49 protein-coding genes and 1 tRNA gene are annotated in these 50312 nt (G+C 44.2%); 4 read left to right on the forward strand and 46 right to left on the reverse strand.

Features of this window, described 5'->3' with window-relative positions; genetic code table 11:
• Nucleotides 1–97: 97 nt before the first annotated feature.
• Nucleotides 98–448 (reverse strand): helix-turn-helix transcriptional regulator, encoded by a 351-nt coding sequence (locus tag MKZ16_RS32310; RefSeq protein ID WP_076105174.1) that lies wholly within the window; start codon nt 446–448, stop codon nt 98–100.
• A gap of 142 nt (nt 449–590) precedes the next feature.
• On the opposite strand from MKZ16_RS32310, the gene MKZ16_RS32315 reads away from it, so the two are divergent.
• Complete coding sequence (locus MKZ16_RS32315; protein ID WP_038573941.1) at nt 591–2003, forward strand: MFS transporter; 1413 nt, start codon at nt 591–593, stop codon at nt 2001–2003.
• A 98-nt stretch (nt 2004–2101) separates the two neighbouring features.
• Here MKZ16_RS32315 and MKZ16_RS32320 read toward each other — a convergent pair whose 3' ends face one another.
• The 8 genes from MKZ16_RS32320 to MKZ16_RS32355 form a co-directional block, all read right to left on the reverse strand.
• Nucleotides 2102–2269, reverse strand: a complete 168-nt coding sequence (locus MKZ16_RS32320) for a CxxH/CxxC protein (protein WP_063829780.1) — start codon at nt 2267–2269, stop codon at nt 2102–2104.
• 230 nt (nt 2270–2499) lie between these two features.
• Nucleotides 2500–4251, reverse strand: a complete 1752-nt coding sequence (gene cydC, locus MKZ16_RS32325) for a thiol reductant ABC exporter subunit CydC (RefSeq protein ID WP_076105175.1) — start codon at nt 4249–4251, stop codon at nt 2500–2502.
• Entirely contained in the window at nt 4248–6014 is a 1767-nt protein-coding gene (gene cydD / locus MKZ16_RS32330; RefSeq protein ID WP_076105176.1) for a thiol reductant ABC exporter subunit CydD, read from the reverse strand. Before cydD ends, cydC begins: the two co-directional genes overlap by 4 nt.
• Nucleotides 6014–7030 (reverse strand): cytochrome d ubiquinol oxidase subunit II, encoded by a 1017-nt coding sequence (gene cydB, locus MKZ16_RS32335; RefSeq protein WP_038573947.1) that lies wholly within the window; start codon nt 7028–7030, stop codon nt 6014–6016. The genes cydD and cydB overlap by 1 nt, the downstream gene beginning before the upstream one ends.
• Nucleotides 7017–8420 (reverse strand): cytochrome ubiquinol oxidase subunit I, encoded by a 1404-nt coding sequence (locus MKZ16_RS32340; RefSeq protein ID WP_076105177.1) that lies wholly within the window; start codon nt 8418–8420, stop codon nt 7017–7019. The genes cydB and MKZ16_RS32340 overlap by 14 nt, the downstream gene beginning before the upstream one ends.
• 222 nt (nt 8421–8642) lie before the next feature.
• On the reverse strand, nt 8643–8870 hold the full coding sequence (locus tag MKZ16_RS32345) for a cold-shock protein (RefSeq protein WP_036677829.1): 228 nt from the start codon (nt 8868–8870) through the stop codon (nt 8643–8645).
• A 92-nt stretch (nt 8871–8962) separates the two neighbouring features.
• Nucleotides 8963–9163, reverse strand: a complete 201-nt coding sequence (locus MKZ16_RS32350; protein WP_019914582.1) for a cold-shock protein — start codon at nt 9161–9163, stop codon at nt 8963–8965.
• Nucleotides 9164–9582: 419 nt separating this feature from the next.
• Nucleotides 9583–10830, reverse strand: coding sequence for a trypsin-like peptidase domain-containing protein (locus tag MKZ16_RS32355; protein ID WP_036677827.1), 1248 nt, complete (start codon nt 10828–10830; stop codon nt 9583–9585).
• A 388-nt stretch (nt 10831–11218) separates the two neighbouring features.
• Between MKZ16_RS32355 and MKZ16_RS32360 the strand changes: the two genes are divergently transcribed.
• Nucleotides 11219–11425, forward strand: coding sequence for a hypothetical protein (locus MKZ16_RS32360; protein ID WP_036677826.1), 207 nt, complete (start codon nt 11219–11221; stop codon nt 11423–11425).
• Here the strand turns inward: MKZ16_RS32360 and MKZ16_RS32365 are convergent.
• The 21 genes from MKZ16_RS32365 to rpsF all read right to left on the reverse strand — a co-directional run bounded on the left by MKZ16_RS32365 (nt 11394) and on the right by rpsF (nt 35014).
• Nucleotides 11394–12200 carry an MBL fold metallo-hydrolase gene (locus tag MKZ16_RS32365; protein WP_036677825.1) on the reverse strand — a complete coding sequence of 269 codons (807 nt, stop codon included), beginning with the start codon at nt 12198–12200 and terminating at the stop codon, nt 11394–11396. The two genes, MKZ16_RS32360 and MKZ16_RS32365, sit on opposite strands and share 32 nt — an antisense overlap.
• 14 nt (nt 12201–12214) lie before the next feature.
• On the reverse strand, nt 12215–12955 hold the full coding sequence (gene yycI, locus MKZ16_RS32370) for a two-component system regulatory protein YycI (protein ID WP_036677823.1): 741 nt from the start codon (nt 12953–12955) through the stop codon (nt 12215–12217).
• A gap of 38 nt (nt 12956–12993) precedes the next feature.
• A complete protein-coding gene (gene yycH, locus MKZ16_RS32375; protein WP_036677820.1) occupies nt 12994–14286 on the reverse strand; it encodes a two-component system activity regulator YycH in 1293 nt (430 codons plus the stop codon).
• Nucleotides 14283–16112: a cell wall metabolism sensor histidine kinase WalK gene (gene walK / locus MKZ16_RS32380; RefSeq protein ID WP_036677817.1), complete on the reverse strand. Its 1830-nt coding sequence runs from the start codon at nt 16110–16112 to the stop codon at nt 14283–14285. The genes yycH and walK overlap by 4 nt, the downstream gene beginning before the upstream one ends.
• Complete coding sequence (yycF, locus tag MKZ16_RS32385) at nt 16112–16843, reverse strand: response regulator YycF (RefSeq protein WP_036677815.1); 732 nt, start codon at nt 16841–16843, stop codon at nt 16112–16114. Before yycF ends, walK begins: the two co-directional genes overlap by 1 nt.
• A 191-nt stretch (nt 16844–17034) precedes the next feature.
• Nucleotides 17035–18582, reverse strand: a complete 1548-nt coding sequence (locus MKZ16_RS32390; protein ID WP_076099794.1) for a M23 family metallopeptidase — start codon at nt 18580–18582, stop codon at nt 17035–17037.
• A 316-nt stretch (nt 18583–18898) separates the two neighbouring features.
• Nucleotides 18899–19543, reverse strand: a complete 645-nt coding sequence (locus MKZ16_RS32395; protein ID WP_036677811.1) for a hypothetical protein — start codon at nt 19541–19543, stop codon at nt 18899–18901.
• 190 nt (nt 19544–19733) lie between these two features.
• Nucleotides 19734–21020 carry an adenylosuccinate synthase gene (locus MKZ16_RS32400; protein WP_076105178.1) on the reverse strand — a complete coding sequence of 429 codons (1287 nt, stop codon included), beginning with the start codon at nt 21018–21020 and terminating at the stop codon, nt 19734–19736.
• Between the two features lie 211 nt (nt 21021–21231).
• On the reverse strand, nt 21232–22593 hold the full coding sequence (gene dnaB, locus MKZ16_RS32405) for a replicative DNA helicase (protein WP_036677807.1): 1362 nt from the start codon (nt 22591–22593) through the stop codon (nt 21232–21234).
• 1 nt (nt 22594) lies between these two features.
• Nucleotides 22595–23041, reverse strand: coding sequence for a 50S ribosomal protein L9 (gene rplI, locus MKZ16_RS32410; RefSeq protein ID WP_036677804.1), 447 nt, complete (start codon nt 23039–23041; stop codon nt 22595–22597).
• A complete protein-coding gene (locus MKZ16_RS32415) occupies nt 23038–25044 on the reverse strand; it encodes a DHH family phosphoesterase (RefSeq protein WP_036677802.1) in 2007 nt (668 codons plus the stop codon). Before MKZ16_RS32415 ends, rplI begins: the two co-directional genes overlap by 4 nt.
• 11 nt (nt 25045–25055) lie before the next feature.
• Nucleotides 25056–25973 carry a DUF2232 domain-containing protein gene (locus MKZ16_RS32420; protein WP_036677800.1) on the reverse strand — a complete coding sequence of 306 codons (918 nt, stop codon included), beginning with the start codon at nt 25971–25973 and terminating at the stop codon, nt 25056–25058.
• A gap of 6 nt (nt 25974–25979) precedes the next feature.
• Nucleotides 25980–26282 carry a MazG-like family protein gene (locus MKZ16_RS32425; protein ID WP_170914153.1) on the reverse strand — a complete coding sequence of 101 codons (303 nt, stop codon included), beginning with the start codon at nt 26280–26282 and terminating at the stop codon, nt 25980–25982.
• Between the two features lie 223 nt (nt 26283–26505).
• On the reverse strand, nt 26506–26931 hold the full coding sequence (locus MKZ16_RS32430) for a CBS domain-containing protein (RefSeq protein WP_036677795.1): 426 nt from the start codon (nt 26929–26931) through the stop codon (nt 26506–26508).
• Between the two features lie 194 nt (nt 26932–27125).
• Nucleotides 27126–28151 carry an LCP family protein gene (locus MKZ16_RS32435; protein ID WP_038573960.1) on the reverse strand — a complete coding sequence of 342 codons (1026 nt, stop codon included), beginning with the start codon at nt 28149–28151 and terminating at the stop codon, nt 27126–27128.
• Between the two features lie 323 nt (nt 28152–28474).
• Nucleotides 28475–29419: a D-alanyl-D-alanine carboxypeptidase family protein gene (locus MKZ16_RS32440; protein ID WP_036677789.1), complete on the reverse strand. Its 945-nt coding sequence runs from the start codon at nt 29417–29419 to the stop codon at nt 28475–28477.
• Nucleotides 29420–29503: 84 nt separating this feature from the next.
• Entirely contained in the window at nt 29504–31222 is a 1719-nt protein-coding gene (gene opp4A, locus MKZ16_RS32445) for an oligopeptide ABC transporter substrate-binding protein (RefSeq protein ID WP_076105179.1), read from the reverse strand.
• Nucleotides 31223–31415: 193 nt separating this feature from the next.
• A complete protein-coding gene (locus MKZ16_RS32450) occupies nt 31416–33365 on the reverse strand; it encodes a DNA mismatch repair protein MutS (RefSeq protein WP_076105180.1) in 1950 nt (649 codons plus the stop codon).
• Nucleotides 33366–33880: 515 nt separating this feature from the next.
• Nucleotides 33881–34153, reverse strand: a complete 273-nt coding sequence (rpsR, locus tag MKZ16_RS32455) for a 30S ribosomal protein S18 (protein ID WP_036651767.1) — start codon at nt 34151–34153, stop codon at nt 33881–33883.
• Nucleotides 34154–34174: 21 nt separating this feature from the next.
• Nucleotides 34175–34681, reverse strand: coding sequence for a single-stranded DNA-binding protein (gene ssb, locus MKZ16_RS32460; protein ID WP_036677780.1), 507 nt, complete (start codon nt 34679–34681; stop codon nt 34175–34177).
• A 48-nt stretch (nt 34682–34729) separates the two neighbouring features.
• Nucleotides 34730–35014, reverse strand: coding sequence for a 30S ribosomal protein S6 (gene rpsF / locus MKZ16_RS32465; RefSeq protein ID WP_036677776.1), 285 nt, complete (start codon nt 35012–35014; stop codon nt 34730–34732).
• Between the two features lie 217 nt (nt 35015–35231).
• Between rpsF and MKZ16_RS32470 the strand changes: the two genes are divergently transcribed.
• A complete protein-coding gene (locus tag MKZ16_RS32470; protein WP_036677774.1) occupies nt 35232–35429 on the forward strand; it encodes a YjzC family protein in 198 nt (65 codons plus the stop codon).
• 368 nt (nt 35430–35797) lie between these two features.
• On the opposite strand, the gene MKZ16_RS32475 is transcribed toward MKZ16_RS32470, so the two are convergent.
• From MKZ16_RS32475 to MKZ16_RS32490, 4 genes are all read right to left on the reverse strand, one after another.
• Nucleotides 35798–35888: transfer RNA gene (locus tag MKZ16_RS32475), tRNA-Ser, on the reverse strand.
• Between the two features lie 43 nt (nt 35889–35931).
• Complete coding sequence (locus MKZ16_RS32480; protein ID WP_036677772.1) at nt 35932–36144, reverse strand: DUF951 domain-containing protein; 213 nt, start codon at nt 36142–36144, stop codon at nt 35932–35934.
• Entirely contained in the window at nt 36144–37184 is a 1041-nt protein-coding gene (locus MKZ16_RS32485) for a mechanosensitive ion channel family protein (RefSeq protein WP_051490990.1), read from the reverse strand. The genes MKZ16_RS32480 and MKZ16_RS32485 overlap by 1 nt, the downstream gene beginning before the upstream one ends.
• 21 nt (nt 37185–37205) lie before the next feature.
• Complete coding sequence (locus tag MKZ16_RS32490; RefSeq protein WP_036677843.1) at nt 37206–37451, reverse strand: DUF3343 domain-containing protein; 246 nt, start codon at nt 37449–37451, stop codon at nt 37206–37208.
• Nucleotides 37452–37570: 119 nt separating this feature from the next.
• Here MKZ16_RS32490 and yyaC point away from each other — a divergent pair, with 119 nt between their 5' ends.
• Complete coding sequence (yyaC, locus tag MKZ16_RS32495; RefSeq protein ID WP_036677770.1) at nt 37571–38179, forward strand: spore protease YyaC; 609 nt, start codon at nt 37571–37573, stop codon at nt 38177–38179.
• On the opposite strand, the gene MKZ16_RS32500 is transcribed toward yyaC, so the two are convergent.
• The 12 genes from MKZ16_RS32500 to rpmH form a co-directional block, all read right to left on the reverse strand.
• Nucleotides 38151–38651: a DUF4446 family protein gene (locus MKZ16_RS32500; RefSeq protein ID WP_038573966.1), complete on the reverse strand. Its 501-nt coding sequence runs from the start codon at nt 38649–38651 to the stop codon at nt 38151–38153. The genes yyaC and MKZ16_RS32500 overlap by 29 nt on opposite strands.
• A 36-nt stretch (nt 38652–38687) precedes the next feature.
• Nucleotides 38688–39833, reverse strand: a complete 1146-nt coding sequence (locus MKZ16_RS32505; RefSeq protein ID WP_076105181.1) for an aminotransferase class V-fold PLP-dependent enzyme — start codon at nt 39831–39833, stop codon at nt 38688–38690.
• A 197-nt stretch (nt 39834–40030) separates the two neighbouring features.
• The gene (locus MKZ16_RS32510; protein ID WP_036677764.1) at nt 40031–40873 is read right to left on the reverse strand and encodes a ParB/RepB/Spo0J family partition protein; all 843 of its coding nucleotides are present in this window, start codon (nt 40871–40873) and stop codon (nt 40031–40033) included.
• Complete coding sequence (locus MKZ16_RS32515; RefSeq protein WP_036677762.1) at nt 40866–41627, reverse strand: AAA family ATPase; 762 nt, start codon at nt 41625–41627, stop codon at nt 40866–40868. Before MKZ16_RS32515 ends, MKZ16_RS32510 begins: the two co-directional genes overlap by 8 nt.
• A 178-nt stretch (nt 41628–41805) precedes the next feature.
• Nucleotides 41806–42621 carry a nucleoid occlusion protein gene (noc, locus tag MKZ16_RS32520; protein WP_036677760.1) on the reverse strand — a complete coding sequence of 272 codons (816 nt, stop codon included), beginning with the start codon at nt 42619–42621 and terminating at the stop codon, nt 41806–41808.
• A gap of 413 nt (nt 42622–43034) precedes the next feature.
• Entirely contained in the window at nt 43035–43760 is a 726-nt protein-coding gene (rsmG, locus tag MKZ16_RS32525; RefSeq protein ID WP_076105182.1) for a 16S rRNA (guanine(527)-N(7))-methyltransferase RsmG, read from the reverse strand.
• A gap of 3 nt (nt 43761–43763) precedes the next feature.
• On the reverse strand, nt 43764–45650 hold the full coding sequence (gene mnmG / locus MKZ16_RS32530; RefSeq protein ID WP_036677754.1) for a tRNA uridine-5-carboxymethylaminomethyl(34) synthesis enzyme MnmG: 1887 nt from the start codon (nt 45648–45650) through the stop codon (nt 43764–43766).
• 39 nt (nt 45651–45689) lie between these two features.
• Nucleotides 45690–47066: a tRNA uridine-5-carboxymethylaminomethyl(34) synthesis GTPase MnmE gene (gene mnmE / locus MKZ16_RS32535; protein ID WP_076099801.1), complete on the reverse strand. Its 1377-nt coding sequence runs from the start codon at nt 47064–47066 to the stop codon at nt 45690–45692.
• Nucleotides 47067–47175: 109 nt separating this feature from the next.
• On the reverse strand, nt 47176–47910 hold the full coding sequence (jag, locus tag MKZ16_RS32540; RefSeq protein WP_036677749.1) for an RNA-binding cell elongation regulator Jag/EloR: 735 nt from the start codon (nt 47908–47910) through the stop codon (nt 47176–47178).
• Nucleotides 47907–48776 (reverse strand): YidC/Oxa1 family membrane protein insertase, encoded by an 870-nt coding sequence (locus MKZ16_RS32545; protein ID WP_036677747.1) that lies wholly within the window; start codon nt 48774–48776, stop codon nt 47907–47909. Before MKZ16_RS32545 ends, jag begins: the two co-directional genes overlap by 4 nt.
• An 86-nt stretch (nt 48777–48862) precedes the next feature.
• A complete protein-coding gene (rnpA, locus tag MKZ16_RS32550) occupies nt 48863–49213 on the reverse strand; it encodes a ribonuclease P protein component (RefSeq protein WP_036677842.1) in 351 nt (116 codons plus the stop codon).
• A 289-nt stretch (nt 49214–49502) separates the two neighbouring features.
• Nucleotides 49503–49637, reverse strand: coding sequence for a 50S ribosomal protein L34 (rpmH, locus tag MKZ16_RS32555; protein WP_036677745.1), 135 nt, complete (start codon nt 49635–49637; stop codon nt 49503–49505).
• Nucleotides 49638–50312 lie beyond the last annotated feature (675 nt).

Consider the following 50312-nt stretch of genomic DNA (forward strand, 5'->3'; position numbering starts at 1 on the left):
TTCATGCGATCTATGGATCTCCTGATCCCACGTATTCCTAGATTGCCTGAATCTAGAATTTCATGTATTCCTCGTCCTCAGCAGGTTCAATCCATCCCTACTTACTTTCTTCCTGCTCCTCCATCACAAAATCCGGTTTCCCCCCAGCTTCATAAGCGCTCAATATAGAGTCCAGCAAGCCTGGGAAACGTGCATTAAGATCCTCAGTCCGCAGGGACAACATGCGCTGTGTTCCTTGAACTCGTGTAAAAACAACTCCTGACTCGCGCAAAGTACGGGCATGGTGAGACATAGTGGATTTTGCGATCGGGACGTTGAAGCCGTTGCAAGCCTGTTCTCCATTTAAGTGAATATCCGATACGATATGTAAGCGAATCGGATCGCTGAGTGCATACAATACGGAGGCAAGCTGAATGTCCTTGCGGTCCGGATGAAATAGTATTTTCACGGATGATTATCCCCTTTTGTCGTACGATGAATGCGAAAAAAATATTGGTGTTCCTAATTGCATTTTATATCAACGCATGCTATATTTCAATTGTTCGTAAGTAATCGAACTATTAAACAATAATAAAAGGAGTGCTTCGCACATGACTTCTGTAAATAACCTCTCCGCGAATGCGGATCATGAAGCCTCCGTTCCGGAAGCGCCTCTTCCACGAGAAGGCCTGCTGACCCTGCTGTTCAGTGTCGCTGTGGTTCTCGTCATCATGAATACGGCTATGTTCAATCTGGCGCTGCCTGATGTGACCGAAGCCTTCGGGATTACGGCTGCGTCCGCTTCTTGGATTGTCACCGGGTACTCCATTATGTTCTCGATTGCCTCAATCACGTACAGCCGGCTTTCTGATTTTCTGCCGATTCGCCGTCTGTTGGTTATAGGCTTGTTGACGCTGGGCCTCGCGGCTGTTGCCGGCTTTTTCAGCACCAACTTTATCTTCCTGCTTATCGTACGCATTCTCCAGGCCTCGGGCGCGGGTGCAGTAATGTCCTTGTCGCTTGTCCTGTTTACCCGCTATATCCCGCAAGCCCGCCGTGGCAAAGCAATGGCGACAATTATGTCAGCCGTCTCACTGGGTCTAGGGCTTGGGCCGGTCGCGGGCGGAGCCATCGTCGAATATCTCGGCTGGATTTGGCTATTCTCTGTAACGGCAGCTATTCTGCTTCTAGTGCCGCTGTTCCTTATCCTGCTGCCCAAAGAAGTACCCACCCGTGGCTCCTTTGATGTGCTTGGCGGGCTGTTCTTGGGCGTCGGCACGACCGGGCTGCTGCTGTTCCTGACCAGCGGGTTGTGGATTGCCTTGATCGCCGGAATTGTCGCCATTGCTTTATTTGTTGGCCGTATCCGCAGCACACCTGATCCATTCGTGATGCCGGAGCTTTTCCGTAACCGCTCATATCTCGTGTTGGCTCTGATCGGAGTTGCCTCCTACCTATGCAGCTTTGCCACGTTATTCCTGCTGCCGCAGATTCTGACTCACCGTTTCGGCTTCAGCGCAAGCCATGCCGGGCTTGTGATCTTTCCGGGTTCGCTGCTCGCCATCTTTGTCTCCCGCTCCGTCGGGCGAATCATTGACCGTTATGGCAATGCGGGGATTTTGCGTTTTGCACCATTGCTCGTATTGACCGCTACCATCCTATTCGCTTTCTTTGCTGGGCGGTCATGGATTGCCGTCATGTTCATCTATATGATTATGAGTCTGGCCTTCACGACACTGTCCAGTAGTGTATCCAATGAAATTTCTCGGATTCTGCCTTCTTCACAAATTGGCTCCGGGATGGGCCTGTTCCAGCTGCTGCAATTCTTCAGCGGCGCCTTCAGCGTGGCTATGGCCGCAAGCGCACTAGAATGGCAGCGCGGACTGCCGCTTTCTGCAGCCTACTCCAATATCTACTGGGGACTCTCTATTGCAGCATTGATCGCCATCATCTCAGCTATTCTCTACCGCCGAGGCAACCGAAGTAGCTCGCTGACCGACATAGTAGATGCAGCAGATGCATAAGACCTAATCGGCTAACACATATATTATTTCATGCAAAAAAACACCCTGCGGCCCATTTCCGGGACTGCAAGGTGTTTTTAATAAATTTTAACAGTCCTTTAGACCACTAAATATTCCGCATTCTTCTCACATTCCGCACATTTGGCCGGCGGGTCCCAGTCCGAGAACTCGGTCTCCTTCAAGTCCACAATATCAGGTGCATCCTCATACTCGTCCACAAATTTGTCGATGGCTAACTCTACATGTTCTTTACATACTACATACATTCAACCAAGCATCCCTTTCTGTGCCGCTGCGGCCTATACTCCTTCTATTGTTCTACCATACTTCCCACGAAAATGGAACTCCTATCTATCCATTCCAGCAATCTGTTCATCCATTGTCTATATTCTTGCCCTACCGAAAAAAAAGATTCCTCTCACCCCAAACGGGCAAAAGGAATCTCTTCACTAATATCTCTCTAATTTCTATAAATGTTATCTACAAACTCTCCATCTTACACTAGAAACTCCACTGGACGATCCAGCTCATACAATCTGCGGTAACGTGGTTCTTTTTCCATCAGCTCCGCATGGGTTCCACGCATTTCTACCGAGCCATTTTCCATAAAAATCACTTCATCCATCTGCTCCGCACCAACCAAATGATGCGTTACCCAGATCAGAGATTTACCGTCCATAGCTTCAAACATCGTCTGCAAAAGATTACGTTCCGTGCTTGGGTCCAGCCCTACGGTCGGTTCGTCAAGAATGACGACAGGTGTATTTTGCAGCAAAATACGCGCTAACGCTATCCGCTGACGCTCTCCACCGGAGAAACGTTGCCCCGCTTCACGGACAAAGGTATTGTATCCCTCTGGTAACGAGGAGATCAGCGTATCCATTTTGGCTAATGCGCCAGCTTCTTTAATCGCTTGTTCGGAAGCCTTCGGATCACCCATGCGAATATTGTTCGCTACCGTAGTATCAAATAAGTGTGGGCTTTGATTTAGCACCGCAATAATAGAAGGAATATTATCGCCATAGGCAGCCGCCGCGATTCCATTAATCATAGCCGAACCTGCAGAAGGTTGGATAACCCCTTGAATAGCCTTTAACAACGTCGATTTCCCTGCCCCACTACGGCCGATGATGGCAATTTTTTTGCCTTGTGGGATGTCGAGGCTGAGATCACGAACCGACCAGTTATCGTCTGATCCATAGCGGTAACCCACATTTTCGAGCTGGATATGAGCACTTTTTATGGCCTGAGGTAGAACATCGACTACAGATGCCTGTTCGGAAACTATATTCTGCTCTTCTCCAACCACTCCAGACAACCGCTCCAGCGAGTTACGGTACTGCGGGATTTTCTCCACAGCTTCGGATACTGGCAAAAAAGCATCTGCCACAGGAAAAACAACCAATACAAACGCCGCAATCAACGTACCTGCAATAGCACCATCCGCATACTCCCCGGCGGCCCAATATAACATTGAAAGCACGCCAACTCCAACAACTGCTTGCCCGATGAACGCACGTAGACGCGCCCAGCTGCGCAGCGCTGCATCCGTTTTGGCTACTTTTTTCTCATCTGCTTCATAGGTCTCCACGAACTGGCTTTGCCGTCCACTAATGACCCAATCGCCCATACCGAGAACGGCGTCAGTCAGCTTTTGATAGAGGCGATTACGCTCTACCTTCACTTCACGTTGACGTTTCTGGGTGAACAACAAAGAGATAAGCGGCAATACCACGACCAACACCAAAATATACAAAGCCATTAATAACGCAAAACCGATATCAAAGGTGCCCAACGCAATCACCGCAACCCCGTAGATCAATAAAGCAATAACACTTGGAAATACAGTTCTCAGATATACATTTTGCAAATATTCGATGTCATCAGCTAACATCCCGAGAATATCCCCAGTACGGAAACGCGACGACAGGAACAAGGCCTGTGGCTCCAAAATATTGTACAGGCGCACACGCATTTTAGAAAGAATCCGTAAAATGGTGTCATGCCCAATCAGCCGTTCCACGTAGTGAATGACTGCTCGGCTTGTTCCGAACGTACGTACACCAACAATCGGCACGTAGATCATCAGGATATTTTCGACCGGTGTAGACGCTTTTGAGATCAGAAATCCTGAAGTATACATCAATGAAGAGGCTGTAAATATCGTCAACGCCCCAAGCACAATAATTAGCACAAAACGCCAAAAATACGACGATACATAGGGAGCAAACCATCCTTCACGTTTCAATGGATTCCCTCCAATTGCGACCCAATCAACTCATAATACGCACCCTTGCGGGCAAGTAACTCCTGATGGGTACCGATTTCTGCCACTTGGCCTTGCTTCATTACTACAATAATGTCCATATCTAGCATCCAGTGCAGGCGATGGGTAGCCAGAAAGACCAGCTTTCCTTCAAAAAGGGGCACCATCGTCTCCTTCAACTCATATTCCGTTTCAATATCCAGATGCGCCGTTGGCTCATCTAGAAGCATAATTGGACGGCTGCTAAGCAGTGCCCGGGCTAATGCCACCCGTTGCTCCTGGCCACCGCTGAACGAACGGCCGCCGCCACCAATCATCTCATCTAAGCCATGCGGAAGTGTATCCACCAGCCCCGATAAACCAGTAGCTTTCACTGCCGCGGCAACAGCTTCCATAGAAGCCTCAGGGTAATAAAAACGTATATTATCCGCTAACGTGCCGCTAAAAATATACGGACGCTGCGGGATATATGAGGTCTGTTTTCGCCAAGCCTCATCCGTTAATGCACTAACCGTTGTACTGTTAACCGTGATACTTCCTGAGGTAGGGTGTAAGAAGCCCCCTAATATATCCACTAAAGTAGATTTACCGGCCCCGCTCTCTCCGATAATCCCAATTTTGCTAGCTCCTTTAAATTGCAGGTTCAGCGCTTCCAGCGAAGAAAGCCCTGCTTCCTCATACTTCACGCTAACGTCATTTAATGTGAGCACGCTATTCTCATGCCAAGTGAATATTTGTTCCGATGTTTTTGCTGCAGAACCGACAGATAGATTACCGTTAGGGCCGATTACTTCAGCCTTCACCTCATCTTGATCTATAATGCTCTTCATTGCTTCAGCGGCTTCTTTCCCATCCAAAGTAGCATGGAAATCTGAACCCACCAATCTGACAGGCAGGAAATATTCCGGAGCCAAGATTAGAATCGTTAAGCCCGTAACCAATGTCATTTGTTCATTTACAAGCCGCAAACCAAGACTTACCGCTACAGAAGCTACAGACAGCATAGTGAAGAAATCCAGGGCGAACGATGACAAAAAGGCCACTCGCAGCGTACGCATGGTCGCCGAGCGATAACGATCGCTGACCGTAGCAATGCTGTCGCTATGACCACGACTGCGCCCTAGAAATTTTAATGTTTCTAGTCCACGTAGTGAGTCTACGAAATGATTAGATAATGTGCGATATGATTTCAATTGCCGATCCATTTGCTTACGGGCCGTCATCCCAATCAAAATCATAAAAACAATAATAATCGGCATAGTTACCGTAAGAATAATCCCGCTCGTAGTGTCCATCGTAAAGACGTAAATAAGCACCAAGACCGGTGTAACAGACATCCCTACCATTCTAGGAATGATTGCTTCCAGATACGTGCGGAATTTAGTTACGCCTTCCAGCACTAGTGTAACAAGATCCCCGGTTCCACGCCCGCCCACCATTCTAGGGCCAAGCTGGAAGAGCTTGTCCATCATTTCCCTCCGCATAGTGCTGCCCGTTGCTTCCGCGAAGCGGTAAGAGACACGGCTCATCAGCATAGCACAAGCATGGCGCACAAGAAATGCAAGAAGGAACAATAGCGCAGTGCCCCATTGTTCCTTCAGAGGTTCTCCCGCAAATAGCGCAGAGATGACTTCTGCCAGCGATTTAGCCAGCAGAAGTATGGACAAGCTTTGCACCAGGGTAAGGAAGCCTACAATCAGAAAGACTGGCTTAACTCCTTTATACCCAAGCAAGTTTTTATCCATTAGTATTCAAGATGCTCCTTCTCGTGAACCCGTTTATGAAAGACAAAGTAACTCCAAATTTGATATCCCAATACGAACGGAAGGATGGTCAGTGCCACAATCGTCATTACCTTCAAAGAGTAATGGCCCGAAGCCGCATTAGTGATCGTCAAATTAAAAGCTTGATCAATTGAACTAATCATAACACGCGGGAACAATCCTACAAAGATAGAAGTTACCGAAAGCGCCATTACCGCTCCTGTCATTCCAAAAGCGTAGCCGTCCTTCTTCTTCGTCATGAAGTAACCGGACAGTACAAAGGCGATAACTCCCAGGGCTACAATAATCATAAGAACCGTTCCACGTTGCTCGAAAATATCCGTCATATTATAAGTCATAATCACAAAAGCAGTAAATAAAGCTGCGAGTGGTATCAGCAATTTTTGTGCCAACTTGCGAGCGCGAGCCTGTAGATCACCCACTGTACGCAGCGTTGTGAACATGAGACCATGCACCAGGCACAGAAGGACAACAGTAAGCCCTGCTACTACAGTGTACACATTCACGATATCTGTGAACCCTGCATACATTTGCATATCCCCATCAATAGGCAACCCTTTGATAAAGCTTGCAAACACTACAGCCAAGAGGAATGGTGGAAGGAAGCTGCCGATAAAGATACAGGCATCCCAAGTTCTTTTCCAAGCCAATGAATCACGTTTACCTCTGAATTCAAAAGCGACACCACGCGCTATCAGAGCTAATAAGGCAAATACAAAAGGAATATAGAATCCACTAAACAGCGTTGCATACCACTCCGGGAAAGCCGCAAACATTGCACCCGCAGCTGTGATAAGCCATACCTCATTCCCATCCCAGAAGGGTCCGATCGAGTTAATCAGAACACGGCGCTCTGTATCATTTTTAGCGAGAATTTGTGTTTCCATCCCTACGCCGAAATCGAAACCCTCCAGGAAGAAGAACCCTATAAACAGAACTGCAATCAGCACAAACCACAATTCATTAAGAGATATCATGGGAACCCTCCTCGTTATATGGATCATTCGAATCGCCGTGATCGTTATCCATCGCATAAGGACCTTTTTTAATCACTTTAATAAACAATCCGACCAACACTAATCCTAGAATTAAATAAATCGTTGTAAAAGAAATCACGGAGAACAGAACTTGACCACTTGTAATATTAGGCGACACACTGTCTTCCGTTGTCATCAGTCCGAATACCGTCCATGGCTGACGCCCGAATTCGGTCATAACCCAACCGGCTGTATTCGCAATCGGAGGAAGCAACAAGCCCCATAACATGAACCGCATAAACCAAGTGTTCGGACGGTCCATTTTTTTGCGCCACATTAAGTACATAGCGTACATTCCCAATACAATCATTAACGTTCCTGCTAGAACCATGATCCGGAAACTCCAGAATGTCGTACGTACAGGTGGAATATAGTCACCGGGGCCATAGGTTTGCTCATACTCCGCTTGCAGCTCAAGCATACCTTTAACTTCACCGGAAAATTTACTGTATGAAAGGAAACTCAGCATATAAGGAATTTGAAATTCTCCAGTACTGATTTGATTCTCTGGATCAATGTTTGCCCATACGGTCCAAGGTGCCGGGTCACCACTCTTACCCCACAGTCCTTCGGAAGCTGCCATTTTCATTGGTTGAGTTTCAACCAAATATTGCGCTTGGGCGTGACCAGCAACAGCTACACCAATAGAAGAAATAATCCCTACGATGGCTGCAATCTGAAAAGACTTCTTAAAGAAAGAAACCTCTTGTTTCTTCAATATTTTATAAGCACTAATACCAGTTACAAGAAAAGCACCTGTTGCATAAGCAGCCAGTACGGTGTGTGGGAATTCAACCAGCAATTGTCCGTTCGTAATAAGCGCGAAGAAATCATTCATTTCTGCACGTCCATTATTTATCGCAAAACCCACAGGATGCTGCATAAAAGAGTTAGCCGCTAGAATCCAGAATGCAGATAACATCGTACCGAATGCTACCAGCCAGATGGACAGTAAATGTACTCGCTTGGAAACCTTATCCCAGCCGAATATCCATATCCCAATAAAAGTAGACTCCAGGAAAAAGGCTGCCAATGCCTCAACTGCAAGTGGAGCCCCGAATACATCACCAACAAAACGTGAATAATCGGACCAGTTCATCCCGAACTGAAATTCCTGCAATATCCCTGTAACTACCCCTACTGCAAAATTGATGAGGAATAGCTTTCCCCAGAACTGCGCCATTTTTTTGTACTCTTCATTACCTTTTCTAACGTACATTGTCTCCATGATTGCAATCAAGAGCGCTAGTCCGATTGATACCGGTACAAAGAAATAGTGGAATATTGTCGTCGACGCAAATTGTATACGCGACAGCATTACTGTATCCATATTTGTCCCTTCCTTCTCCCCTTTTCGTTAATTATATTCTGTCAAAAATTTAAACTTCTTTTTGTGATAAATGTCACATAAAGATAGTCATTTAACGGTGAAATTCAAATGATTTGTGACAAAGATCACATTTTAGCATAAAGAAAGCAAAAAAAATAAGACGGTTTACCCGTCTTGAGTGGTTCGTCGTTCTATTAAATGCTTGACTCATTTAGGTATTGGTTAGATGGAAATACCCTTCTTCAGCGATTTGAGATCGCCATTCGAATTAAGCAATTGGGGTAGCATCTTCGTGCTGCGAACCATTGGAGAGTCACATAGACGGCAAGAAGGCGCATGTTCAAATGCGAAATTATCCCTCATCCATCCGTTGCATCCCTCATTGGTACATGCCCAAATTGCGGTATTTTCTTCCGGTATTTCTTCCAAAGGTTTCTTCCGGTAGTTCATTGCCGTTCCTCCCATCCTGTAAGTCAATAGTGAGTAACTAGATATAAAAAGACCGTCCCAACTTTCACAAGCTGGGACGGTTTCTTCTATTATTACAGTTTTACAACGTTTTCGGCTTGTGGTCCACGGTTGCCTTGAACAACGTTGAATTCAACGCGTTGGCCTTCGTCCAAAGTTTTGAAGCCGTCGCCAGTGATTGCGCTGAAGTGAACGAATACGTCGCTTCCGCCTTCAACTTCGATAAATCCGAATCCTTTTTCTGCGTTGAACCATTTAACTGTACCTGTTTGCATGTGTGTTACCTCCACAAATTTAAATTAATATGTTCTTTTTATCTTCAAACAAAGAAAAAATTCACACATTGAAAAAGGTTGTATTACCAAATATGACAGCCCTTTTCAATGCGAGAATTAGGGACTAAATGTATGATTGATATCATATTACCACACCTGATTAGCAAAGGCAAGCAAGCATCCGAATATATCCGGTTTTGCCCTAATAAGTATTACCTTCCAATGTAAGGGCTGCCACTTAGTGTTTATTCCCTAAATAGATCCTTTTTCTGGCATAATTATCATGGTTTTAGAAAAATAGCTTTCCCAAAAACGTTACTTTTATCCGCTTTTTCAAGAAGGTACCCCCTCGGAATCGAAGGGGTAGTCCGCTCTACTTGTCGTAACTGCTATATCATTATATACCGACTTCCAGCATATTATTCCTGTGGTTTTTCAAGAAGTTTAACTGTTGCCTGTTTGGCCTCGCCGTTTCGATAGTAAGTAATTTTCAGATCATCACCGATCTTCGTATGATTATATAAGTACTTGCGAAGAGAAAGGGTAGATATGATGGATTGATCATTAAATTTGGTAATGACATCATTGAATTGCAGTCCAGCTTCCTTCGCAGGGCCAACGGCTTCTAGAACAACTACTCCATCCTTAACACTGTTCGGCAGGTTCAATTCATTGCGTTGATCTTCTGCTAGTGGAACGTACGGATTGTTCAAATCAACTGAATATACACCCAAGTACGAACGGGCAATATGCCCTTTTTCAGCCAGCTCATTAGCGATATCTATCACATGATTCGCAGGAATTGCAAAACCCAGACCCTCTACACCCGTATCTGAAATCTTCATCGTGTTAATTCCAATGACCTTGCCATCGAGATCCACTAACGCGCCGCCACTATTTCCTTCATTAATCGCCGCATCAGTCTGTATCACTTCTTGTTCCCAGTCATATACTCCATCCTGATTAAGGGATACGGGAACCATCCGTTCAGTATAGCTAACAATCCCCGAGGTCAATGTATCACCAAGTCCTAGCGGATTACCGATAGCAATGACCGTTTCACCTAGACGAAGCTTAGAGGAATCACCGAGCTGCGCGATGGTATCGATTCCTTTGGCATCAATAGAGAGTACCGCAATGTCGCTTACTTTATCCGTTCCAACGAGTGTTGCCTTACGGGTCTCTCCGTTCACTGTAACTACCTCGAGATTACCGGAGTCTTCGATGACATGATTATTGGTAATGATAAATGCTTTATTTCCTGTCTTTTTATAGATCACTCCTGAGCCTAGTGCGGACTCATCCAGAATGTTTAATTCTTCATTATCTTCTTTATGATTGATAATACTTACTACTGCAGGGCGAACCGTGGCAGCAGCTTGAATAATCCGGTCAAATGGATCACTACTGCTTGGGGCAACATTTCCAGTTGTTACAACCGGCTTTTGAGCAGTCTCATGACTCATCTGGCCTGTAAACATACTGAATAACAGAACTGCCACCACAGCGCTGACTAAGGAGCAAACGGCGGATATTTGCCAGGTAGATAGCCCTTTACGCGATCTGCGTACAGAATGTCTACGGTTAGCAAACGATCCCTTTGATGCTTCATCCCCTCTGGACCGCGAAACTTTAGTTGAATAGAAATCATCATCAAACAATCCCACCGAAAATCTCCCCCTTCTATTGCCAAGCGTTCACTGTTGTTAAGACCTGAACCTATAGCAACCACGTCCGAACCAAACCTCTGTAACCATTAGACTCCAAATATCACTAAAAAGTTTCACTTTATCCATTAACCCCACAAGAGTTTCGATCAATCGTTAGATTATGATAATCTTTTAATATATCTTCTCTATTAGGAATATTTTGCAACTTAAAAGACTACAATAAAATAGAAGTGTCCCTAAAATTTTAGCTTTGCTCATCACGCTTTTAATTGTATCACAGGCAACCTGCAATTCGGGATTTTCCTCAGCTAAAACACCTGCGAATTTTTTACAGTTTTCAGTTCTAATTACACTATAAATTCACACTATTAAAGGAGGATTAATTATGAGTTCTTTTTCAACAAGTATGGATTTAGTCGAGTTTATCGGTAAGCTTGGTGACTTAAAGGATGAACACTACCACATGACCCTTGCCTTTAGCGCAATGATCGAATTGATGATTGAAAAAGGCCTAATCTCCCGCCAAGAATTAGATCGCAAGACCGCTGAACTTGATCAGCTTATGACTGGCTCAGCTTATCCCATGGCGTAGGTTGATCATAATACGTATCACACAGTCTGAACTCACTATCTTTGAAAAAACAGCCCCGATCCTCCATTGCGCCGCGTACCGACATTTTTGCCAAATCCATCATATTGTGATCCCGGCTTAAATGCGCCAAATAGGTCCGTTTGGTCCGCCCTGTAAGAATTTCGCTAAGCGCAGCTCCAGCTGCCTCATTGGAAAGGTGACCCATGTCGCCTAGGATGCGCCGTTTCGTATTCCACGGATAACGTCCCATTCTCAGCAATTCGATATCATGATTCGCCTCCAGCACCAATACATCTGCATCTGAAATTGCATCTCTTACCTTATCACTAACATAGCCCAGGTCTGTAGCTACACATAACTTCTCTTTTCCATCATAAAAATTGTAACCCACTGGCTCCGCTGCATCATGAGAAATCGCAAAGGATTCTACTCGCATACTGCCGAAATCCTTGTGCTGGCCAGACTCCATGATCATCCGGTTATACTCCGGTATTTTACCAATTCCCTTCTCGATAGCTCCCCAGGTATTGGTGTTCGCATAAATCGGAAGATCGTATTTACGGGCCATGGCCCCGAGTCCCTTGATATGATCGGAATGTTCGTGTGTAACTAGAATCCCGTCTATATCATTACCCGTTAGTTCACGCATGGCCAACAGCTCATCGATCCGCTTGGCACTAAAACCTGCGTCAATCATAAGTGTTGTCTCCCCGTTTCGTACCACCGTTACATTGCCGGTAGAACCACTGGACAGTACTGTAAATGAAATCCCCATTTTCCTTACTCCTTCTACTCTGTTGTCTTAGGACTGATGATGTCCGCACTAATAGCATCCACATAATAGGCATTGCCGTTCTCCAGCATAAACCGCCACATCGGCGAAGCTACCTGACTTTCCGAGTTGAACAGCTCACCGTAATACCCCAGCTCAATCTCCTTCACTACGGAATCTGCCGGAAAATACTTCTCTATCAAGCTACTAAGTGCTTGCGATGCTGGAAGCACCTTCTGTTCTTTATCGCTGCTGCTTGTCCCTATTTCAATCTTCGGCCAGCGGTAAGCTACGATTTTTTGATCACTGTTAATCAACTCTAGCCTAACACGGAACAACGACCACTGATTTTGAACCAGCGGATGAAGAACGAACTTTCCTACCTCACTTTCCTGTGAATCAAAGCGATAATTGGAAATGTCAGGAATCTTATCCTCAAGCGCCTTGCTAAGCTCTGAGAAGGAAGAATAGATCAGCTTGCTGTCTATAGGTACATCTAATTTAATTGGTGGTTCAGTCTGCTCTTCAGCAGAATAACGATAAGTAATGTTAGGAAGCTGCGGGGTAGACGCCGGAATGGGACACAATACACGAATCCCTTTCTGCTCCATTACGGCTTGGGTCTCAGCAGACAGGGAAGTAAAATCAAGATTAGCACTAACCTGATCGCGCAAATCGACCCACAGCTGGTAACATAGCAGCAGATTCAGACCTAAAAAGGCGCAAATCAGTACATTTTTAGCTCTTCCCCAATCCATACCCGAACCTCCTAATTGTTATATGAACCACTTGTCCATTAATTTAAAGTAAGAACACTGCCATCACTAAGTGTAACTTTCCAGACAGGTATCAGCTCCAGATGATCTTCCTTCACCTCAGGCACATAAGCAGGCGTTAAATCCTTCACTGCCGAAGTTTTACTGACCAGAGACAACCTATACTCCAGATCCGCACCTCCAGATAGCTCCACTACCTTTTTTACGGCCTTACTTTCATCTATATAAATTAGAGAACGTTCATAAGAGGATACTGTTCCCTGCTGCAGTTCCAGATTTATTACACCATACTGTAATGATGAATTGCTCATTATCGGATAGGAGCCGTACGGATAGGAGCCATAATATTGTTGAAAAGAGACCTTTCTCTCCTGTCTGCCTTCCTCTGTAGCCTCCAAACGGTAAGTCCCATTCCATCCGCCATGCTGGTTCACAAATTCTACAGCTTCCAAAGCATCCTTGGCAGGGGTACTTTCTCCAGCTGGAAGCGCCGCAGGGTCACTATAGCTCATCCAGTTCTTACCCTGGTCCACCTGAAGGCTCCGTTTGCTATCCGTATAAATCTCCGAGCCGTTCTTCTCCCGAATATATCTAGTGCTTCCAACATCGAAGAAAAGATTACTCTGCATTTGCTCTATGGTGTACATCCCGGAAGGCATGTCTACCTGAACCAGAGAAATCTTACTGTCTGGCACATAATAATCCCCGCTTACGGTCTTGTAAGGCGTCCAATTCTTACCGAAATCAACATGCTGCTGCACATCCTGAACCGTTAAATCCGCTTTTGCCGCTTCGTATATGATGTCGCCTCTCGTACTGAAGAAAATAGCATGGGCCTTGGAATCATTCTTAATGTTATAGATCCAAATGCGATCAATGCTTTCTCCTTCAAAAAGGGAATCTGGCGATAACTGCATCACCCGCTGCAATAACGTTACCGGAATGCCCGCTCCGAATGAAAGCTCAATCCCAGGATTCTCATTGCGGATCTTATCCCAATCATAATCCTGTACCGAGTGCCGTTGGAAGCTTTCGAAGCCACGACCTTTTAAGCGATTCATGATCAAGCTATAGAACGTAGAGTCCGGATAAAAAAGCGTATGTTTGCCTTCTCCCATATGGATGATCATTTTGTCAGGGTATAACAGGTTCTCTACCTTCTCTTCCGGACCCATATTATCTGTCTTCACATACAGGTTCTCAGAAAGCACTGCTGAATCAGCACCAGGCAAACGGTAGATCAAATAATAGCTTTCAACCAGGCTTCCGAGCACGAGCAAGGCTAGAATGCATGATTTGATTCGTTCCTTCATGCCTCACTCCCCCTTTGCTCGTTCAAAGGCAGGGTAAAGGTTACCTTTGAACCTTCATTTAGCTCGGATTGCAGGGAAATGGAGCCTCCATGTGCCTTCACAATTTCCCGGGCAATGGAAAGGCCAAGTCCGGTGCCTCCCATGTTCCGCGAACGTGCCTTATCCACGCGATAAAATCGTTCGAAGATCCGCTCGATATCCTTTTTCGGAATCCCTATCCCCGAATCACGCACAGAAATGGAGAGCATTCCATCCTCATTCTTCAACGCTTCCAGTTCAATCGTACCGCCTTCTGGCGTATATTTTAGCGCATTGGAGACCAAATTCCCCAAGACCTGATCGATTTGATCGCGATCAAGCCACGCCGTGGTAACATCTTTGCGGACCCTTGTACTTATATCTATACGCTTCTGCCGAATTTGAAAAGAAAAACGATCCGCCACATCCTCCAGCATCTCGGTAATATCCGTCTGCTGAATTCGAAGAAGAGCTTCCTTGGAATCCAGACGGGAAAGATGCAGCAAATCCGTGACCAGACGAATCATCCGTTCTGTTTCGTTGCGAATAACCCCAACAAATCGAACCGCCAGCTGCGGATCTTCAAGTGCTCCATCATCCAGTGCTTCAACATAGCTTTTAATAGTGGTAAGTGGTGTTCTTAGCTCATGCGAAACGTTCGCCACGAACTCACGGCGTGATTCCTCCAGATTCTCCTGTTCGGTGACATCCTGCAGCACAGCAATTGTGCCGGCAATGCCACCCTCACGACGATGAATCGGAGTAAACGTCACTCTTACGATATTAGAATCTTCTCCACCCATATGAGTCAGATGAAGCATTGCAGATTGGGCATTGCCTTTAGCCAGAGATCCGCTTTGTTCGTAATCTAAGCCCAACAATTTATCTAGAGGGGCACCTTCCGGCAACGGTCCTTCATTTCCGAGCATCAGCGCTGCCCGCCGATTCATCAGAATCACTACTCCGTTCTCATCTGTAGCCACGACACCATCACTCATGTTCGTCAGAATAGAGGTAAGCTTCTCCTTCTCCTCTTCATTCTGCGAGAGTGCCTCACGCAATCTACCGGTCATATAATTGAACGCCTGACTGAGTTGTCCAATTTCATCATTGCCCAATACGGGCATTTTACGATTGAATCGGCCTTCAGCGACAGCCGTAGCATGCCTCGTCATTTCCTTAATAGGCTGCGTGATGGTGTGCGCCAGAATGACGCATAAAACAACCGTTAACGCTAGAGCTAACAGCAAACCTGAGATAAATACACTATTGATCCGGCCCATCGTGGCGTATAGATCCTTCATGTCAGCAGCAATATAGATTGCGCCCACTACCTTGTCACCCGAGAGCACAGGCTTGGCCACAACCTTTTTACGCACATTATCATCGGCAATAATATATTCCTCGTTATCACTGATGCCCTGCAAGGCCCGATTCACAACTGTCTGGGTGTTACGCTGCCCGACATAGTCATTCTGCGAGGGAACGGAAGTGGTGATGATTTTGCCGCTGGCATCCAGTACCTGAATCTCAGCCCCGTTAATGTACAGATTATTGACCATTCCGCGCAGACTTTCCACAGCGGTTTCCTCATCTGCGGTTCCAGCCTCACTACCAAATTTATCAGCAGTCAGGATAGACAACATCTCAGCACGTGCTTTAAGGTCCTTGGTGAAATTATCTGTTAACGAGTTCTTCATCGAGCTGACAAAATAAACCCCGATCAACTGCATAGCTATCAGAATTAGCAATACGTAAATAATAATAAGTTTTGCCTGAATTGTCCGGATAAAGGACCGCCACTTCATCACAGTCCTCCATTTTTAGGGCTATGCATCAAATAGCCGAGTCCACGCCGAGTATAAATATATTCGGGCTTGCTGGGGTTCTCCTCAATTTTCTCTCTTAGACGACGGATCGTCACGTCAACGGTCCGCACATCACCGAAATACTCAAATCCCCACACTGCCTGCAGCAAATGCTCCCGAGTCATCACCTTACCGGCATGTTTGATCATATAGTAGAGCAGCTCATATTCACGATGGGTCAAGTCAAGCGGCTCCCCGCCCTTATAGACCAAATACATATCTGTATCTATAAACAGATCAAAATGATAAATGCCCTGCTTATTCTCTGCTGGTTCACTCGCCATCCCCTGTGGTGACGGTTTATGCTGTCTCCGCATCTGGGCTTTAACTCTGGCCAGCAATTCACGTGTACTAAAAGGTTTGGTCACATAGTCATCAGCACCAAGCTCCAGGCCAAGTACCTTATCAATCTCTCCGTCCTTGGCTGTAAGCATAATGATAGGAATGTCCAAGTGCGCAGAACGCACCTCGCGGCAGACGTCCATACCATCTTTGCCGGGCAGCATAAGATCAAGCAGCATAAGATCGGGCCTTTTGGACAATGCCAGCTCCACTGCACTGTTGCCATCAAAAGCACAAATAACCTCGTAGCCTTCTTTTTCTAAATTAAATTTCAATATATCAGCAATAGGCTGTTCATCATCTACTACCAGAATCGTTCCCATCTGCATGTCCCAGCTTCACCTTCCTATCCTTACTTAATGATCATTCCTTTATTTTAACATACCTGTCTAACCGTCACATCCTACGAAATAAGCAATCCCCCTGCCCAGCAAAAAGAAACGGCTTTGCCGTCACTCGTAGATTAAAAAAAATAAAAACCGCCCGATTGAAATCGAGCAGTTAAAGGACAAAGTATGAATTATTGCAAATACTTCATTGGATTTACAGCAGTGCCATTCTTCCGAATCTCAAAATGCAGATGTGTACCCGTCGAACGTCCGGTGCTGCCCATTACGCCAATCTTGCCACCCTGCTCCAAGCGTTGGCCTGTAGAAACCGAGATGCTTTTTAAATGACCATAATAGGTCTGGTATCCGTTGCGATGATCTACAATAACTACATTCCCGTATCCACTCTGCACACCTGCAAAGATCACGGTCCCGGCATCAGAAGCTTTTATATTCCGATTGCTAGATACCATATCAATACCCTTATGGGCACGGCTCCAACGCTCGCCGAAGCTACTTGTCAGTGTCGCCCCGCTTACCGGCCAACTGAACATGCCTGTTCCTTCACCAACAACCTTCGTTCCCCGATAAACAACTTCTGGCAGCGAGGCTTGTATAACGGTCTGGCCTAACCATTCTTCTTGGACGACCGTACCATTTTCCTTCGTTACCCGATACTCCATTTCTTTAAGTCCAGTTTGCCCTGGACGAACGACTTTGCTTTTGCCTGCCGCTAGCTGATCGCTCGAACGCACAACCACTTCCGGCTCAGTCACTATTTGCTCAGTCACTTTTTCCACAGTTACTACTGTAACATCTGGTTGGGGTACCTTCAGCTTCAGTGTATCTCCAATCTTCAACGTCAGCTCTTTCACGTTAGGATTGTTACTATAAATCTCTTTTTGGGTGATTTCAAACCGTTTGGCAATCCCCGAAATCGTATCACCCTCTTGAACGGTATAAAGAAGGGGCGCCTCTTTACCTTCGGTAAGTGTCTGGACCGCTGCCTCCACATCCAACACTTTATTAGGATCTGCTTTGATAGGAACGATAGAAATATCTTCACTAATCTCTACCGACTCTACTTGCTCCGGAGTCTTCGCTTTTGCAGCAGATGAGCTGGAAGCAGCCGTTCTTGTTAGCTTACTAGCCGTCGTTGCTACTTCTGCTTGTGGGACATAATGATTTTTTACCCCTTCAAGCACTGCATTAGCAGTTTCCTGATCCTTAACTATGCCAACAGCCTTGCCATCTACCATCAATTGTACGCCTACCGCATAAGCCTTCAGCATTCCATCTAGTTTAGTAAGTGTCGCCTCACTATCAACTTCTGGCTTGTATGCCTTCTGCTCTTCTATTGTAATGCCCTCTGTTTGCAGCACCATGGTTGAATTCGGATATTTCTCCTGATATTCTCGTTGTTTCTTATCGTATAGCTGGTTAAGCTGCGTCTGATCGGTAAGTCTTCCGATTTCTTCACCCTTCACCAACACTTGATAATAGGTAACCGTGTTAGCAGCTACATACCTTTTCTCTGCTCCAACCAACACCGTAGCTAGAAGCACAAGGCCGACAGATCCCAAAATCCAAGCGCGCCGAAATCTGCGAGTACCTTTCTCTTGTTGAAAGTGTTTGGAGTCGTGATCGAAATTGTGGCTCTGTTGAACATTCGCCTCGGACTCTGCTGGATGTCCATCTTGCAGCTTGCTCATCCGACGCATGAACTTAAATCCCTTCATGAAACTCTCCCTTTCAGTCCGCTTTTACTTCCGACAAAAGCGGCCAAGCTAATTGTACGACCTCGATTATATAGATTACATCCATGTAAATTTCTGCGTATACTAGTGCTTAATTCCTGCTTCTAATGAACCTATAAAAAGGTTGTTAAGGAGGTTACAAAAAATTAACCTCTTGAGGTCCTTGTTTACTGTACCATAGCTTAGAGAAAAATTTCAACTTTAGACATAACAAAAAACCCGCCAAATACGCGGGTTTTTTGCGCAAATATGAAATTTTAACCTTTTTCATGTGTCTATAAAGTGACAATTACAAATGCTATTGCGTAGATTCTGTAGTTGGTGTAAGCATTTTCATTATGCTCTCATATTCGTCTGCATCAACATATTTTGCAATTACCTGCTGCAGCTCTTTAACCTCATCTTCTGTTAATCCATCCTCCATCGCTGTTGAAATTTTTGCCATCTCATCCTGGGGTAGTTTGGACATCAAAATATTGAATATATTTACCTTCTCTTCCGATGGAAGCTTATCTTTGAAGTCACTGAGTGCCTCAGGTGTCATTACTAATTGTTGGTCACCAACACTTCCACTTCCGTTATCAGCTGAACTTTCGGTTGTAACTTGCCCCATAACTGGTAAGGCATCAGTCGGAGTATTATCATCTACGGGCTCACCCTTGCCTTTAGCTGGCGAATCCGTGCTTTTGTCGGTCTCCTTGCTAACTGTACTCCCTGTGGTTACTTCTTTATTAGCTGTATCCGAGTCAGATTTGTTATCCATGCCAATAATGCTCCGAATCATTCCTCCAAATCCCGGACCGGGAGTATTCACTTTAATATCGAAGCTAGCCAGTACCGACTGAATATAAGCATTTACAACCACGCCCGTTGTTAGAATTGAAAGAGTGCTGGCAAGTACCACAATCAGACATACGCTAAGTGCACGCTTCACGATCTTCATCTTCATTTCTCCTCTCACCTATGTTCAAGTCTATCTGGTAGATCATGTACATGTTCTTCTATACATCCAGTATTGACTAGAACCGGCCTTGGGAAACGTCTAGGCATAAATCTAGGCCCCAAAAGAGAGAGATATAGTCCTCAGAACAAAAAAAAGAGCCTCTAACGAGGCTCCTTAGTATAACTAGGTTTTAGATATAAATTGGCAATACTTGATTCGTCTGCTCACGGTTACGACCCACTGAGAAGATAGCAATCGGAATACCCGTAAGCTCAGATACACGTTCAACATATCTGCGTGTATTGGCTGGAAGATCATCCAACGTTTTTGCAGAAGTAATATCTTCGCTCCAGCCTGGAAGCTCTTCATATACCGCTTCGCATTCTGCCAGCATTTTGAGGCTAGCAGGGTAATGAGTAATTACCTCACCACGGTATTTGTAGCCTGTGCAGATCTTCACAGTCTCAAGTCCGCTAAGTACATCCAGCGAGTTAAGAGATAGCCCTGTGATTCCACTTACACGACGAGCGTGACTCACAACTACACTGTCGAACCAGCCTACACGGCGCGCACGTCCGGTAACTGTGCCATATTCATGACCTGTTTCACGGATATAATCACCTGTTGCATCATTCAGCTCTGTAGGGAACGGGCCATCTCCAACACGAGTGGTATAGGCCTTTGCAACCCCAATAACCTGTTTGATTTTGGACGGTCCCACACCAGAACCTATGCATACCCCACCGGCAGATGGGTTGGATGAAGTAACAAACGGATACGTACCTTGATCGATATCAAGCATTACTCCTTGCGCACCTTCAAACAACACTTTGCGATCCGCATCAATGGCATCATTAAGAATAACAGAGGTGTCTGTTACATAATTACGCAGCACTTCTGCATATTCCAGGTATTGAGTCAGAATCTCTTCTACGTTAAGAGCTTCGGCACCATAGACCTGCGTAATCACTTGGTTCTTCTCTTGCATCAAGGGGCGGAGTCTCAGTTCGAATTCCTCAGCGTCCATCAAGTCAGCAATACGGATACCGTTGCGTGCTGCCTTATCCATATAACAAGGACCGATACCTTTACGTGTAGTACCAATCTTGTTCGGACCCTTACGGTCTTCTTCGAGAGCATCCAGCACCATATGGTATGGCATAATGACATGAGCACGATCACTGATCACTAAGTTCTTAGTGTCAAAACCGTTCTCGTGAATATAATTAATTTCTTGGATCAAGGCAGCCGGATTAATAACCATTCCGTTACCAATTACACAAGTTTTCTCTTTATAAAATACACCCGAAGGGATCAAGCTGAGCTTAAACTTCTCACCGTCAATCAGAATCGTGTGACCGGCATTATTGCCCCCTTGATAACGGGCGACCACATCTGCACTTTCCGCTAGAAAGTCAGTGATTTTCCCTTTACCTTCGTCTCCCCATTGTGTTCCCACGACGACTACCGTTGACATGTTCATTCCTCCGTAGGTGCTACTTAGCACCATTATTTTTCATAATATGGGCCCTATACGTCATTCTTATGTACGTGGCCCTCCGGACGCCAAGCAGATTTAACCCGCTAAAGGACAATTCTCAGTGTAACAGCGGTTTTTTTCAAAGTCAAATAAAACGAACGATTACACAAAGAATTGTGCAATCGTTCGGGAATTATACATGTCAGGTTTAACCAGCAAATGGTTCCGCATGTGCTCGCTCGTAGTTAACGAACTTGTTGAAATTTTTAAGAAAGACCAGTTCTACCGTACCTACGGGACCATTACGCTGTTTAGCTATAATGATCTCAATAATATTCTTCTTCTCCGTATCTGCATTGTAATAATCATCACGATACAGAAACGCAACAATGTCGGCATCCTGCTCGATAGAACCCGATTCACGCAAGTCACTCATCATTGGACGTTTATCCTGACGCTGCTCTACACCCCGGCTTAACTGCGACAGAGCAATAACCGGAACATCCAGCTCACGAGCAATCTGCTTCAGTGTACGAGATATATCCGATACTTCCTGCTGACGGTTCTCTCCGCCTTTACCGCGACCCTGAATGAGCTGCAAGTAGTCAATGACGATCATGCCAAGTCCTTTTTCCTTCTTCAGTCTCCGGCACTTTGCACGAATATCGGTTACCGTGATACCTGGTGTATCGTCGATATAAATCTCCGCTTCAGATAGAGACTGAATACCCATCGTCAGCTTGGACCAATCATCATCACTCTTGAAGTCACCGGTACGCATAATATTGGCATCTAAGTTGGCTTCAGCACAAATCATCCGCTGTACCAGCTGTGGCGCTGACATTTCCAGACTGAATATCGCAACAGTTTCTTTAGCGCGTACTGCCACGTTTTGGGCAATATTCAGGGCAAATGCAGTCTTACCAACAGAAGGACGAGCCGCAACAATGATCAGATCGTTACGTTGGAATCCGTTAGTCATATGATCTAAATCCACAAATCCGGTTGGGATACCTGAGGTACCCCCCTTATTTTGATGAAGCAACTCAACCTTGTCGAACACTTCCATCAAGACATCGCGGATCGCAATAAATCCACTGCCGCTCCGCCGGTTGGAGATTTCAAGAATACGCCGCTCTGCATCACTCAGCATATCGGCTACATCTTCACCGCCAGTATAACCTTCGCTCACAATTTGCGTGGCTGTGCGAATCAAACGGCGCAGCATGGCTTTCTCTTCGATAATCTGGGCGTAGTATTCTACGTTAGCAGCAGTAGGCACGGCATGCGCCAGCTTAGCTAAGTAGCTAACACCACCAATATCTTCAAGCTCTCCTTTGTCCTGCAGTCTGGACGTAAGTGTAACAAGATCAATCGGCTGGCTCTCTTCTCCGAGCTGCACCATCGCCTCAAAAATCATTTGATGCGCTTTATCGTAGAAGTCTTCAGTATTCACCCGTTCCATTGCAGTAATGAGCGCTTCATCCTGCAACAGAACCGCACCAATTACCGCCTGCTCGGCTTCAAGATTCTGCGGGGGAACCCGATCGAAAAAGAGATCTCCACCCATGTTACTCCTCCGTTACCTCAACCTTAAGTGTGGCCTTTACTTCAGTATGCAATTTTACGCTTACTTGAAATACTCCTATATGGCGAATTGGCTCACCTAATTCAATCTTGCGCTTATCAATAGTAATTCCTTTGGTGGAAGCCAGTGTCTCAGCAATCTGTTTGCTTGTAATAGCGCCGAATAAACGTCCGCCTTCACCTGATTTTGCTTTCATTGTCAGTGTTAACTCGTCAAGCTTCTTACCCAATTGCTGTGCTTCTTCTTTTTCGTTATCTTTACGGCGTTGTTCAGCAGCTGCTTGATTCTCCAGCGTCTTCACGTTGCCTTCCGTTGCCGGACGAACCAATCCACGTGGCAATAAGAAGTTGGAAGCATAACCTTCGGATACCTCTTTAACCTGACCTTTTTTACCTTGACCCTTAACATCTTTTATGAAAATGACCTTCATTCGAATAACCCCTCTTTCGATTCGATTTCCGCCAGCACCTGCAGTAATCTGGCTTCTGCTTCTTTACATGTTCCTTCAAGCTGTACTGCGGCATTGGACAGATGCCCACCGCCGCCTAATTTCTCCATCACGACCTGTACATTCATACGTCCGAGTGATCGGGCACTAATGCCAATCAGGCCGTCAGGCCGCTCGCTGATGACGAATGAAGCGACTACGTTGGTCATCCCAAGCAGCGTGTCCGCAGTCTGAGCAATAAGAAGCTGCGGGATTTTCATGCCTGGTGCCGTAACTACGAGCGCGATTTGGTCATACACCATTCGCGCATGTTTGATAATTTCGGCTTTGGAAATATACTCCTGTAAATCCTCCTTCAGCATGCGCTGAATAAGTACGGTATCGGCACCATTCCGGCGCAGGAAGCCTGCCGCCTCAAAGGTACGCGAACCCGTATGGAGCGCAAAGTGCTTTGTATCCACCGTGATCCCCGCTAACAACATTGTAGCATCCAGCGGACTGATCTTTACCTTCTCATGGATATACTGAAGCAGCTCTGTCACCAGCTCACAGGTCGATGAAGCGTAAGGTTCCAAATATACCAATACAGCATCATTAATGAACTCTTCACCTCTGCGGTGATGATCCACCACTACGATTCTGCTGGCATATTGTACTAGCCGCGGCTCCATCGTCATAGACGCCTTATGTGTATCCACAACAATAAGCAGGGTATGCTCTGTCATGATCTGTAGGGATTGCTCCGTTGTGATGAATGACTTATACAAATCGTCATCCTTACGAATCTGCTCCATCATGTTAGTTATCGATGGATTTGGAGTCTCCATCACAATGCTAGCCTCTACATTATACATCTGCGCAGCCCTTAACAGGCCGATTGCAGCACCCACAGCATCGATATCCGGTGTCCGATGACCGAGGATCAGCACACGATCGCTCTCCTGCATCAGATCCCGCAAAGCATGCGCAATGACCCGCGCCCGCACTCGGGTACGCTTCTCAGCAGCATTACTCTTGCCACCGTAGAAGGATAACCGTTGGCCTGCTTTTACAGCCGCCTGATCACCACCTCGGCCCAGCGCCATGTCTAGACTGGATTGGGCCAATGCCCCTAATTCACTTGCAGAGTCTGCGCCAAAGGCCAGACCAATACTCAGTGTCATAGGTACCTTGAGATCAGCAGTCATTTCTCTGACTTCATCTAGAATCACGAAGCGGCTCTCTTCCAACGCTTGCAGGCTACGATGATTAAGCAGCATTAGATAACGTTCCGAGGACAACCGCCGCAGATAAACCTCAAACTGCTTACTCCATTCAGTGATCTCACTCGTCACCTTAGCAATCAGCGAGGTTCGCTGTTGATCATCCATTCCTTGAGCGGATTCATCCAGGTTATCCATCATCACTATGCCGATCGCCAGCTTCTCATCCTCATACCGCTCACGTAACACCACAAGCTCAGTGATATCATACAAGTAAAGAATACGCTCACTCGGAATAATGACAGCTTGATAAAATCGTTCATCCACGGTGATCTCAAGGCGGGTGTCATGGAGCACACCTTCTTTGCCGACCTCCCGCTTACCCGCTGCAGCACCTGTAAAAAAAGACTGCATATCAGGCAATAATTCTTGCAGTGATTCCCCAACTAAAGACTTGCGTGCGAAAATATCGCCGGCATAGCGGTTATTCCATTCCACCGTTCGATCCTCGCTAAACAGAATGATTCCAAGCGGCAGCATGCTGACTGCTTCGCCCTCTACCCGCTTAATGCGGAAAGACAGCCCATTAATATATTCCACCAGATTACGACGGAACGAGATCTCCGCTTTCAACATATAGAAGCATAAAGTACCTGACAGAAACAGGCCGGCGACCCCAAGCGCCCAGTTATAAACACTGACAATTATAATAAGGACCAACAGCAGCATGAACGCCCATACGGTATGATAGCCGTGCCAGCGTCTTTGCAGAAATTTAGGCATGAACTCTCACCCTATCGTTTCGATTTGGTCACATACTCCCGCAGTGGGAACGCAAGATCAATAATACCAATAATGCGCAGCGGCGGCAGTAAAATAACCGGTATCGCTAACAAAACGGCAGACATCTTGTTCCATTTGCGTTCATGCGCCAGGAAGAAGAAAAATCCGATGGCCTGAATCATAAAGCCAATTCGCAGCAATGGCAGAAGATTGGCAGAAATCATGAGGATGAAATTGTTCTCCGACCCTGAGAAGAAGAGCTGTAGAACAACACCAATCAGATAGTACCAAATAAACGATCTCGAAAGTCTCCATTCACGTGCAGGCTTCATCTTAGGCACTGCATAATTCATACTGTTCAGAATCGGGCGGGCAATAGCATGCGTAATCACAGCAATCATGAAGGAGCTTACGATTAGAGTCATAGGGATCATTTGGACCGTCATATGACTTATCTTGTTTACATCCTCAGTTGAAAATCCAATATCAGTGAGCAGAGGATTGGTAGTTCCGAGCTCGGACAGAGGTGAATTAACCATTTGCAATACATCGTTCACATAGGTAGACAGGTCAAAATTAAATAATGCCGTACCCAGCAGCAAAAGCAGCAGGAACTGTGCAAGAATCGTAACCGTACCTGCGATCACAGTAGACATGGCCGGGGCATGTCTTTTATACCAGCGCCCCATAACCAGAGCCGGTATTAAGAAATACGCAGCTATCAACAGATAAATTGGTGTAATCAAGCCTACAATCAGCAACACCGGCAATACATGCAGCACAAATTGTCTCGTGTTCAGTGTAGTAAACAACACTACTGCCGGAACAATCATAAACAGGGTAGTGATGATGAGGAGTGGAGTCGTTAAACTAAGCAGCAAAAGTAAGTATGCTACGCTCCAAGCCACAGATGACCAGCGAAATTTCAACAGTATTCACCTCTTACGCATATGTTCTTCTAAAGCAGATATATCTTGGTACCAATCTTCCAGTTGATGCCCTTCCTGCTTGTGCTTTCTAAGCTTCTCCAGTAGCAAGTCATCTAAAGAACGATAAGGAATCCCTAGTCTGCGGCCCAAAATATAAGAGCTCATAATCAAGCTAGCCAGACTGTCACCGACACGGGTAGTACTGCCTTCCCATAACGCTTTAAATAACCGTGAAACTTGATCAATCACTTCGGTTTTCAGCCATTCAATTACCTTGGCGCGCTTGGCTACATCCAGATCCTTCGGCACATTGGACACGTCTCTCTACCTCCGGCAAAAAGCTTTATTCTCCATTATAGCATAAAAAAATCGGTGTCACACTGGACGCCCCGCGCCCCTTAAGTATGCTTCAATCCATGCTGACTATGCCTCTTTTTGGAGAGGAGCTTTCTTTAAAAAAGACCCGCATTCCGTTATCGCCGGAAATACAGGCCTTGTTCCGATAGCTTCTATAACCGCGAATACACTGGGACTATAATGATTCCTGTGATTGTCTTGTTACAAATTTCTCGCAATACTCTATGACTTGACTCCGGCGAACAATTCCAATAAACCGGTTCATATCATCGACCACAGGTACAAAGTTCTGCACCTTAGCCAAATTAATTAGATCTTCCATATCCGCATCAATCGAGACCGGCTTGTTATTCATACGTAATGGAACGTCCTTCAGCAAAAATTTTGAAGCGTTCTCAAACGAAACCTTGCCCTCCGACTCTTTCATGTACCAGAGCAGATCACCTTCCGTTACCGTGCCGGCATACTCTCCATTACGGTTAAGAATCGGGACTGCTGTATAGCGGTGAAACTCCATCCTCTCAAGCGTTTGGCGCAGCGTAGAATCGAGCGTTACGCAGGCCACCTCCTGTTTCGGAAGTAAAAAAAATGCAATATTCATCTCTTGATCCTCCTCAAAGAGTTCCGAAGGAATTACGGTTCTTTAACTTCCTTTTACTGCCATACCAATGTGATTATACGTAGCAGCTAAATAATAGTTCCAATTCATTATAACATGAAGACAGTAAGCAGCAGCCATGAGAATGTTTATGGCTGCTGCAATTTATTTATATGAGTTTAGCTTTCCAATTAGAATTACTGCGTAACTGCTGTTGCTTTGGGCTCGAGTGCATTACTTGCTTTTCCCGGCTCAATCAGTTGATCTACTGGTGTTCCTGCATTCATCCAATTATCAATCAGCGCCTTAGCTTCACGCAAATCCTCTTCATCAACGATATCATAATAAAGTCCGTCAATACGTTTTCCTTCGCCCATTACCGTAAAGCTTGAGATATCCATGTCTTTGCCGCCCATGAATTTCTTGGCCAGACTAATGATCATTGAAGGCTCTATATCGGTCTTAAAATTATCGCCCATAATATCCAGCAGCTTTGGAATATTGCCGATTTGGCTGATCGATAACATTTTATTAGCTACAACATCAATAAAAACCTGTTGGCGTTTGGTCCGGTTAAAGTCACTATCTTCACGGTAGCGTGTATAGTTAAGTGCTTCTTGACCGTTATAATTCGACTTTCCACCCTCGATCGTAAACTTTTCATGGTCCTTACCCTTGTTTACAATGTCCTTCTTGATTGGCAGCGGAACGCCTCCAATAGCATCAACGGCATCCTTGAGCCCTTGAAAGTTAATGGTGGCATAATACTGAATATCATGCTCCAGCAGTGCTTCCAGAGTATCCTTAGCCATTTGCTGCCCACCAAAAGCATAAGCATGGGTAATCTTATCTTTTTTATTATCGTTATGCCCAATAATCTCGGTATACGTATCACGTGGAATAGAAATAAGCAGAATTTTGTAATCCTCTGGGCGAACAACAGCATACATCATCGTGTCCGAACGTGCGGTTTCATTGTCGCGTTGATCAGTCCCGAGCAGCATCAGCGAGAATGGATCGCTTTTGTATACAACCGGCTCTGGCTTAACCTTATTCTCATCCTTAAGTGGCTGGTAAGATTCTTCTTTCAGCTTGCTTTCTACCCGATCGGACAAAAAGAGGTCAAAAGCTAATACGGCCAAAGAATTCCGAAAGAGAAAACCTCCCGCTATAATAACGACGAGAACAATTAGCGCAATGTATCTTTTCTTTATTTTTTTCATCTTTGATTCCTTCTTTATTGTAGAATAATTACACGTACCATATATTTACAATGCCTCCTGATCGTTCTCAGGCAGTCATGGTTTTATTTCTCTCGGCGACGAATTTACTGTCCCTTATTCCATTATCTTATTGTCCCCCCTTTCAGGAAATTCGGGTCATTCTAAATTATAGAAAAAAAGTTTTTTTGCGTTTTTAAAATAATATGGGATAAAACAATATTTCTATTGTAATCACTAAATGGATAAAAAGAAACAACAAATACCGACATGAATAGGGAAAAAGCACCATACCAAGTGATAATTACTGGTATGATGCTCCAAATTTAACTTCGAATTCCAAGGGCATGTATAATATGTTTTACCCGTTCTCCATAATGTAAACCGCGGAAAAACCCATAATCGAACAATTTAGCAGCACCCTCAAATCGGCTGCCATAAGTCTCCGCCCCCATAACGACCGCAATAAGCCGGTGCCCCTCCCTCTGGGCTGATCCCGCAATACAATATCCCGTCTGGCTATCATATCCAGTCTTCAACCCATCTGCTCCATCGTATGCGTAAGCTCCGCCCATACCTGGAAGCATAAGGTTGCTATTACTAACATATAACCCTTTATCCTTTAATTGCATCTGTGTACGACCGGAAATATTCAGTACATCAGGATGATTATGGATTAGCGCAGCTGCCAATTTGGCTGTATCCCTCGCTGTCATCATCGTCTGGCCACCGATATGCGTAGGCTGACGAATGATACCAAGATCCTTGCTCGACAATCCAGAGGCGTTGGTAAATACCGTATTAGGAGATAAACCTAAACTACGTGCTCTATCATTCATCATAAGTACAAAAGAATCCTCTGATCCTGCCATATATTCTGCCAATGCAACTGCAGCATCATTAGCAGAATATATGGTGATGCCTTCGAATAGCTCCCTTACTGTATAGAAATCTCCTCGTTTTAATGAGAGACTCATACCTCCCATTTGACTGGCGTAAGCACTAATAGGGACTCTATCCTCCCACCTAAGGGTTCCAGAGGTTATGTGATCCAGCACAATCATTTCAGTCATTAATTTAGACACACTGGCCGGTGGCATAGGCACATCGCCGTTTATATTGACCCATATGTCTCCACTATCCATATCTAGCAGCACTGCTGAACCCGCGTCAATATCCGGTTTAAAGCCCAACTCGATAGGCCTCCACACCGTAATTAAGACAACGACTATCAAAGCTGCACCAGCCCATATTAATATCCGTCTCTTCATCGTTGTCATCCTCCATAATATATATGACGAATGAAACAGCAATTTGATTTCACTTTTTGCGTAATTTTTTTTATTTTTTTTAATTTAGTCCTTTATCCACCATTTATTAGGCTCAATTATGGAGCCCAAAGAATCAACACGCACACCTTGTAGACGTTTATTGACAGCAGTAATGCTTTCTCTTTCCGCAAAAAAGATCATTGGAACCTCTTCATTCACTAGCTTCTGCCATTCATAATAGATTTGTTGTCGATAATCTCTATCATACGCCTTCATACTTGTGCCATCGCGAATCAATTCTTCATTCCGCTCCGAGGACCAACGTGGGTAGTTCCACAAATCATTCTCTCTCCAGAGACCTGAAGGATCAGGATCATTAGCTAATCCCCATACCCCGTTAAACAACTCAATGGAAGGATCATCAGCCTCTACTGCTTCATAGAAGGTGTTGAGCTCTTTTAACGCCCCACCATTAAGCTGCACATCAAGTCCCACATTTCGCCAATCCTCCAGAATAGCAGCAGTTCGTAACTCCGCTGAATGACTGCCTAGCATAGAATCGTAATTAATAACTAACTTTTCTCCTTTTTGATCCTCACGCAGCCCATCTCCATCAACATCTACAAAACCAGCCTCATCAAGCAGCTGCTTCGCTTTTTCCGGATCATAGGGATACGTATTAATCTGACTATCAGGGATCTTCGCCCAGCTTGCACTGGAAACCGGAGTTTCTATAGGCTTGCCTAACCCATGAGAAAATGATTGAATGATCCCCTCCCGATCAAGTGCATAATACATCGCCTGACGTAATCTTTTATCCGCAAATTTAGGGTTATCCATTACGATTTTTTCAGCTTCACTATCCCAATACCCAAATTTAAACCCTATATACTCATAAGCAAGCTCATTTGATTGTAAAATATTAATATTATCGAGTTTACTCAACTTTTCATAAGTATCTCGTGGAGCATTCTCTATATCAATTACGCCTTGTTCAAACAGGCTGATGATTTCCTTGTCATCAAATACCTTATACAACACACCATCCAATAAAGCCTTACCTTTATAGTATTGATCAAAGCGCTTCATCTCCACCCGCTGGCCAGGTTCAATAAGGCTCACCTCAAAGGGGCCAATCCCAATCGGATTTTTTCGCATCTGATCACTCTCAGGCATATCCTTAACAGCGACTCCAGTATAATATTTTTTATTCATCGGATACGGCCATAGATTATCAATCGTATTTACGCGGGCAGCTGTCATTGTTATTTTCAAAGTATAAGGATCTATAACCTTAAGACCTGTTATATTCTTCGCCTCACCTTTATGATAGGCTTCCGCACCTTGAATCATTTCCACACTATAATAACGTGATCCGGTGTAGTCTGGACTAGCAATAGTCTCCATCGCAAATTTCCAGTCCTCTACGGTCAGTTCATCTCCATTATGCCAACGGATTCCCGGTTTGATTTTAAAGGTAAATATTCTATGATCCTCGGACTCTTGCCAAGTGGCGATATTAGGAACCGTTGATAAATCATCATCTATCGTAAACATGGCCTCAGTAATAAACTCCAGCACATGAAAATCATCTTCACCTTCATAAAAAGCAGGCTCAAAGAAGCCCATAAACGGCGATGAGTATCCATAAGTAACTACTCCGCCAGTCTGTGGCTTTTCGACCACCTCATTGTGATGTAAAGATAATGAATTACTGCTGGTACCTGCTCTGCTGCATGCTGACAATACAGTAGTCATCACGAGCATTGTTAACAAGAACCCGCATATCTTCTTATTCTTCATGTGTTCCTTCCCTTCTCTAGTTGAACGTATATCTACATCTAAGCTATGGAATAAATATTTACTGTAACAAAGTTTTAGAATGGTTACAATAACTTCTAAGCTTTAGGCCTATACTCCTGCTTGAATTTACGCATATTTCATAGTATTTATAAAAAAAGAGGGACCTACCTCATAGGCAGATCCCTTTATTTCATTATTCTTCATCCTTATGCGTAATTCTCAGGCCTTCGACATGCTTACGCTGCATCAATTTACGCTTTTTACGGGTATCCTTGCTCTCAAAAATTATATCAAAGTCATATTCCTCAGGATACAGCTCATCTTTGGATAGATATGGCTTTAAACGTTTATGATTAATCCGCATTTTTTGCTTCTGGATCATCACTCCGACCATTCCTAAGTGATCTTTTTTCTCATAAACAATGCCTATCCGCCCCAGTGAAGTTACAAGAACGGCATCACCAATTTCATATTGGGTCTGCTTCTCCTTATCGCTCAGTGATTCCACAGCCGTTTCTTCTTTTTCAAAATCCTCTATAACAGTTGCAGTCTTCCCTTTCTCTCCCTCTTTGCTAAAAAGACTTGCCCATGCCGACCCATCACCTTTCTGCAGCCTTTGCTGCTGCGCCTCAACGATCTCCCACGATCGCTTGATAACGTTATCCTGGATACCCAGCTTTTTAGCAATTTGCAGAGCATAACTCTCCCCCGCTTCTCCGATAGTCAGACGATACAACGGCTGCAGCGTTTCTTTGTCGAATTCCATTCGTGCATTTTGAAAACCGGCTGTCGCAGCGGCAAAGGCTTTTAGCTCGTTAAAGTGGGTTGTGACGATAATATTCGCCCCTTTACGGCTCAGCTCTTCCAGAATGGCGATTGAGAGGGCGATTCCTTCCCCAGGGTCTGTACCTGCCGCCAGCTCGTCAATGAGCAGCAGCACCCCTTTAGAGGCATCTCTCAGCATTCCCTCAATACTCTTCATTTGTGCCGAAAATGTACTCAGTGATTGGGCCAAACTTTGTCCGTCTCCGATTACACTGATCACATCCGTAAAGACCGTAAACTCACTCCCCTCCTCGACCGGAATCAACAACCCGGATTGAGCCATGAGGGTCAGCAGCCCGAGGGTCTTGAGCACCACCGTTTTACCGCCTGTATTTGGACCTGTAATGATTAGGGATTTATATCCCTTCCCAATCTCCAGGCTAATTGGAATCATGCCCTGCAGCATGGGATGCCTGCCTCCGTTCATCCTTAGAAAACCCCTATCATTTAGAGTAACCTCAGATGCTCCCAGCGTTCGTGCGTATTTTGCTTTGGCAAAAATAAAATCATAGGTGCCTGTAACCTCGATATTTAGGCGCAGTGCAGTTTGTTCCTGTTCTACCATGCTGGTCAGCATACTGAGGATCACAGCTTCTTCACGTGCCTCTTCTCCTAATAACAAATCCAGCTCAATCTGCATGGAGGCGATCTCATCTGGTTCGATGAACACCGTCTGTCCACTTGTGGATTGATCAAGTACCGATCCCTTTATTTGCTTATGATACTCCCGCTTTACGGGGATAACGTAACGTCCACCACGCTGACTATAAATATTCTCTTGCAAAATCGATTGATGGCGCGACATGATCCCGTCAATTTTTTTATGAAGACGTTCTTTAGCTACGCCAATCCGTTTACGAACCCGCTCTAACCCCTTACTAGCTCCATCATCAATTCCCCCAAAGCGGATACAGCGGTCAATTGCTTCCCGCACATGATTTAATTCCAGCAGCGAGGAGGCATAAGCAGCAATCCGGGGAGCACTTTGCTCTTTAGAAGCCATATATTTGCGCAATTGACTACAGCTCTTTAGAAATGTAGCCACTGCAGTGAAGTCTTGCTCACTGTACAGATATCCAGTCCCCATTAGTGACATGATCCACTCAATCCCCTCTAATGAAGGAATCGGTACACTGGACCCCCGCTCCAGCAGCTCTTTAGCTTCAGACGTTTCCTCCATCGCTCTTTGAATGGAAGGCAAATAGGTCATAGGCATAAGCTCTTCTACAGTTTTCTTTCCTACATAAGATACCGCATGACGGCTAAGCTCGGTTTTAATAATTTCGTATTCCAACGTGTTTAGACTTTGTAAATTCACAGCAAATCCTCCTTATTGATCTAACTATTTTTTGGAACAAAATCTCCCTAACGCAAAAAGGACAAAGAATGCCACTATGGCAGTCCTTGCCCTTCTTTTTATGCTATTGTTCTCTGTCGTTTTAAGGTCCCCCTATAAAAGCCAGGGTGGCCGAAAAACAAAAAAACCGTGCTCTAAGAGCACGGTTAATTACAAAGAGAACAATAGCCGTAAAGAGGCCATATGACGCTTCGTGTGTTCTTAACTAAATCATCCACCGTTAGGAACAACAGACATCTGTGCGAGACGGACTCAAATAGAGCACGTAAACGCCAAAAGACGAGCCTGCTAAAGCCTTCCTAATCCAGTGTTATGAAATTGCTAGTTAAGAACGGTCACCAACATCAATATTTCCCCTTTTATTATAGGATAGCTGTAATTTAACACATTCCAGATTGAACGTCAAACGCAATCCGCACGCTGGCTTTTCACAACAAAAAAAGCAGCCGGTTTCCCGACTGCTTTTATAAAACGTCCTATTCCGTTGTGTAAGGAAGCAACGCGATTTGACGCGAGCGTTTTACAGCAATGGTAAGAGCGCGTTGGTATTTTGCACTTGTACCTGTTACACGGCGTGGCAAAATCTTTCCACGTTCGCTGATGAACTTCTTAAGAAGTTCAGTATCTTTATAATCAATGTGAGTAATTTTGTTCACAGTGAAAAAGCAAACTTTTTTACGCTTGTTGCGTCCACCACGACGTGCTGGTCTTTTGTCGTTGTCAGCGCCTTCTCTTGGTTTAAAAGCCATATTCTTTTCAGTCCTTCCTAATTAAAATGGCAAATCATCATCCGATATATCAATCGGTTTACCATCGCCCGAAAAAGGATCTTGAGTATTGTTGTTACGCGAGAAATTATTGTTGTTATTTCCGCGTCCAGCGTTACCACCGCCACCATATGCTGGCTCTTCAGGCATACTACTTGCACCACTTGAAGTATTTCCACCTTCACGGCTTTGTGAAGATTCCAGGAAACGAACATTATCAGCAATAACTTCAGTTACGTATACACGTTTACCTTCGTTATTCTCATAGTTCCGCACTTGGATGCGTCCTTCCACTGCTGTCAGACGACCTTTGCGCAAATAATTGGCACAGGTTTCTGCTAGCTGTCTCCAGGTAACAACCGGGATGAAGTCTGCCTCACGTTCACCGTTCTGGCCCGTAAAGTTACGATCTACGGCAAGCGTAAATTGAGTTACGGCAACACCAGCGGGAGTATAACGAAGTTCCGGGTCACGGGTCAACCGTCCGATCAAAATGATACGGTTCAACAATTCTGGTCCCCTCCTTTAGAGCGATTCATTACAAAGCTTGTCAAGATCTTAAGCAACGTCGTTCGTAATGAGATAACGAATAACTTCGTCAGAAATCTTCATAAGACGTTCTAATTCAGTAACTACTGCAGGTTCTGCATTGAAGTTAACCAAAACATAAACGCCATCACGGAATTTCTTGATCTCATACGCAAGACGGCGTTTACCTTGCACTTCGTGCTTTGTAATTTCCCCGCCATTGGAGATGATGCCTTGGAATTTATCGACTGCTGCTTGAACAGCTTCTTGTTCAATGTCAGGACGAATAATGTACATCACTTCATATTTGCGCATAATTTTCACCTCCTTATGGTCTGAGGCCCCTAATCACGTCAGGAGCAAGGAACGAGCACAAACATAGACTCGCACCTGATTAATATACCAAAACGAGCAGCAGAGTGCAAGCAATATTAATACCGGACAACCCTCCACCCTCTTTTTACATGAAAAAAACCCTACCTGCGCACAATAATCAGTGAATTCATCTGCACTTAAGGAAGGAGCGATAATGATGGGCGAAAAGACGGAATATGAAAAAGGCGACAAAGCCCCCAATCCAGGCATGTATACAGAGGTAGGTGAAGCGCGAAGCTTCCATACCGAAATTCAGAATCCACAGCATATTAAAATGGAAAAAGGGGATACCTTCCCCGAGACCAGTAACAAAAATCGGAAGTGGAAAAAGGTTGAAAAAGCACGTGTACATTAATTAAAAATAAATGTGTATAAAAAAACCGACATTACACCATACTATTCTCAGGCAGTACAAAAGAGAGGTGTGGTTCCGTTGGCCGTCGTAGACGAACACAATCACAGGATATCTGATTCAGCATCTATTGTTAGCTGGGAATAGTAGTGGGTTATTGTCTAAAAAGCAGTAACCTCAGCAACGCCTAAATCACTTTAGTAGCTATATACAGAGAAATTCCAACATCATTGATGTACTGCCTCTTAAAGAAGGACCCGAAAGGGCCCTTCTTTTTGCATGTTATGATCTTTTGCAAACAGCTCATTGGACACAAAAAAACCTCCGTTACAGGAACGAAGGATTCATTAAAATGTTATATTATGCTGAAGTGGCGGAGAGGGTGGGATTCGAACCCACGCACGCTGTGACACGCCTAACTGATTTCGAGTCAGCCCCCTTGGGCCTCTTGGGTACCTCTCCGCAGCAAAAATAATTGTATCATGCAGACATGCCATTTGCAAGCTTAATTATTGTCTGTATTTCCCTCTGCAGAACGCAGTACCTTCTTCATATTCTTCTCGAATTTCGCCCGGGGAATCAGAACACTGTGCTGACATCCTGTACACTTAATGCGGATATCCATCCCCATACGAATGATCTCCATCTCATTAGATCCGCAAGGATGCTGTTTCTTCATCTGTACAATATCTCCAAGCTGAAAAACTTTACGTTCCACTACCCTTCCCCCTTTTTCCCCTCTTGTGTAGCTGCGATTTGGCGTCTTGATCCAGTGTCAGGCGTATCCGATACTTCCTGCTCATTTTCTGTTTTTCCCAGTTCAATTTCAGCCTTTGCTTCTTCTTCTGCCTTCAAACGAGCTTCCTCTTCGGCTTGAGCAGCTTGAGCCTGCTCTAGACTGCTTAGTTTCTCTAGTGCCTGCTTAATATCATTCTGAATCTGTCTCTCCGCAACCTCTTTTGCATTGGGTAAACAGCTAGCCGCTATACGAATTACATATTCCGAAGTACTCATGGACTGTATACCGAGCACATTAGGATAAGCAAGCACATTAGAGTTACGCTCTTCTATTCCCTTTAACGCTTCTCCAATCAAACCTAGCGTGGCCTCCAAGCTGCGCTCCATTTTTACAGGAACATCAACTACAGCCAATGCATTCGAGAGAGAATAATTGGTCACGTTCGTGATTAATCCATTCGGGATAATAAATACTTCTCCAGTTGTGCTTAACAGCCTGGTTGTTCGCAGTCCGATTAATTCTACAGTTCCTTTATAGGTACCTGTTTGAATCACATCACCCACTGCAAATTGATCCTCTAAAATAATAAAGAAACCTGTAATAACATCCTTCACCAAACTTTGCGCCCCAAAACCTACTGCTAAACCAAGTACACCCGCTCCAGCCAACAATGGTGCCAAATCGAAGTGGAACTCAGAAAGCACGAGCATGATCATCACAAAATTACAGATAACTGTCACTACATTTTTCATCAATTCCCCAACCGTAGTAAACCTTCGTGTGTTGGACAGAAGTCTGCCACCGGTTTTACGCTCAAGCGAACGATCAATAATATTAGAAACAATTTTAATAATAACCCGGGTTAAGAGAAAAATAACAAGAATCCGTAGACCCGCAAATAATACATCCGCCCACATATCAGCATCGGTAAACCAATTCCACACCTTATCTTTAAAGCGAATGGCATCTTTTAATGTATCCGCACCGGGTGTATCAGCCTCCAGTATCCACATATTCATCGCATGTACTCCTCCCTACCCCTAAATCAGTATGTAGTTCTCGTTGTGTTTTCCGTAAATGCCGCGTATTTCTATTTCTTGCTCAACTATAATCTTTTTTACCTCTTCCAGCGCATTTTGAAAAAACTGAATTGAAATTGCACAGCCTGCGGTGATTTCCTTCGGAGTTGGAAATATATCAATTTCTATTTCAGCATACTCAAGCAGCATTTCAGCACGAAGCGCCTGCTGGGTGGAGTCAAACGCTATTAACATCTCATCCTGCATATACGTCAAGCCTCTCCATAGGTTTATCGTCCTATCTCTTGCTGCTGTAGTATAAAACCCCTCTTCTATCCATATACTAGATACCAACAAATAGAATCACCTTTAGAAAGGAAGATGGTATGAACTCCTCATCCAAGGCTACAGCAGCGCAAGAAACGTCCTGTTTAAAAATATCACATACAGATCCCGATATCTATTCCGCAATTACTCATCGGCTACTTTTTCACTTTTCACGCACGCGTCCAGAGACTCAAATTATCGTCATCTGTGTAGGCACTGATCGCTCCACCGGAGATTCTCTCGGTCCTCTTGTTGGTACTGCATTATCCCGTTTTCATAGCCCGTTGTTTCATTTATACGGTACCCTTGAGGAACCGGTTCATGCCGTCAATCTTGAAGAGACTTTGTCGCTAATTAATGAAAAATATAATAACCCGTTTGTCATCGGAATAGATGCCTGCTTAGGTCACTCTACTAGTGTTGGCTGCATCCAAGTCGTTGAAGGCCCCCTCAGACCAGGAGCTGGCGTAAATAAACAATTGCCGCCGGTTGGGGATATCCATTTGACTGGAATCGTTAATGTCGGCGGCTTTATGGAGTATTTCGTATTGCAGAATACACGGCTAAGTCTAGTCATGCGATTATCTGATATTATCGCTACAAGTCTATATTCTGCTTTAAAACAATGGAACCTACATGCTACTTCTGCTGCAACGCGAGAGTTATAACTTCTTTCTCTTCCGGCGATAAGGCATATTGTGACTCTCCATTTTGCATAGGCTTGGAGTAAATATATGAGTTCTCACGATTATGAAGGCTGGTTAATACAATGCCACTGCTATTGTCATCCAGAATAGCCACCGAGAAGCTCAAATCATTACCACGTTCACCGAAGGCATTATAACGCTTGAGAGCTATATTTGACTTCATGCTGCGGATTTTGACTTGGGTAGCTTCTATCAACGCTTTTTGCTCACGTTGTTCTTCTTCCAGCATGTCGCTTTGGTTCTTCAGATCAACCAGAAGGCCTTCCAGATCCTCCACACCGCTTCCTGCCATCATGGCCTCATATTTGCGCCGTATAGTCCGCAACTTAGCTCCCTGGGCGATTACAGTCACTATCAGTACTAGCATAATTACTACGAAACCAAACACAAACCACTGCAACTGTTCATTAATTAATTGATTCATTTCAGACATGAATGGACCATCCTTTTTATTTATCTGCTGCGGGCATCAGCCATATAACTCATCCATAGCAGCTAGCATTCTGCTTATATTATGCTCTATTGTATCTACGCCTACACTCGCCCGAACAGCACCACTTTCTAGTGTATCAACAGCCTTATGTGCCAGTGGGGTACAATGCATACCCGCTCTGACGGCTATTTTATACTCACGATCTAGACGGTGGGCTATATTCGCCGATTCTTCCCCATCCACTACAAACGACACAATTCCAGTTCTCGGAGCCCCTAATGTGGGTCCTAATAGTTTAATGTTTGGAATATGGGACAACCCCTCCATCAGCAGTTGAGTCAGCTTCCACTCTCTTTCGTGGATAACGTTTGTCCCTATCGATTTTACCTTTTGAACACCGGCTAGTAAACCAGCAATTCCTACCGCATTTTGCGTTCCCGCTTCATACCGATCTGGGCGAACAGAGGGTTGTTCACTATTCTCAGATTGACTGCCTGTGCCTCCATGCATTAAGGGCTCGAGATCCAATTTAGGTGATATATAGAGTCCACCAGTCCCTTGTGGTCCAAGCAATCCTTTATGCCCAGGAAAAGCTAATAAGTCAATATTCATCTTTTTCACATCAATATCAAGCGAGCCTGCACTTTGAGCAGCATCCACTAGAAATATAGCACCCTTTGCTTTAGTTAGATCTCCGATTTCACCAATGGGAAGTATACTACCTAGTAAGTTGGAGCTATGATTACAAATTACCATTTTAGTGTTTGGTCGAAACGTTTTGCCCAATTCCTTCAAATCCAATTGACCCGCCCGATCCACCTTCAGATAATCAACACTTATCCCTAGTGACTTACGTAAATATTCCAAAGGTCTCCGCACAGAATTGTGTTCAGTCATTGTAGAGATTACATGGTCCCCTGCTTTGAGCGTACCTCTAATCGCCATATTTAATGACATCGTAGTGTTTTGGGTAAACGCTATGTCTTGTGCATTAGAAACCCCAAACAACTCCGCCAGCAAACTCCGGGCTCTCACCAACACCCGTCCGCTTCCCATGGCCAGCGAATAATTTCCTCTGCCAGCATTTGCTCCCGACTGCAAAGCATTCATCATCGCAGCTGCCACCTCTGGAGGTTTAGGCCAGGACGTAGCCGCATGATCCAAATATACGAAGTCTTCCATAACCCCGCTCCTCGTCTCATACTCTTTTTCATTAAGAAGAAATAACGTTGTCACCCTTTATTGATAATAACCTTATCTGTAGAAAATATAAGGATAATATTCAGCTCTACTTTATACATCCTTATATTTTGAAAAAACATACCCCTACTTATCCGATTACGGATAGCTCAGGATATGTTCTTGGCATAGATACCCATTTAGTTACCCAATAATTCCAACAGTCTTTCTAAGTCCTGCGCACTGTAGTAATTCAGTTCAATCTTCCCTTTTTCCTTACCTTGTTTTATCTTAACCGTTGTTTTAAACCGTTCACGCAATACTTCCTCTACATTATCAATATAGGGATCACGTTTAACAACTTTAATCTTTGTACCGTTCGTTGGCTTTCGATCCAGATTTTTCACCGTTTCTTCAAGCTCTCTTACGCTCCATTGCTGTTCCACGCATTGTTCAGCCAATTGTTTAATAACTTCCGGATCTTTCAAGGCAACAATAGCTCGCGCATGTCCCATAGACATTGTTCCACGTGAAACATATTCTTTTACTTCTTCCGGTAAAGTAAGCAATCTTAGGAAGTTGGCGATGTGTGATCTGGACTTCCCAACTTTCAGAGATAGCTCTTCTTGTGTGAGTGAAAATTGATCCATCAAACCTTGATAAGCAACTGCGATTTCCATGGCGTTTAAATTTTCACGTTGCAAGTTCTCAATCAGGGCGATCTCCATAACCTGTTGATCACTTAGATTTCTTACGACTGCTGGAATCGTAGGTTTACCACAATATTGCGAAGCCCGGAATCTGCGTTCCCCGGCAATGATTTCATACCCCTTCAAAACACTCCGTACAATGATCGGTTGAATCACGCCATGTTGTCTGATGGACTCAGCCAATTCCTGGATTGCTTCTTCATTGAAATCCTTGCGTGGTTGATAAGGGTTAGCCCGTAATTGAGCTAATGGGATTTCTACTACCTTATCATCTTCATTAATAGATAAAGAAGGAATCAGAGCATCCAGACCTTTCCCTAAACGTTTACTCATAAGAAATCACTTCCTTTGCCAACTCTAAATACACTTCTGCTCCCTTTGAGCGAGGATCATAAGTAATAATGGATTGTCCATGAGACGGTGCCTCACTTAAGCGAACATTCCGAGGAATGATAGTTCTGTAAACTTTTTCCTGAAAATACTTTTTAACCTCTTCGATGACTTGGATCCCTAGATTCGTACGGGCATCCAACATGGTTAATAGTACTCCCTCTATTTTTAAATGCGGATTAAGATTTTTTTGCACTAGACGCACAGTGTTTAAAAGCTGACTCAACCCTTCGAGCGCATAATATTCACATTGAATCGGAATGATTACCGAATCAGCAGCTGTAAGGGAATTGATCGTCAAAATCCCAAGGGATGGAGGACAATCAATGATGATGTAGTCATAATTATTTTTAACCGCATTTAGGGCTTTTTTCAATTTCAACTCTCTGGAAATCGTTGATACTAATTCGATCTCCGCCCCCGCTAATTGAATGGTCGCCGGGATGATGTGCAGTCCTTCATTTTGAGTTTCGAGTATCGTTTCTAGAGGATTTACTTCATTAATGAGAATGTCATATATACAATTCGCTACGTCCGCCTTGTTGATGCCAACGCCGCTGGTAGTGTTGCCTTGAGGATCGATATCAACTAGAAGCACTCTTTTTCCTAATGTAGCCATACCGGCACCTAGGTTCACAGAGGATGTTGTTTTACCGACACCGCCTTTTTGATTTGCTATGGCAATAATCTTGGACACTAATTTCACCTCGAATAGTTAGGAAGAATCTTCTCGTAGATCGCAAGTACAAACGGCCAAACTATGTTACTTTATATAGGCTAAAACTCTAAAATGCAGGACTGAGCAATACATCCTGGTTCAAGTCACACAAAAGGCGGCCAATCACTTTAAGGCCGCCTTCAGCTTTTGAAACAATTTATCTTTTGGGGATTTGGATTACAATCTCGTAATGGTCACCACGGTCATTTTCTGACGTTTTGATTTCCATACCTGAGCCTGACACCATATCAATAGATTGACGAATTGTATTAAGAGCTAGACGAACATCCTTGGTATAGGAGACCCGTTTTGACTTTTTAGTTTGTGAGACTTGTTTATAGAAAGCAATACGAGCTTCCGTCTGTTTAACATTTAATCCTTTTGCAATAATCTCTGCCAAAACTTTTAATTGCATTTCCACACTATCCAGTGATAAGAGTGAACGCGCATGTCTTTCGGAAATCTGACGTTCCATCAATGCTGTCTTAACCTCTTCAGGTAAGTGGAGTAAACGAATCTTATTCGCTATAGTCGACTGACTCTTGCCTAAGCGTTGTGCTAAGCTTTCTTGTGTTAATTGATGAAGATCAATTAACTTCTGATAAGCGACAGCTTCTTCTATGGAGGTCAAACCTTCACGCTGTAGATTTTCTATGAGCGCAATAGATGCAGCCTGCGAATCATTGAACTCACGGACAATAGCAGGGATCGTCTCTAAACCAAGCTTTTTAACTGCCCGCCAGCGCCGTTCACCTGCGATGATCTCATATATAGAATCTCGCATACGGACAACAATAGGCTGAATGACACCATGAGTTTTAATTGTCTGACATAACTCATCAATTTTGTCATCATCGAATATAGTCCGTGGTTGGTAAGGACTGCTAACGACCTCATGAACTGGTATTTGTTTGATTTCTTCTCCGCTGCTCCGCTCGTTAAACCCAAATAGCTTGGTAAATTGTTCTTTCATTCCGTTCATAACCACCTAATTTCGTTATAGTACGATCTTCTTGACCTTCTTCACGGAAAGCATATCGTACAGCAATCTAAAACATTCTGATATTATGGAATTACCTATAATGAACAGGCATCATAATCTCTCCTTCTTTCGAACAAGAGTACAGAGAAGGAGTTATATACAAAATTAAAGTCTACTATGCTATTCTATCACTTTTCTCTACATAATCATATTCTCCGTAAAGACCTATTTTTCCTGCATTTTTACAGGTGCACAACCAAATCAGCTTATAAATCTAATTTTCATCTAAATTGATATTTATCGATTTTTGTTATCATCATCTTCATAAAAAAAGAGCATTCCCTTTGTTCAAAGGGAATGCTCTTAAAGGAACTTTGAGTATCGGCAATGTTTCACGTGAAACATTATTTCATCAATGGCGTTTTGGCAGGAATTCCCGCTTTTCTTGGATATTTAGCTGGTGTTGCTCCTGTCTTACGGATCATAACAATATGTCGATCCGACTCCTCCACTGGTAAGCTGAACGACTCCACTTTGCTGAGTTCAGCACGAAGCTCTTTTAAGCTGTACTTAGCTTCGCTTAATTCCTCTGAAGGATCGCTGCCCTTCATTGCAGCGAACACCCCATCTTTGCGTGTGAAGGGAAGACAAAATTCATTCAATAAAGACAGTCTTGCTACCGCACGTGCTGTAACCAAATCATAGGCATCACGATGAGTGAACTTGCGCGCGACATCCTCTGCCCGCCCATGGATCAATTGTACATCAGTTAATCCCAATGTCGTACTTACATGCTGCAGAAATGAAATTCGTTTATTGAGCGAATCAACAATCGTTAGCTTCAAATGAGGAAAACATATTTTAAGTGGAATTCCTGGAAAACCAGCTCCTGAACCGATATCTGCGAGATTGGTGATCTCGTTAATATCAAGGAAAAAAGCTAATGAAATAGAATCATAGAAATGCTTCGTATATACCTGCTCTCGCTCAGTTATACCCGTGAGATTCATTTTTTCATTCCAGGATACGAGTTCCTTATAATATAGATCAAATTGTGCTAACTGTTCTGCTGTAAGGGATATGCCTCGTTCCTGTAATAGTTGTGTGAATTGAACTTCCGTATTATCCATAGCTTATCCTTTCGCCGCGGTTACCCGGTTGTAATGCTCAAGATATACAAGAAGAATGGAAATATCAGCAGGTGTAACTCCCGCAATCCGAGAAGCCTGCCCGATAGAGATCGGGTGAATCTTAGTCAGCTTCTGCCGCGCTTCCATCGCTAATCCATGGATTTCATTATAATTAATGTCATCTGGAATTTTCTTCTTCTCCATCTTTTGCAGGCGCTCCACATGTTGAAGTTGTTTTTCTATATATCCGGCATATTTAATTTGGATTTCTACTTGCTCTTTCATTTCTGCATCCAGCATCTCTGGTGATGGTGATACTTGATCAACAAAACTATATACAAGCTCTGGGCGCCGCATCAGAACAAGCAAATTGCTACCATCTACAATAGGTGCCGATTCATATTGCGCTAGTACTTGATTTACATCAACAGGTTTAACCTTTGTTTCTTGCAGACGAACAATTTCACGCTCCACCCGTTCTTTCTTATCTGTGAAGTTATCAAACCGTTCCTGTGTGATCAAACCAATGTCGTAACCGATAGGTGTAAGTCTTAGATCTGCATTGTCATGGCGAAGCAACAAACGATATTCTGCACGTGAAGTAAGCAGACGGTATGGTTCATTCGTTCCCTTAGTCACGAGATCATCAATGAGTACACCAATGTATCCCTGTGAACGATCTAGAATTACGGGTTCTTTGTCTTGCACTTTGCGTGCTGCATTAATTCCAGCCATAACCCCTTGGCCTGCTGCTTCCTCATAACCGGAAGTGCCATTGATTTGTCCAGCAGTGAACAGACCTGGAAGACGTTTAGTTTCAAGAGATGGCCATAGCTGTGTAGGTACCATTGCATCATATTCAATAGCATAGCCGTTACGCATCATCTCTACCTTTTCCATACCAGGGATGGAACGTAAGATAGCTAGCTGTACATCCTCAGGAAGACTAGTGGACAGACCTTGTACATAGTATTCCGATGTATTTTTTCCCTCTGGCTCTAAAAAGATCTGATGCTTAGATTTATCACTGAATCTTACGACCTTATCTTCTATAGAAGGGCAATAACGTGGGCCAGTTCCTTCGATAATACCTGTGAACATTGGCGCACGATGAAGGTTATCATTAATAATCTGATGAGTAACCTCAGAGGTATACGTTAACCAACAAGGAAGTTGTTCGTTATCGGATGATTTCGTTTCGAACGAAAAGAATTTCGGTTCATCGTCACCTGGTTGAATTTCTGTCTTAGAGAAATCGATCGTATCACGATGTACACGTGGTGGAGTACCTGTTTTAAAACGCACCAATTCAAACCCAAGCTCCCGCAAATTCTCAGAAAGCTTCACGGATGGCTGTTGATTGTTAGGTCCACTTTCATATGTTAGCTCACCCATAATCACTTTACCGCGCAGGTAAGTACCTGTTGTCAGGATAACAGTCTTACTATGGTATTCGGTGCCAGTCTTCGTAACTACACCTACACAACGTCCATCCTCAACGATTAAACGCTCAACCATCCCTTGACGAAGTGTCAAATTAGGCGTTTTCTCCATAGTTTCCTTCATTGTATGTTGATAAAGGAATTTATCAGCTTGTGCACGTAAAGCATGTACTGCTGGTCCTTTACCTGTATTCAGCATACGCAGTTGAATGAATGTCTTATCTATATTGCGGCCCATTTCTCCGCCAAGCGCATCAATTTCACGCACTACATGTCCTTTGGCAGGTCCGCCTATGGACGGATTGCAGGGCATGAATGCAACCATATCCAGGTTAATTGTGATCATTAACGTACTGCAACCCATCCGGGCTGCAGCCAGTGCTGCTTCACAGCCAGCATGACCAGCGCCAATGACGATAACGTCATAGTTGCCTCCATCATAACTCATGTCCTGTTTCCCCCTTGAAATTATATTAAATCGTGAATCTTATTTTCCTAAACAAAATTGTGAGAATATTTGGTCTAACAAAGAGTCAGCTGCAGTATCGCCAATTATTTCCCCAAGCTGTTCCCATGCGAGCCGTACATCGATTTGAATCATATCAATCGGTATATACTGTTCTGCAGCATCGTATGCATCTTGAAGTGATTTATAGGCTTTTTTGAGCAGGGCTATATGTCTCACATTACTCACATATGTCAAGTCACCCGATTCCAGCTTTCCACCAAAAAAGAGTGTCGAAATGGCATCTTCAAGTTTGTCTAGACCTTCCTCTTCCAGAACGGACATCGGTACAATGTTAGACTCCTCAAAAAACGAGAGCAACTTATCCTTATCCAGTTTGGACGGTAAGTCCATTTTATTCATGATTACTAGGCACTGTCTACCGTGTATTTGTTCCATCAATGCCAATTCATCCTCATGCAGCTCTTCATTAGCATTCAGCACAAGTAGAATCAGGTCGGCGTCACTAACTGCCGCTTTGGAGCGCTCCACCCCAATTTTCTCAACAACATCCATCGTTTCACGAATTCCCGCAGTATCGAGCAGCTTAAGCGGTATATTATTTATCGTTATAAATTCTTCTATTACATCACGTGTTGTTCCCGGAATATCTGTTACAATCGCTTTATTCTCACGAGCTAATGCATTTAGCAATGATGATTTACCAACGTTCGGACGTCCGACAATAGCTGTCGTAATCCCTTCACGAAGTATTTTTCCTTCATTAGATGTCTTAAGCAGCTTTGTTATTCCCTCCATAACCTCACTGCTTTTATCTTTAATAAATTCAGCTGTCATGGATTCTACATCATGTTCTGGATAATCTATATTCACTTCAATATGAGCCAGCATCTCAATAAGTGTGTGGCGTAAAGCATGAATTCGATCCGATAAGGATCCGCTAACCTGTTTTAAAGCTACAGAAAAAGCCCGGTCAGACTTAGAGCGAATCAGATCAATAACAGCCTCAGCCTGCGATAAATCGATACGTCCGCCCAAGAAAGCACGCTTGGTGAACTCCCCCGGCTCGGCTAACCTTATCTCCTGCTGCAGAAGTAAGTCCATCACTCTTCTTACAGAAATTACACCGCCATGAGCACTGATCTCTACTACATCCTCGGTCGTAAAAGAACGTGGTCCTTTCATAACGGTTACCAACACTTCTTCCATCTTCTCTCCGTTATCAGGACTGACGATATGTCCGTAATGAACGGTATGCGATTCCGCTTCAGTTAATGGAATTCGGCTGCGAAATAATGGTGCCACTTGGGAAATAGCCTGTGGGCCACTTACCCGAATAATAGCAATTCCTCCCTCGCCTAATGCCGTCGATACGGCAGCAATGGTGTCACTAAGCATGCTGTTTTTCACCCCAAAACTTATATTTTTTGAATAGAAACGTTCTTTTATTTTTAAAAAAACAATGACCCCTTACATTGGTCAAGGAGTCATTGCATCCATATAGTCTTTACTTCAAGGTTATAACGACGCGGCGATTTGGCTCTTCGCCTTTACTGAGGGTACTCACTTGCCGATGATCCTGTAACCTGGAGTGGATAATCTTGCGCTCCTGAGGAGACATTGGCTCCAGTACTACCTCTTTACGAGTGCGAATTACACGTCCGGCTAAACGATCAGCCAGCTCTTCAAGCGTTTTTTTACGGCGCTCACGGAAGTTCTCTGCATCTAACACAAGCCGTATAAAACTGTCGGAATAACGGTTAGCTACAATATTAGCCAAATACTGTAGAGCATCGAGAGTTTGTCCTCTTCTGCCAATTAACAGTCCCAAATCTGGACCGGAAATTTGCAGAATCGTGGATTCCTTGGTGTGGACGATTTCTACCTCCACTTCGAGCCCCATGCTCTTAGCGACATCCACAATGAAATGAACGGCTTCTTGGTAAGCTTCCTCCACCGGTTGTCCGGAATCTTGGCGTGGCACACCGCCGATGGCCTCCTGTTTGCTCTCTCTTGCTGACTGTTGAGGCAGTGACGGAGCACTCGCCGCTGATGCCGGTGCGGCTTCGGCTATCAAGGTTAGTTCAACCTTGGCACCTTTCGCACCGATCAATCCCAGGAATCCTCTTGATGGCTGCTCAAGTACGTTGACCGTTACCCGGTCCTTTTGAACTCCAAGCTGGGTTAGTCCCCGTTCTACAGCTTCTTCAATGGTTTTCCCTGTTGCGACGACTTTGCTCATTTTGACTTTTTGGCTCCCTTCGATGACTTGTTGCCGCCTTTGCTCTTCGGAGCAGGACTGGAGTCATCTGTACTTTTTACAGCACTTGCGATTGCCAATTTGTGTTTATCGTTGTTGCGGTATAAGAAGTAGTTCTGAATAATAGTGTAAAGGTTACTGTACACCCAGTATAGTGGCAAGGCTGCAGGGAAGTTGTACGACATAACGAAGATCAGAACTGGATAGATCATCATCATGAACTGCATTGGCCCTTGTTGTTGCACTGGGTTCATTTTGGTCATCATTCTAGTTTGAATAAATGTTGTTAATGCTGCTAGCACTGGTAAGATAAACAGATGATCCGGTTTACCTAGCTCCAGCCACAAGAAGGTGTGCTCCCGTAGATGTGGATTATAGTAGATCGAGTTGTAGAGAGCGATAAAGATAGGCATTTGAACGATCAGCGGTAAACAACCCGCCATTGGGTTAACCTTGTTCTCTTGGAACAAACGCATTGTTTCTTGCTGCACCTTTTCAGGTGTGTCTTTATATTTTTTCTGGATCTTTTGGAGTTCCGGTTGAATGGCTTGCATTGCACGCGAGCTCTTCACCTGTTTAATAGTAAGCGGAAGAATCAACGTGCGGACAATAATAACCATCACAAGTACGGCTAAACCATATTCTCCGTTAAACCAATCTGCAAACTTGTCCAAGGCAATGGCGAAATAATACACTACATTACTTTGCCAGAAGCCTCCATTCTTCAAATCCTCCGTAGTGTGCGTAACAGCAGTCGACGGAGCGCATCCCGACAGAACAGCTAACGACAACACCATTACCGTGATGAGGAGAAACCATTTTCCTCGTCTAGTCTTCATTAGAGACACTTCAAAACCCCTCTCTTAAACATTCCATTCCACCGTAAATCATACCATAATTATGAATACAAATAAACAAGCCTCTTAAGCACCCTTTATTTGCGGGAAGCCTTGAGTAGCTTGGCTTTACGAAGCACATGCAGCACACTTTTTTCGAGCTCTGCATACTCCATGGAAAGCGCTCCTTTTCTTACGATAAACACCATGTCTAAGCCACCTGCAATCTCGGGTTCATGGTGACGGACGATTTCCTTAACTAATCTTCTCATACGGTTACGGACAACCGCGTTTCCGACCTTTTTGCTAACAGACACACCTACTCTAAATCGCTCTACCTCTTTTTTGCCAAACCAATACACTACAAATTGATGATTCGCAAATGACTTCCCATGGCGGTATACACGACTGAAGTCGGCACGGTTTCGTAAACGTAACTTTTTGTGCACGGGAATCTCCTTCATAAAAATCCGGTTTAAGTGTCCCTCCGAATTTTTTCTTCTAATAGTATAGGCATTTGCAAGCAGCCATAAACGACCACATTCACTGTGCTGAAATTAAGCTTCTATATATAGTAGGAAAAATAATTTCAACTTCTCACAAAATATTTCTCAATATACGTTAAATAGCCCCGCAAAGTGTAGCTAGCGCATTAAGCGAGATCCTAGACTTTTGCAGAGCAATAATAATAAAAAGCAGTAAAAAAAGACCACCGCAGTGGTCCCTTAGTGGCCTAACTTACGCACTCAAAACTTTTCTGCCTTTCAAGCGGCGAGCTGCCAGCACTTTACGGCCGTTTTTCGTGCTCATTCTTTTACGGAAACCGTGAACCTTACTACGTTTGCTCACATTTGGTCTAAATGTCGGTCTCATAATTGCACCTCCCTTACAGGAACTTAATTACTGTCATATAAGCAGAAACGGACTAAGCCGTCCTTATAGTAGGGACAGTATCTACAAGAATCATCATTTTTATATATCGAGACATATCCTTACAGAAAACACCTTTATATATTTAAACACATTTTATGAGCAAAAGTCAACCTAGTAACCGGCTTGTTCCTCCCCCTCAAGCTCAGGTGTTTATCCACAACTCTCCCCAGAAAAAAAGTAATCCACAAGATATGACAGTTATCCACCTGTGATCAAAAAATAAAGTCGACTGCTCACAGTTGAGCACAACCTGTGTATAAAATTATCGAACCTTTGGCGTAAAGTGTCGAACCGTAAACAAATTATCAACAATATGTAGTGGTGTTCCTAATAATTGTACACAAGTGCTTGAATTTGTGGATAAAATAGCCCTGCTCATTGAAAAATAAGGGGCGTTTTGCTATGATGGTATTACTTTTGAATGTGAATAGATTTGTTTGTTCTCTTAATTATCAACAAGCTGTGGATAAAGTTGTGAACAAATCAAATTTATCCATATTTTTTTGTCTCTTCATATTGCCTACTGGGGATAAATATCAGCACCAACCTATTTTCTTCGACATTTCCACTTCATGGCTGATGCCACATTTGGAAGATTTAAAGGAGTGACAGTCT

The organism is Paenibacillus sp. FSL R5-0928 (assembly GCF_037970385.1).
GTDB lineage: Bacteria > Bacillota > Bacilli > Paenibacillales > Paenibacillaceae > Paenibacillus_AQ > Paenibacillus_AQ odorifer.

Coding starts and splice junctions, on each gene's coding strand:
- MKZ16_RS32485 (WP_051490990.1), bottom strand. CDS start 37,184: ATGAATATGTGGATACTGGAGGCTGATACACCCGGTGCGGATACATTA.
- MKZ16_RS32430 (WP_036677795.1), bottom strand. CDS start 26,931: ATGAATATTGCATTTTTTTTACTTCCGAAACAGGAGGTGGCCTGCGTA.
- rpsF (WP_036677776.1), bottom strand. CDS start 35,014: ATGCGCAAATATGAAGTGATGTACATTATTCGTCCTGACATTGAACAA.
- MKZ16_RS32395 (WP_036677811.1), bottom strand. CDS start 19,543: ATGAAGATCGTGAAGCGTGCACTTAGCGTATGTCTGATTGTGGTACTT.
- MKZ16_RS32490 (WP_036677843.1), bottom strand. CDS start 37,451: ATGCAGGATGAGATGTTAATAGCGTTTGACTCCACCCAGCAGGCGCTT.
- MKZ16_RS32440 (WP_036677789.1), bottom strand. CDS start 29,419: ATGAAGAGACGGATATTAATATGGGCTGGTGCAGCTTTGATAGTCGTT.
- MKZ16_RS32390 (WP_076099794.1), bottom strand. CDS start 18,582: ATGAAGGGATTTAAGTTCATGCGTCGGATGAGCAAGCTGCAAGATGGA.
- MKZ16_RS32470 (WP_036677774.1), top strand. CDS start 35,232: ATGGGCGAAAAGACGGAATATGAAAAAGGCGACAAAGCCCCCAATCCA.
- MKZ16_RS32340 (WP_076105177.1), bottom strand. CDS start 8,420: ATGGATACAGTAATGCTGTCGCGTATACAATTTGCGTCGACGACAATA.
- yycH (WP_036677820.1), bottom strand. CDS start 14,286: ATGAAGGAACGAATCAAATCATGCATTCTAGCCTTGCTCGTGCTCGGA.
- mnmG (WP_036677754.1), bottom strand. CDS start 45,650: ATGAGTTATGATGGAGGCAACTATGACGTTATCGTCATTGGCGCTGGT.
- cydD (WP_076105176.1), bottom strand. CDS start 6,014: ATGGATAAAAACTTGCTTGGGTATAAAGGAGTTAAGCCAGTCTTTCTG.
- rsmG (WP_076105182.1), bottom strand. CDS start 43,760: ATGGATAATACGGAAGTTCAATTCACACAACTATTACAGGAACGAGGC.
- MKZ16_RS32350 (WP_019914582.1), bottom strand. CDS start 9,163: ATGCAAACAGGTACAGTTAAATGGTTCAACGCAGAAAAAGGATTCGGA.
- MKZ16_RS32345 (WP_036677829.1), bottom strand. CDS start 8,870: ATGAACTACCGGAAGAAACCTTTGGAAGAAATACCGGAAGAAAATACC.
- walK (WP_036677817.1), bottom strand. CDS start 16,112: ATGAAGTGGCGGTCCTTTATCCGGACAATTCAGGCAAAACTTATTATT.
- yycF (WP_036677815.1), bottom strand. CDS start 16,843: ATGCAGATGGGAACGATTCTGGTAGTAGATGATGAACAGCCTATTGCT.
- MKZ16_RS32415 (WP_036677802.1), bottom strand. CDS start 25,044: ATGCCTAAATTTCTGCAAAGACGCTGGCACGGCTATCATACCGTATGG.
- mnmE (WP_076099801.1), bottom strand. CDS start 47,066: ATGCTTAGTGACACCATTGCTGCCGTATCGACGGCATTAGGCGAGGGA.
- dnaB (WP_036677807.1), bottom strand. CDS start 22,593: ATGGGTGGAGATCTCTTTTTCGATCGGGTTCCCCCGCAGAATCTTGAA.
- MKZ16_RS32510 (WP_036677764.1), bottom strand. CDS start 40,873: ATGAGTAAACGTTTAGGGAAAGGTCTGGATGCTCTGATTCCTTCTTTA.
- MKZ16_RS32315 (WP_038573941.1), top strand. CDS start 591: ATGACTTCTGTAAATAACCTCTCCGCGAATGCGGATCATGAAGCCTCC.
- MKZ16_RS32365 (WP_036677825.1), bottom strand. CDS start 12,200: ATGGGGATTTCATTTACAGTACTGTCCAGTGGTTCTACCGGCAATGTA.
- rpmH (WP_036677745.1), bottom strand. CDS start 49,637: ATGAGACCGACATTTAGACCAAATGTGAGCAAACGTAGTAAGGTTCAC.
- noc (WP_036677760.1), bottom strand. CDS start 42,621: ATGAAAGAACAATTTACCAAGCTATTTGGGTTTAACGAGCGGAGCAGC.
- MKZ16_RS32435 (WP_038573960.1), bottom strand. CDS start 28,151: ATGAAAAAAATAAAGAAAAGATACATTGCGCTAATTGTTCTCGTCGTT.
- MKZ16_RS32360 (WP_036677826.1), top strand. CDS start 11,219: ATGAGTTCTTTTTCAACAAGTATGGATTTAGTCGAGTTTATCGGTAAG.
- MKZ16_RS32505 (WP_076105181.1), bottom strand. CDS start 39,833: ATGGAAGACTTCGTATATTTGGATCATGCGGCTACGTCCTGGCCTAAA.
- yycI (WP_036677823.1), bottom strand. CDS start 12,955: ATGGATTGGGGAAGAGCTAAAAATGTACTGATTTGCGCCTTTTTAGGT.
- rplI (WP_036677804.1), bottom strand. CDS start 23,041: ATGAAGGTCATTTTCATAAAAGATGTTAAGGGTCAAGGTAAAAAAGGT.
- jag (WP_036677749.1), bottom strand. CDS start 47,910: ATGAGCAAAGTCGTCGCAACAGGGAAAACCATTGAAGAAGCTGTAGAA.
- MKZ16_RS32320 (WP_063829780.1), bottom strand. CDS start 2,269: ATGTATGTAGTATGTAAAGAACATGTAGAGTTAGCCATCGACAAATTT.
- MKZ16_RS32400 (WP_076105178.1), bottom strand. CDS start 21,020: ATGTCAACGGTAGTCGTCGTGGGAACACAATGGGGAGACGAAGGTAAA.
- rpsR (WP_036651767.1), bottom strand. CDS start 34,153: ATGGCTTTTAAACCAAGAGAAGGCGCTGACAACGACAAAAGACCAGCA.
- opp4A (WP_076105179.1), bottom strand. CDS start 31,222: ATGAAGAATAAGAAGATATGCGGGTTCTTGTTAACAATGCTCGTGATG.
- MKZ16_RS32500 (WP_038573966.1), bottom strand. CDS start 38,651: ATGTCTGAAATGAATCAATTAATTAATGAACAGTTGCAGTGGTTTGTG.
- cydB (WP_038573947.1), bottom strand. CDS start 7,030: ATGATATCTCTTAATGAATTGTGGTTTGTGCTGATTGCAGTTCTGTTT.
- yyaC (WP_036677770.1), top strand. CDS start 37,571: ATGAACTCCTCATCCAAGGCTACAGCAGCGCAAGAAACGTCCTGTTTA.